The sequence below is a fragment of the Xenophilus sp. Marseille-Q4582 genome, from assembly GCF_916700565.1.
Taxonomy (GTDB): Bacteria; Pseudomonadota; Gammaproteobacteria; order Burkholderiales; family Burkholderiaceae_C; genus Xenophilus.
Window position 1 is genome coordinate 283035 of sequence record NZ_CAKAKO010000001.1, and the last position, 54173, is coordinate 337207.

Here is a 54173-nt window from a genome sequence, read left to right on the forward strand (position 1 = left end):
CCGTGGCCGATGAACACCACCTTCTGGTCGCGGCCTGCGTCCTTCAGCGCGCGCGCCACGCCGTCGGACGCGCCGCCGATGTTGTAGATGCCGGCCAGCGTCGGGTGCTGTTCCAGCAGCGAGCGCGTCTGCAGGTAGTTCTGCTGCGAATCGTCATGGCCTTCGCGCAGGCCCACCACGTCCAGCTGCTCGAACATTTCCGAGAGCACGTGCAGGAAGCCGGCCTCGCGCTCCTCGTGCGCGCGGTAGCTGCGGCTGCCCGCGATCAGCGCCACCTTGGCCGGCCGCGCGCCGATGAAGCGGCCGATCAGGTAACCCGCCGTGCGGCCCGCGGCGCGGTTGTCCAGGCCCAGATAGGCGGTGCGGCCCGAGTTGGACAGGTCCGAGATCAGCGTCACCACCGGCACGCCCGCGGCCACCAGTTCGCCCACGGCCTCGCGCACCGCGGGATGCTCCAGCGCCATCAGCGCGATGCCGTCGGCGCGCTCGCCATGCCGGCGCAGCGCTGTGGCCAGCTCGTGCGGGTTGAAGCTCTCGATGAATTCGGTGCGGCAGCGCACGTTGAAGGGCGTCCAGTGCTCCTGCGAGTAATGGACCATGTCGCCCAGCATGCGGATGAAGCGGTTGTTGCCGGCCGGCAGCAGGAAGCTCAGGCGCATGGGGCGCGGCGCGGCCGCGAAGGCCGCGGCGCCCTGCTCACCGGACGGGGCGGCGGGCAGGTACTCCAGTTCCGCCGCGGCCCGCATGACGCGCTGCACGGTGCCCGCCCGCACGCCGGCACGCCCGTTCAGCACCCGGTCCACGGTGGCCGTGGACACGCCGGCCAGGCGGGCGATGTCGGGGATGCGAGGGGCCTTGGACATACTGATTCAATCAAAAACCATCAAATCATCGGGTGGCGGAATGATGTGCTGATCGATACTATCACCGGCAGATCGATGGAGCCATCCATCAAATTTAATCAGGGTTAACCCTCTCTCGAGCGGTTCCCGCTGCAGGAGACAGGCCATGCCCCATGCCCCTCGTTCCACCCTGGCCGGTGCGCGTCCGTGCACGCCGTACGGCCGCGGCGCCACGCAGGGCTGAGGCGCTCGCGGCCACCATCCATGGGTTACGACTTCGACTTCGCCAGCGTGCTGGCGGCCTGGCCCCAGTTCCTGGAAGGCGCCTGGCTGACCATCCAGCTGTCCTTCCCCGCCACCGTGATCGGTTTCGTCATGGGCACGCTGTGCGCCATCGGCCGCCGCAGCCGCGTGCGCTGGCTCAGCAGGGCCTGCGGGGCCTACGTGGAGGTGATCCGCAACACGCCGCTGCTGGTGCAGGTCTTCCTGGTCTTCTTCGGCCTGGCCACGCTGGGCTGGAAGGTGCCGGCCTTCACGGCGGCGCTGCTGGCGCTGGTGATCAACGTGGCGGCCTACTCCTGCGAAATCATGCGCGCGGGCATGGATTCGATCCACCGGGGCCAGCTCGAAGCCGCCGAATGCCTGGGCCTCACGCGCCGGCAGATCTACTGGCACGTGGTCCTGCGCCCCGCCATGGAGAAGGTGTATCCGGCGCTCACCAGCCAGTTCGTGCTGCTGATGCTGGCCACCTCCATCACCTCGCAGATTTCGGTGGAAGAGCTCACGGCCGTCGCGGCGCGCGTGCAGTCCGAGACCTTCCGCCCCTTCGAGGCCTACATCCTCGTGGCCATCGCCTACCTGGGCCTGTCCCTGCTGATGCGCCTGGGCCTGTGGTTGTTCGGCCTGATGGTCTTCACGCGCAAGCGCCGCCTCGCGGCATCGGGAGGGGCCCGCGCATGATCGACGGCGGCCTGAACATCCATCACCTGCAGTTCCTGCTGATCGGGGCGCTGTGGACGATCTGTCTGTCCATCATCGCCTTCGTGGGCGGGGGCCTGGCCGGCGGCGTGATCGCGCTGGCGCGCATCAGCCCGGTGAAGGCCGTGCGCTGGCTGGCCATCGCCTGGATCCAGCTGATCCAGGGCACGCCGCTGCTGGTGGTGCTCTTCGTGTGCTACTTCGGCCTGTCGATCATGGGGCTGGAGCTGCCAGGCCTGGTGGCCGCGAGCATCGCGATGATCGTCTACGTCAGCGCCTACCTGGGCGAGATCTGGCGCGGCTGCATCGAGTCGGTGCCGCGCACGCAATGGGAAGCGGCCGAATGCCTGGCCCTGTCGCGCGCCCAGCGCATGCGGCTGGTGGTGCTGCCCCAGGCCATCCGCATTGCCACGCCGCCCACGGTCGGTTTCATGGTGCAGATCGTCAAAAACACCTCGCTGGCGTCCATCGTCGGTTTCGTCGAGCTGGTGCGTGCCGGCCAGCTCATCAACAACTCCATCTTCCAGCCCTTCCTGGTCTACGTGCTGATCGCGGTCCTGTACTTCGCCATGTGCTATCCGCTGTCGGTGTGGAGCCGCAAGCTGGAACGGCGCCTGCATGTCGGCAGCCGCACCAGCCCTTCCGCCGCCGAGGCCTGAGAGACAAGAACAGCCCATGAATCCCATCGTCGAACTCCGGGACGTGCACAAGCGCTTCGGCAGCAACCACGTGCTGCGCGGCGTGTCCTTCGCCATTCCCAAGGGCCAGGTCGTGGCCATCATCGGCAAGAGCGGCTCGGGCAAGAGCACCGCGCTGCGCTGCATCGACCGGCTCGAGGTCATCGACAGCGGCACCATCCAGGTCTGCGGCCATGCCGTGCACGCGCCCGATGTGGACCTGCGCCGGCTGCGCCAGGACGTGGGCATCGTGTTCCAGAGCTACAACCTGTTCCCGCACCTGACGGTGGAGCAGAACATCACGCTCGCGCCCAAGGCCGTGAAGGGCCTGTCAAACGCCGACGCCCGGGCCATCGCCACGCGCACGCTCCAGCAGGTGGGCCTGGCCGACAAGGCGCAGGCCTACCCGGAGCAGCTCTCGGGCGGCCAGCAGCAGCGCGTGGCCATCGCCCGTTCGCTGGCCATGCAGCCGCAGGTGATGCTGTTCGACGAGGTGACCTCCGCGCTGGACCCGCAGTTGACGGGCGAGGTGCTGCGCGTGATCGAGCAACTGGCCGAAGGCGGGATGACCATGGTGCTGGTGACGCACGAAATGGAATTCGCCGCGCGCGTGGCCGACACCATCATCTACATGCACGAGGGCAAGGTCTGGGAGACCGGCCCCGGCGAGATGCTGCGCCAGCCGCAGACGGCCGAGCTGCGCGACTTCCTGTCGCACGGGCTCTGACCGCTTTTCCATCGCATACCACCAGGAGACCTTCGCATGACCGCTTCCCGCATCCTCCGCCGCACGCTGCTGGCCGCCACCCTGGGCGCGCTGTGCCTGCCGGCCCTGGCCGAACTGGCCGACATCAAGGCCGCCGGCAAGATCCGCATCGGCATCGACCTGAGCGCCCCCTTCTACGGCTACGTGGACGACAAGATGAACCCGGCCGGCTCCGACGTGGAAGCCGCGCAGCTGCTGGCCAAGGACCTGGGCGTCCAGCTGGAGATCGTGAACACGACCAACTCGGCGCGCATCCCGAACCTGCTGTCGAACAAGGCCGACCTGATCATCTCCTCGCTGTCGATCACGCCCGAGCGCCAGAAGGCGGTGGACTTCTCCCTTCCCTATGGGGCCATCCAGGCCGCCGTGGGCGCGCCCAGGAGCCTCAAGCTCAGCGGCATCGAAGACCTGGCCGGCAAGAGCGTGGCCGTCACGCGCGGCGGTCCGCAGGACAAGATCGTGACCGAGCGTGCACCGCAGGCCAAGGTGGTGCGCTTCGACGACGAAGCCGCGTCCATCACGGCGGCCGCCAGCGGCCAGACCGACATCGTGGCCATCACGCCGCCGATCATCGCGGCCATTGCCAAGCGCAGCCCGCAGCGCGAGTTCGAAGTGAAGTTCATCCTCCAGTCCTACCAGCTGGGCGTGGCCATGCGCAAGAACCAGCCCGAGCTGATGAACTGGGTCAATGGCTGGATCAGGACCAACCTGGCCAACGGCAAGCTCAACGACATCCACGCCAAACACGCCGGCGTTCCGATCCCGAAGGAAATCCTCGACGGCGCCAAGTAAACCCCGCCGGTTCCCTCGACTTCTGGCCATGCACCTGCGTGCCTTCGGGCGCGCGGGCGGGGCATTGCTGCGCCCGCGCAGTGCCAGGGCCAGGGCGGACCGTCTCTCGCACACAAGGAAAACATCATGAGCCGTCATTTCGGCGCCATCCGCCAGCTGGGCTACGTGGTCCACGACATCGAAGCCGCCATGGACTACTGGAGCCGCACGCTGGGCGTGGGCCCGTGGTTCTACAACCCGCGCGTGCCGATCGTGAACTACGAGTACCGCGGCGAGAAGCACGCGCCGCACAACTCGGTCGCGCTGGCCAATTCAGGCTACGTGCAGGTCGAACTGATCCAGACCCGCAACGACGTGCCGTCGATGTACCGCGACTTCCTGCAGGCCGGCCGCACCGGGCTGCAGCACGTCGCCTACTGGACCAGCGACTACGACGCCGACCTCGCGCGCCTGATTGCCGAAGGCTTCAAGCCCGTCATGAGCGGTGAAGTGGGCGAGAAGGGCCGCTTCGTCTACTTCGACACCGAATACCACCCGGGCACCGTGATCGAGCTGTCGGAAGTGGCCGGCCCCAAGGGCCGCATGTTCGACCTGATCCGCGCCGAGTCCGAAACGTGGGACGGCAAGACCGACCCGGTGCGTCCTTTCCCTGACCTGAGCAAGATCTGATGAGCACCGAGCGCATCCACGCCAGCTACCTGATCGAGACGCCCTTCGCCCCCGAGGCCGTGGCCGAGGTGATGGCCGGCGAGCAGTCCTGCGGCACCTTCAAGCGCGTGGAGGGCGAGACCGACGCGCTGCGCGCGCGGGCGCGTGCGAACGTGGAGCGCATCGAGGCGCTGGAAACGGTGGATGCGCCCAGCCTGCCCAATGCGCTGCTGGAGCGCCAGGGCCACCCCGGCCCCTGGCGGCGCGCACGCGTGCACCTGTCCTTCCCGGTCGCCAACATCGGCGCCAACCTGCCCACGCTGGCCGCCACCGTCGCCGGCAACCTGTACGACCTGGGCGAGAGCACGGGCATGCGGCTGGAAACGCTGCAGGTGCCGGCCGACTACCGCCGCCGCTTCGAGTTGCCGCGCGTGGGCATCGCGGGCACGCGGGCCGCCACCGGCGTGGCCAGCGGCGCGCTGGTGGGCACCATCATCAAACCCAACGTGGGCTTCTCGGCCGCGCAGACGGCCGAGCTCGTCGGCCGTCTGTGCGCGGCCGGCGTGGACTTCATCAAGGACGACGAGGTCTGCGCCGACCCGGACCACGCCCCGCTGGCCGAGCGCGTGCCGGCCGTGATGGCCGTGGTGCGCGAACACCAGCAGCGCACCGGCAAGCATGTGATGGTGGCCTTCAACATCACGGACGAGGTGGACGCCATGCGCCGCCATGCCGACCTGGTGCAGCGCGAAGGCGGCAGCTGCGTGATGGCCAGCCTCAACTGGTGCGGCTACTCGGCCATTCAGGCGCTGCGCCGCCACACGCCGCTGGCACTGCACGGCCACCGCAACGGCTTCGGTGCGCTGTCGCGCCATCCGCTGCTGGGCATGGGCTATCAGGCCTACCAGGTGCTGTGGCGCCTGGCGGGGGTGGACCACATGCACGTGCATGGGCTGGGCGGCAAGTTCGCGCAGCCGGATTCCGAAGTGATCGCCGGCGCGCGTGACAGCTACACGCCGTTGGCCGAAGGCCTGGACGACACCGTGATGCCCGCCTTTTCGTCGGGCCAGTGGGCGGGCACCGTGCCCGCCACCTGGGCCGCGGTGCAGCGCGACGACCTGCTGTTCATGTCGGGCGGCGGCATCCTCGCGCACCCGGGCGGCGCGGCGGCGGGCGTGGCCAGCATCCGGCAGGCCTGGGCCGCGGTGCGTGCGGGCCAGTCGCTGCAGCAGGCCGCGCAGCAGCATGCCGAGCTGGCGCAGGCGCTGGCCTTTTTCGGCCGCTGACCCTCCGCGCGGCCCGCAGCCGCGCCTTTCTTTTCCTCTGCGCCCGCATGTCCCCTCCGCCCGCCATCCTCTACTACGGCGACGACTTCACCGGCGCCACCGACACTCTGGGCACGGCCGCGCGCGCGGGCCTGCGGGCGCTGCTGTTCCTGCGCCTGCCCGACGCGGCGCAGTTGCAGGCGGCCGGTCCGCTGGACTGCGTGGGCGTGGCGGGCGCGGCGCGGGCCATGAGTCCGGCCGAGATGCGCGCCGAGCTGGCGCCGATCGCCGCGCTGTTCGCGCAGCTGGGTGCGCGCGTGCTGCACTACAAGCTGTGTTCCACCTTCGACAGCGCGCCCGAGGTGGGCAGCATTGGCGTGGCGCTGCAGACACTGCGTGCAGGTCTGCCAGGCCACGTGCGCACGGCCGTGATCGGCGGCCAGCCCGACCTGGGCCGCTACTGCCTGTTCGGCAACCTCTACGCGCGCGCGGGCAGCGCGGGCGAAGTCTTCCGCATCGACCGCCACCCGACCATGAGCCGCCACCCGGTCACGCCCATGCACGAGGCCGACCTGCGGCGCCACCTGGCGGCGCAGGGCCTGGCCGATCTGCGGCTGGCGCCCTGGCTGCTGCACGACGCGGGGGAGCCGGCGCTGGCGCAGGCCTGGGGCGCAGCGGCGGGCTCGGACGGGCTGCTCTTCGACGTGCGCGACAACGACGACCTGCGGCGCATCGGCGCCGTGCTGTGGCGTGCGGCGCAGCAGGAGCCGCTGCTCGCGGCCGGGGCCAGCAGCGTGGTGCAGGCGCTGGCGCCGCAACTGGTGCAAGGCACCGCGCCCTCACAGGCGTTGGCGCCGGCCGTGTCGCCGGTTTTCGCCCTGGCCGGCAGCCTGTCGCCCGTCACGGCGGCGCAGGTCGCGGCGGCGCAGTCCTTCGAAGTGGCCTGGATCGAGCCGCTGCCGCTGTGCACGGACGCGGCCTTTCTGCAGCGCCAGGCTGAAGCGCTGGCCGCGCGCCTGCAGGCCGGCCGTCACGTGCTGGCCTGCACGGTACGCCCGGGCCAGTCGCCGGCCGCCGATGCCGGCGTGAGCGGCCGCGAACTGGCGCTGGCCGGCGGCCGGCTGCTGCGCGCCGTGCTGCACCTGGCGCCGCTCGTGCGGCGCGTGGGCGTGGCGGGGGGCGACACCTCCAGCCATGCGGTGCAGGCGCTCGACGCCTGGGGCCTGTCCTACCGCGCCGTGGTGTCGGCCGGCGTGTCGCTGTGCCGGCTGCACAGCGACGAGGTGCTGCGCGACGGGCTGGAGATCGCACTCAAGGGCGGGCAGATGGGGCCGGTCGACCTGTTCGAGCGTCTCGTGCATGGCGCGCCGGATGAGGGAGCCGGGGCCTGACAGCCCTCCATTGTTCGCAACCAGCGCAGGCGCTTTCAAGGCGCCCTTTTCTTGCCCGCGCTCTGCTCGCACCAACGCCGACCAAGACATGGCGCCCATGAAAAAACCCGCCGAAGCGGGTTTCTTCATGAGATGCCGGGCGCTGATCAGGCCGCGGCCAGCATGCGCGCGTCGTTGGCGGCGCTCAGGCGGTCGGCGTGCATCCAGGCACGGCGCAGCACGGCGGGCGAGCGCGATTCCTCGGGAATCAGCAGGTAGCTGCGTTCGCGCATCTGCGTGCCCAGGGCGATCTGGCTCGTGACCACGGCCATCGGGATGGCCAGCAGCAGCGGCAGGCCCACCGGCAGCAGCCACATCAGGGCGCTGGCGTCGATGGCGGCCACACCCAGGGCCAGGGCCGCGATCACGCCGCTCATCGGCAGCAGGCGGGCGGCGGCTTCGCGCCACGGCACGGCGGCGGCTTCGCGGGGGGGCGACTTCCAGTCCAGCTTGATGCCGGTCAGCGCGACCACGACGAACAGCGAATGGGCCAGCATGCGCACGGGGGCCTGCACGATGGCCATGCCGGCTTCCAGCACGGCGCTCTTGAGCAGGGCGCCCACGCCACCGTATTGCTTCTGCTCGCCCTTCATCAGAACGGCGGCCAGGCCCAGCACGCGCGGCAGGAACAGCAGGCACAGGGTCCACAGCCACAGGGCGGCCAGTTCCATGGGCATCACCATCCAGTGCGAGATCAGGCTCGAGCCCGACAGCCACAGGGCCGTGCCGAGGGTCAGGAAGGCCAGCCACAGCGGCGCCGACACATAGGCCATGGTGCCCGTCACGAACATGGCGCGGTGCACCGGGGCGATGCCGGGCTCGGCCATCAGGCGGGCGTTCTGCAGGTTGCCCTGGCACCAGCGGCGGTCACGCTGCAGCTCGGCCAGCAGGTCCGGCGGTTGCTGCTCGTAGCTGCCGACCAAGTCGGACACCAGCCACACGTGGTAGCCGGCGCGGCGCATCAGGGCGGCCTCGACGAAGTCGTGGCTCATGATGCCGCCGGACATGCCGCCCGTGCCCTTGATCGGCGCCAGCGCGCAATGCTTCATGAAGGGCTCGACGCGGATGATGGCGTTGTGGCCGAAGAAATGCGATTCGCCCAGCTGCCAGAACTGCATGCCCAGGGTGAACAGGCGGCCGGTCACGCGGGCACCGAACTGCTGGGCGCGGGCGTGCAGGGTCACGTGGCCGATGGCTTGCGTGGCGGTCTGGATGATGCCGGCCGACGGATTGGCTTCCATCAGCTTGACCATGTTGACCAGGCAGTCGCCGCTCATCACGGAGTCGGCGTCCAGCACGACCATGTAGCGGTAGTCCTTGCCCCAGCGGCGGCAGAAGTCGGCCACGTTGCCGGCCTTGCGGTGCGTGCGGCGGGTGCGCAGGCGGTAGTACACCTCGACCTGCGGCTGGTTCGGATGCTCGGCCAGCGCGGCGCGCAGCTCTTCCCAGGCGGCGCGTTCGGCCTTGGCGATCTCGGGGTTGTAGCTGTCCGACAGCACGAACACGTCGAACTGCGGGGCATGGCCCGTGTTCGCCACCGATTCGCAGGTGGCGCGCAGGCCCGCGAACACCGTCGCCACATCCTCGTTGCAGATGGGCATGACGATGGCGGTGCGCGCCTCGGGGTTCATGGGATGGTGCGCGACCTGCTTGGCCGACAGCGCATGCTTGTCGCCGCGCACGGAGACGTAGAAGCCCATCAGCGCCGTGACGAAGCCGGTCACCACCCAGCCCGACAGCAGGCCGTACAGGGCGATCTGGCCCCATTCCAGCAGCTTGTTGTCGTAGTCGGGCTGCACCTGCGCGAACAGCGTGGACGCCAGCACCGTGCTGAGCAGGGCCAGCAGGGTGAAGACGGTGCGGCGCTGCTTCGCTGCGCGCTGCCACGGCTGCGGCGGGAAGGGTTGCGCCGGCACGGCCGCGTCGCGCGTGCCCGCGCCCAGCTTCAGCAGCAGGGCGGTGCCGATGCTGTTCCAGAAACCGCGCCAGGGGCGGGGGGTCATGGAGCCGCGGTTGATGGGGGGCGCCGTCACCGAATTCGGATGGCGCTCCTCGCGCAGCGTGCTGCGCGACGACGGCGTCTTGACGGCCGATGGCATGGCCGCGGCGGTCAGGGCGGAAAAGTCGTTGGGTTTCATGGCCGGCTCCTCAGGCGTGGGTGTCCAGGACCGGCGTCTCGCCGATCGCAGGCAGTCGCTTGAACACGCTGTCCGATGCACTGCCGTGGCCGGCGGGCAGAACGGAAGGGGGGGTGCCGGACGCGCGGGCGCGGCTGGCGTGGAACTGCTTGTGCCGCAGGCTGTCACGCTGCGGACGCAGAGCGAAAGATGGGCGAGTGAAGGTGTTCATGCCAGCCATAGGGCAAACCCCGTGCCAGCGTGAATTTCCTCTTTCAGTTCAATAGGTTGCGAAGGTTTTTTGGGGTGATGTCGATGCATCGCAGCGCCATTGGCCCGCCAAACCCTTCTTTTTGTCGCCGCAGCCCGACAAGTCGGGCGGGTGGCTCATCGAAACCCAATGAAATCAAGCACTTGAGCCTGTCGCTACTCGGCGACAGGCTCGCTGCCCCCGGAGACACCCTCGCCCTTGAAGTGGCCGGGTGTGAGTGCGTGCTTCTGCAGCAGGCGATAGAACTCGGTGCGGTTGCGATCGGCCAGGCGCGCAGCGTCGGCCACGTTACCGTCCGTCAATTTCAGCAGGCCGACCAGGTAGTCGCGTTCGAAGCGCTCCTTGGCCTGCGCGTAGGTCTGCACTTCCACTGTCGGCACGCGCAGCGCGCGCTGCACCAGGGCCAGCGGGATCAGCGGCGAGCTGGACAGCGCGCACACCTGCTCGACCACGTTGTAGAGCTGGCGCACGTTCCCGGGCCAGGCGGCCGTGGTCAGCGCCTTGAGCGCCTCGGGCGCAAAGCCCGACAGGCGCTTGCCGTACTTGCCCGCCAGCTTGTGCAGGAAATGGTTGGCCAGCAGCGGGATGTCCTCGCGCCGCGCCGCCAGCGGCGGCAGCGTGAGCGTGACCACGTTGAGGCGGTAATAGAGGTCCTCGCGGAACTGGCCGGCCTCCATGGCCGCTTCCAGGTCGCGGTGCGTGGCCGAGATGATGCGCACGTCCACGGCGATGGACTGGGCCGCGCCCACCGGGCGCACCGCGCGTTCCTGCAGCACGCGCAGCAGCTTGACCTGCAGCGCGGGTGGCATGTCGCCGATTTCGTCCAGCATCAGCGTGCCGCCGTCGGCCTGCTGGAACAGGCCCTTGTGGTTGGCGTGCGCGTCGGTGAAGGCGCCCTTCATGTGGCCGAAGAGCTCGGACTCGAGCAGCGCCTCGGGGATGGCACCGCAATTGACGGCCACGAAGGGCTTCTTCGCGCGCGCACTGGCCTTGTGGATGGCGCGCGCCAGCACTTCCTTGCCGGCGCCTGAGTCGCCGCGCAGCAGCACGCTGGCATCGGACTTGGCCACCATGCGCGCCTCGGCCAGCACCTCGGCCATGCGGCTGGAGCGGCTCACGATCTCTGCGCGCCAGCTCTCGTCGCCGCTGGCGGCCGGCGTGGCGGCAGGTGCGCCCAGCGCCAGGGCCTGTGCGATCTTGTCGAGCAGCTCGCGCGCGTCGTAGGGCTTGGTCAGGTAGGTGAACACGCCGCGCGCCGTCGCCTCCACCGCGTCGGGAATGGTGCCGTGCGCGGTGAGCAGGATCACGGGCAGCGTCGGGTGCCGCTTGCGGATCTCGTCGAACAGCTGCAGCCCGTCGCGCCCCGGCAGGCGCACGTCGCTGAGCACCAGGCGCGGATGCTCGATCTCCAGCTGCGTGAGCGCCGATTCGGCCGAGGTCACGGCCGTCACCTGGTAGCCCGCGCCCGTCAGGCGCAGCGACAGCAGGCGCAGGATGTCCGGGTCGTCATCCACGACCAGGATGCGGGCGCCGGTGGCGGCGGGCGGGTTGGACGGCGGGCTCTGGCTCATGCGCGGGACTTATTGCGGCGCATGCGGCGCGCGGGGCGTGCCGTTGGCCGGGGCCGGCCGGCCGAAGCTGCGCTCGATGGCGCGCAGCGCCTCCAGCCGGTCGTTGAGCTGGTCGATGCGGCGCTGGGCGTCCTTGAGCTGCTGGCCCTGGCGGTCGCGCTCGTCTTCCACGCGGCGCTGCTCCTGGTAGCGCGCCACCAGCAGGCGCGCCAGCGGCTGCAGGGCGCGGCCGGTTTCGCTGTTGTCGGCCGCCACGCGCTGCATCAGGCCCAGCGCGCGCGCCAGGTCGGCGGCATTGCGGGTCTGCGCGAGCGCGATGGCCTGCTGCATCAGCAGCGTGGGGTCGTTGCTCGCGCTGCCGGCGGCGTCGTTGAGGCGCGCGACTTCGGCGCTGAGGTCGGCCGCCGACAGGCTGCGCACGCGGTCCGCATGGGCGAGCATGTGGCCCACCGGTCCGGGCGCGCGCGGCTGCATCTGCGTGGCGGGAGCCTGCGGTTCGGCTTCGACCGGGCGCAGCGCCGGGGCGGCGCGGGCGGGCGGGGCTGGCGGCCGGCGGGGCCGGCGGCGGGGCGGCGCCGGGGCCTCGGGGGCGGCCGACGGCAGGGTGCAGGCCGAGAGCAGCGCGCTCAGGGCCAGCAGCAGGCCGGGCGCGCGGGCCAGGCCGGGTCGGCGGGGAAATCGTTGGGGCATGTGAAAGCGTTCAGGCGGAGCGCGGCAGTTCGATGCGGAAATGCGCGCCGGGGCCGTGGGGATCGTGGGGCAGCAGCTCGATGCGGCCCCCGTGGGCTGCAATGTACTCCTGCACGATGGACAGGCCGATGCCGGTGCCTTTGACCGCATGCTCGGGCTGGCGTTCGCCGCGGTAGAAAGGCTCGAACACGCGCTCGCGGTCTTCGGGCGCCACGCCGGGGCCGGCGTCCTGCAGGTCGATGAACACGGTGTCGGGGCTGGCCGAAACGGTGAAGGCGATGGTGCCGCCGCGCGCCGAGAAGCGGATCGCGTTGGACAGCAGGTTGCCGATGACGGTGCCCAGCTTGCCCGGATCCACGTGCACGGCCACGGGCTCGCCCTCGGCGCGCACCTGCAGGCCCTGGGCCTGCCATTGCAGGCGCTGGGCTTCGATCTGGCTTTCGATCAGCGGCAGCAGCGGTGTGCGCTCGCGCTGGAGCTGGCGCGCCTCGAAGGCGGCGGCGTTGAAGCGCAGCAGCGCCTCGATCTGGCCCTGCAGCGCGACGGTGTTCTGTTGCAGGATCTGCGCCACTTCCCGCTGCGCCGGGTTCAGCGCGCCGGTCACGCCTTCTTCCAGCAGCGACACGCCTTCGCGCAGCGCGGCCAGCGGCGTCTTGAGTTCATGCGACACGTGCCGCAGGAAACGCGCCTTGTCGGCGTCCAGCTCCATCAGCCGCAGGCGCAACCAGTCCAGCTCCTGCGACACGCGGCGCACGTCCGCGGGGCCGTGGATGTCGATGGGTTCGTCCAGCCGGTTCTCGCCCAGGCCGTGGATGGCGCGCTCCAGCCGCTTGAAGGGGCGCGCGAGCCAGATGCCGAAGGCCAGCGCCATCGCCACCGACAGCGCGGCCGCCGCGATCACCTGCTGCATCAGGCGCCGGCGCGCGCGCTCCAGCCGCTCGGCCAGCGCATTGTTCTGCGCCTCGATCAGGAACTGGGCCTGCTGCGCGATCTGGGTGTTGATGGTTTCCAGCTCGCGGAACTGCATGGCCATCGAGCCTTCGCGTGCCAGCGCCGTGTCGGCGGGGCCGCTCAGCAGTTCCTCGATGAGCGCCAGCTGCGCGCGCCACTGCTCGGCCGATTGCGCGAGCAGGCCGTTGTCTACCAGCCGCTGCACCACGGCCTGCGCGTCGCGCGAGGCGTCGTTGAAGCGCCGCCGCAGCACCGCGTCGTTGAGCACCAGCGACTGGCGGCCCGAGCGCTCCATGGCCGCGCTGCGCTCGGCCAGCGTCTGCGCCGCGCCCGACAGCTGCAGCGCGCTGCGCGCCGTGTCGCGGCTTTGCTTCATCAGCTCGTCGTACTGGAACACGGCGCGCAGCGCCACCGCCAGCAGCAGCGCGGTGATGAGCAGGAAGGCGAACAGCAGCAGCTGCTGGAAGGAGCCGCGGGCCCGCGTGCGCGGGCCCGGGCGCTGCCGCGCGCCGGCCGGCGCCAGCGGCTGCACGGCGCTGTCGGGGCCCGACATCAGGCGGCCAGCGGCGCGTTCGACGGCGCAGCCGGCAATGCGCTGCCGAAGGCAGTGCCCTCGGCCGTCACCACCTCGCCGCGCAGCGTGTGCGAGAGCGCGCGGGTGATCCTCACGTCCACCATCTGGCCGACCAGGCGCGCATGCGCGGCTTCAGGCGCTTCGAAATTGACGACGCGGAAACAGTCGGTGCGGCCCATGAGTTCCTTCGGGTCCTTCTTCGAGGGACCTTCCACGAGGATGCGCTGGGTCTGGCCCACCAGCGCGTCGGACAGGCGCTTCACGTTGTCGTCGATGGTCTTCTGCAGGTGCTGAAGGCGCCGGAGCTTGACCTCGTGCGGCGTGTCGTCGTGCAGCTGCGCCGCCGGCGTGCCGGGCCGCGGGCTGAAGATGAAGCTGAAGCTGGCGTCGAAGCCGACGTCCTCGATCAGCTTCATCATCTTGCCGAAGTCGTCGTCGGTCTCGCCCGGAAAGCCGACGATGAAATCGCTCGACAGTGCCAACTGCGGGCGGATGGCGCGGAGCTTGCGGATCGTGCTCTTGTATTCCATGGCCGTGTAGCCGCGCTTCATCGCCATCAGGATGCGGTCGCTGCCGTGCTGCACGGGCAGGTGCAGGTGGCTCACCAGCTGTGGCACCTTGGCATACGCCTCGATCAGCCGCGGTGTGAACTCGTTCGGGTGGCTGGTCGTGTAGCGGATGCGCTCGATGCCCGGGATCTCGGCGATGTACTCGATGAGCAGCGCGAAGTCGGCAATCTCGGCCGTGTCGCCCATCCGGCCGCGGTACGCGTTCACGTTCTGGCCCAGCAGCGTGATCTCGCGCACGCCCTGGTCGGCCAGGCCCGCCACCTCCACCAGCACGTCGTCCAGCGGGCGGTTGACCTCCTCGCCGCGGGTGTAGGGCACCACGCAGTAGCTGCAGTACTTGGAGCAGCCTTCCATGATCGACACGTAGGCCGTCGCGCCCTCGACGCGCGCGGGAGGCAGGTGGTCGAACTTCTCGATTTCGGGGAAGGAGATGTCCACCTGCGGGCGCTTCTCGGCCTCGCGCCGCGCCAGCATCTCGGGCAGGCGGTGCAGGGTCTGCGGGCCGAACACCACATCGACATAGGGTGCGCGCTGGATGATGGCGTCGCCCTCCTGGCTGGCGACGCAGCCGCCGACGCCGATCTTCACGCCCTTGGCCTTCAGGTGCTGCACACGGCCGAGGTCGGAGAACACCTTCTCTTGCGCCTTCTCGCGCACCGAGCAGGTGTTGAAGAGGATCAGGTCGGCTTCCTCTACGTCCTGCGTGGGGGTGTAGCCCTCGGCGGCGGCGAGCAGGTCGGCCATCTTGTCCGAGTCGTACTCGTTCATCTGGCAGCCGAAGGTCTTGATGAAAACTTTGCGGGACATGGGGCACCTCGGTCGAGGGGGCGAGGCCGTGCGCCTCAGGCAGGGCGCGACCACGGAAAAAGGGAAAAGGCCGCTGTCGCGGCCGGTGCGAAGGAAGCGGGCGGGGGCCTATTCGTTCTCGGCGCGCGAGACGAAAGGCCAGAAATTCAGGAAGGGCGTGCCGCCGGCCGACACGCGCGCGGCGCCGGCTTCGGTGGGCGTGAGGATCCACACGTCGCTGACCAGCCCGGCCGCGTCGCGGCGGTAGTTCACCGCCAGGTACTGGCCACCGAGGGTGCTGGGCACGGCCAGCATGTTCTGCGCATTGCGGATGCGCGCGCCCGGCGCGAGCCGCTCGGCGCGGCCGTCGAGCTCGACCTCGGGAAAGACGCCGAAGGCGATCTTGCCGCGCAGGGTGTTGACCGGGAAATTGCGGCCGCCCAGGGCCGCTTCATTCTGGGTCTGCACCGGCGCGGCGAGGGTTTCCTGGGCCTGCGCCGGCCCCTGCAGCGCGACGGCGAGCAGGCACGCGGCGGCCAGCTGCGGCACGCGCAGCCGGAAGCAAAGGGGCGGGGGGTGAGGCGTGGGGCAGCGGTTCATGGGGTTCATCCAGAGGCTGGCAACCGCGCATTCTAGAAGCCGGCCTGCCGCGCCCGCGGGCAAAGGCCCGGCCCGCACCGCCCGCGTCAGGTCGTGCTTTCGTCCAGCACGTCGCTTTGCTGCAAATGCCCGCTGTCGTTCCAGCCCACCAGGCTGAAGCCCTGCGGCGTCCACAGCAGGCGGTTGATGGCGGCATTGCCCAGCTGCCAGGTGCGCGGCGCCTGCAGTTCCTGCGAGGTGGCGGCGCGGTAGAGCAGGTCCATCACGCCGCCGTGCGCGACCAGCAGCACCAGCTGGCCCGGGTGGCGCGCCGCCAGCTCGGCCGCGGCGCCGACCACGCGGTCGCGGAACTGGCGCAGGCTTTCGCCGCCGCCCGGCGGCACGAAGTCGGGATCGCGCTGGCGCCAGCGGCGGGCGTCCTCGGGCCGGTCGGCCTCGATCTCGGTGAACAGCCGGCCCTGGAAATCGCCGAAGGCCCGCTCGCGCAAGCGCTCGTCGGCCTGCACGATGGGCGGCTGGGCCTGGGCCTGCGCGATGGCCTGGGCCGTCTGCCAGGCACGCTGCAGGTCGCTGGCGTAGATCGCGCCGATGCTTTCCTCGGCCAGGGCCGCGCCGGTGCGCTCGGCCTGCCAGAGGCCGCGGTCATTGAGTGGAATGTCCAGGTGGCCCTGGAGGCGGCCGTCGGCATTCCACGCGGTTTCGCCGTGGCGCACGGCAAGAAGTCGGGTCACCTGCATGCGGCCATTCTAGGGATACGCTTCGCAACACTTCCGTGACGCGGGCGCCGCCGCTCGCGGGCGGCGTGCAGGCGCCCGCCCCTCAAGGCTGGGCGGGGGCGGGCGGCGCCTCCACGGCAGGCGCCTCGCCGCCGAGCGGAATGTCCACGCGGCGCTCGCCCGCCGGCGGGTTCGGAAAGCCCTGCAGCGCGGCCCGGAACATCAAGGGCAGCACGTCGCGGCTGCGGTGGTAGGGGCCGTCGTGGCGCGCGCGGGTTTCGTACACCACCTCGTTGCCGGGCAGCTGGCGCATCACCACGCCCACCTCGCGCAGGTACCAGGGCTGCGGCGGCGGGCCGAAATAGCCGGGCCCGTACCAGCCGGCGCCGTACCACCCCGGTCCCCAGCCGGGGCCCCAGCCCCAGGCGCCGTAGCCGCGCCAGCGCGGGCCCCAGGGGCCGTGGTCCCACGGGTCGTCCCAGGGCGAGGGCACGCGCGTGACGCGGGCCGAGACCTGCACGGTGTAGCGCGGCGCGGCCGTGTCGGGGCGCAGGCCCACGGCGGCCAGGGCCGGGGCGGCCATGGCTTCGAGGTCGTCCTGGGCGGCGCGGGCCGGCTCGGAATCGGTCTGCGAGGGCAGCCGCTCGAAGCGGTAGCCCGCGCCGGGCACGAAACCCTGCAGGCTCGAATGGCTGCGCACCTCGCTGTCGACCACCCAGGAGGTGGCGCAGCCTGAAAGGGCAATGCAGATGGCAGGAAGGGCAAGAACTTTGAGCGTACGCATAAGCAGCATCCTTGGGTGCCCGCCACGCAAAGGGCGGGCGCCGGGGCGTCGTCAGCGCTGGCTCGGGTGCGCGCGCGGGGCGCGGCACCCTGGCGGGCCTGGGCGGCGTCTGGCGTTCCGGACCGGCCGCCGAGCCGGCCGGCCTCCCGACTTCTAGCCGATCTTCAGCACCTGCAGCGTCGGCAGACCGGCCGCGGGCGAGGAAGCCGGCAACTCCGGCGGATCGAAGGCCTTGTCGCCGTTCTCGTCGGCCACGCCCGTGGGCTTGAGACCCTTGAAGTCGTGCAGGGTTCCGTCGAGCAGGTGCGAGGGGGCCACGTTCTGCAGCGCATGGAACATGTTCTCGATGCGGCCCGGATGCTTGCGCTCCCACTCGCGCAGCATGTCGGCCACCACCTGCCGCTGCAGGTTCTCCTGGCTGCCGCACAGGTTGCACGGAATGATCGGAAAGCCCCGGTGCTGCGCCCAGCGGACGAGGTCCTTCTCGGGCACGTAGGCCAGCGGTCGGATCACCACGTGCTTGCCGTCGTCGCTCACCAGCTTGGGCGGCATGGCCTTGAGCTTGGCGGCGAAGAACATGTTGAGGAAGAAGGTGGCCAGGATGTCGTCGCGGTGGTGGCCCAGCGCGATCTTGGTGGCGCCCAGCTCGTCGGCCACGCGGTACAGAATGCCCCGGCGCAGGCGCGAGCACAGGCCGCAGGTGGTCTTGCCCTCGGGCACCACGCGCTTGACGATGCTGTAGGTGTCCTGTTCCTCGATGTGGAAGGGCACGCCCACCTGCTGGAGGTAGGCGGGCAGCACGTCCTCGGGAAAGCCGGGCTGCTTCTGGTCGAGGTTGACCGCGATCAGGTCGAAATGCACCGGCGCGCGGGCCTTGAGCTTGAGCAGGATGTCCAGCATCCCGTAGCTGTCCTTGCCGCCCGACAGGCACACCATGACCTTGTCGCCGGCCTCGATCATTTGGTAGTCGCTGATCGCGCGGCCCACCTCGCGGCACAGGCGCTTTTCCAGCTTGTGCGCCTCGCGCTCGATCTTGAAGCTGTTGGCGGCCGGTGCCGCGTCGGCTGGTTCGGTGCCTGCGGCGGTTTCGTCGTTCCAGACGGCACTCATCTCGGTTCTCCATCGCGATTGAGGCTGACGAGCGCAGCGAAGTCCTCAGGGCACCCGAGGAAGAGGCTGGGGGGGTGTTTCACGTCTTGCTCCGAAAGACTTCGACGCCCACCGCCGCGCAGTCGGGGTAGACGTCGGGCTTGGCCGTGGACACGCGCACGGCGTGCACCTTGGGGTGCGCCAGCAGCTGCGTCAGCAGCTCGTCGCACAGCGTTTCCTGCAGGTGGATGTGGCCCTTGGACAGGCGCTGCGCCACCGTGCGGCGGATGAAGTCGTAGTCCACCACCTCGTCGAGTTGGTCGGCCTGCGGCGTCGACACGGCCAGCGGCACCCACAGGTCGACGTTGATGATCACGCGCTGCTCGGCGCGCTTCTCGAAATCGTGCACGCCGATGTTGATCCACACCTCGTAGTCGCGCAGGAAGAGGCGGCGGCACTGCGCCAGGAGCGGGTCGGGGACGGTCATGAGGGGAGGTGTCTTTTCAGCAGCTCGTCGGTGACGAACATGATGTCGCGCGGCAGCGGCACGAGGTGCTGCCCATTGTCGACGCAGACCGTGGTGCCCGTCAGGCTGGGGGTTTGGGCCAGGAACAGGCAGGTGGCGGCCACGTCGACCGGGTCGATCGGGCGGCGCAGCAGGTTGGCATGCGCGGCGATGGCGAAGTTGCCCTCGGCCTGCGGCCCGCTCGGGTACAGGATGCCCGGCGCCACGCCGGCGACGCGCAGCCGCGGCGCCAGCGACTGCGCCTGCAGCGCCACCGCGCGTTCCAATGCCAGCTTGGACACCGTGTAGGAGAAATAGTCCGGGTTCAGGTTGTAGACCTTCTGGTCCAGCACATGGATGGCGCAGCACTCGTGCGTGCCGGGCTGGGCCGCCAGCTGGCGCGCCAGGTCCAGCGGCGCGATCAGGTTCACGCCGATCTGGCGCAGTGCCGCTTCCTCGTCGAAATCGGCGCCGGTGTCGGGCTCGAAGGCCGAGGCGTTGTTGACCACGCAGGTCAGCGGCGCGGCGGCCGTCAGCTGCGCCATCAGCGCACGGCGGCCGGCGGCGGTGGTGATGTCGGCTTCCACGGCTTCGATCGAGGCCCCTTCGCCGCGCAGGCGGTGCGCCAGCGCCCGGGCCTCGTCGCCCGAGGCGCGGTACTGGCACCACACGTGCCAGCCCGCGCGCGCGAAGGCTTCGCAGAGGGCGGCGCCGAGCCGGCGCGCGCCACCCGTCACGAGCACCGCACGCGCAGGCGAAGAGAGCTGAGCGTTCATGGAAGAAGAAAAAGAAGGAAAAAGGGCGGCAGGCCGGGCGCGACCCGCAGGCACTTCGATAATCGCCCGATGACTCTGGAGCCCGGCGCGCAAGGCGCAACCCCCGATGCCACGCCTTCGGACGCGATGGCACGGATTATCGACGCCGCCCTGGCCCGCCACGACGGCTGGCTGCCCTTCGACCAGTTCATGGCGCTGGCGCTGTATGCGCCGGGCGCCGGCTACTACGCACACGGCAGTCGCAAGTTCGGCCACCTGCCGGGCTCGGGCAGCGACTTCGTGACCGCGCCCGAGCTGTCGCCGCTCTTCGGCCAGACCCTGGCCGTGCAGGTGCAGGAGGCGCTGGCCCACAGCGGCACCGACGAGGTGTGGGAGTTCGGTGCCGGCAGCGGCGCGCTGGCCGAACAGTTGCTGGGCGCACTGGAGGATGGACAAGGTGGGGGCGTGGCGCGCTACACCATCGTCGACCTGTCGGGCGCGCTGCGCGAGCGCCAGCGCGAGCGCCTGGCGCCCTTCGGCGACAAGGTGCGCTGGGTCAGCGAATTGCCGCAGCGCATCGAAGGCGTGGTGGTGGGCAACGAGGTGCTGGACGCCATGCCCGTGAAGCTGCTGCACCGCGTGAAAGGCGTGTGGCACGAGCGCGGCGTAGTCCGCGCGGGGCACGATGCACGCGGCGGGGGCCGCGCGGCCGACGGCGCACTGGGCTGGGAAGACCGCCCCACCGACCTGCGCCCGCCCGTGGACATCGGCGGCCCGCACGACTACCTGACCGAGATCCACCCGCAGGCGCGCGCCTGGGTCGCCACCTTGGCCGAGCGGCTGGCGCGCGGCGCGGCCTTCCTGATCGACTACGGCTTTCCGGAGTCCGAGTACTACCACCCGCAGCGCCACATGGGCACCGTGATGTGCCACCAGGCGCACCGGTCCGATTCCAACCCGCTCGTGGCCGTGGGCGACAAGGACATCACGGCGCACGTCGACTTCACCGGCATCGCGCTCGCGGCGCAGGATGCGGGCCTGACGGTGCTGGGCTACACCAGCCAGGCGCGCTTTCTGCTCAACTGCGGGCTGGGCCCGCGCATGGACGCGGCCCCGCTGGCCGAGCGCGCCCTGGCCGCCCGGCTGGTGCACGAGCACGAGATGGGCGAGTTCTTCAAGGTGCTCGGCCTCGCGGCCGGCGAGCCGTGGGAGCCCGTGGGCTTTGCGCACGGCGACCGCAGCCACACGCTCTGATTTCCTTTTTCCTGCCGCATGACCGATCTTCTGCACACCGCCCACGCCCTGGCCGATGCCGCCGCCGCGCAATCGATGGCCTGGTTCCGCCAGCCCCTGGAGGTCATCACCAAGGCCGATGAAAGCCCCGTGACGCTGGCCGACCGCGCCGCCGAGACCGCCATGCGCGCCGTGCTGGGCGCGCAGGCGCCGGCCGACGGCATCTACGGCGAGGAGCATGGCCAGGAACGGCTGGACGCCGCGCGCGTCTGGGTGCTGGACCCGATCGACGGCACGCGCAGCTTCATCACCGGCTCGCCGCTGTGGGGCACGCTGATCGCGGCGCTGGAGGCGGGCCGCGTGACGCTGGGCATGATCGACATGCCCGTGCTCGGCGAACGCTGGGTGGGCGCCAACGGCGTGGCCACGCGCAACGGCCGCCCCGTGCGCACGCGCGCCACCACCGACATCGCGCAGGCGCGCATCGTCACCACCTCGCCCGACATCTTCAACGCCGCCGACTGGCAGGCCTTCGACCGCTTGAGCCGCCGGTGCGCGATGCGCCGCTTCGGCGGCGACTGCTACGGCTACGCCCAACTGGCCGGCGGCACCCTCGACCTGGTGGTCGAGACGGGTCTTCAGCCCTACGACTACCTGGGCCCGGCCGGCGTCATCGAAGCCGCAGGCGGCGTGGTCACCGACTGGGAAGGCCGGCCGCTGGGCCTGGTGCCCGACTGCCGCGTGATCGCCGCCGCCACGCCCGAGCTGCACCGCGCCGCGCTGGCCGTGCTGCAGTCGGCCTGAGATGAGGCGCCTGCCCGCCTCGCGTGGCCCGCTGTTCCCCGAGGGGGCCACAGCGCCTGCTCGCAGCCGGGCGACGCTGACATGATCCGCTGGCTGCTGGTCGTCGCGCTGGCCCTGCTGCTGATGCAGGGCCTCACGGGCTGGCTGCGCAAGATCGGCTTCGGCAAGCTGCCGGGCGATTTCGAGTTCCGCGCTTTCGGCCGGCTGTGGCAGTTGCCGCTGGCCAGCACCGTGGTGCTGAGCCTGATCGCGGCGGGCATCGCCCGGCTGCTTTGACACGTTTTTCCGATCTACGAACCCCGCAACAAGGAGACCCCGCACGATGAAAGCCTGTGTCGACATCGGTGGCACCAAAGTGGCCGTGAGCCTGGCCGAAACCGGCAGCCGCACGCTGCTGCACCGCCACAGCGAGCCCACGGCCAAGCAGGGCGCGAACGACGCGGTCGCGCAGCAGGTGCTGCGCCTCATCGATGCGGCCTGCGCGGCCCAGGGCGTGAAGCGCGAATCGCTCACCGGCGTGGGCGTGGCCGCGCCCGGCCCCTTCGTGCTGAACGCGGGCGCCGTGGAGCTGACCACCCCCAACATCTGCGGCGGCATGGCCGGCGCCGAGCGCGGCCTGCCCAACGACTGGGTCACGGCCACCTTGGAGGCCCCGCTGCGCGCGCATTTCAAGCAGGTGCGCGTGGCCAACGACGCCGTCGCCGCGCTGGAAGCCGAGCGCCGCTGGGGCGCGCTGCAGGGCCTTCAGCACTGCGCCTACGTGACCTGGAGCACCGGCGTGGGTGTGGGCCTGTGCGTGGACGGCCATGCGCTGGCCGGCAAGAACGGCAACGCGGGCCATGCGGGCCACAGCTTCGTGGCCGACGACGACAACCACGACGCGCTGTGCGGCTGCGGCAACCGCGGCGACGTGGAGGGTCTGATCGCCGGCAATTCCATCGAGCGCCGCTTCGGCCGCACGGCCGAGCAGCTCTTCACCGCCGCGCAGCAGGGCGACAAGGCCGCGCTGGACATCGCCGAAGGCCTGGTGCGCGTGATGGGTCGGCTGCTCTACAACCTCATCGCCACGCTGGACCTGCAGCGCGTGAGCCTGGGCGGCAGCGTGTTCTGGCACAACCGCGACTGGCTGCTGCCGCGCCTTTCGGCGCAGATTAACGGCAAGCTGCCGGCGATCACGGGCGGCGTGCAGCTGGTGGCGGCGGGGCTGGGCAGCCAGGTGGGGGACTATGGCCCGCTGGCGCTGATGGACTGAGAAGGAAGGCGAAGGCTGCGAGCGGGATCCGCCCTGCACCGCGCAGGGTCGGCATGCCCCCGGTGGCGTGGAAGCGCCGGATGGCGCAAAATGCGCCAGAAAGGAACTCGCCATGCCCGCCTCCTCTTCCGCCTTCGCTTCCGTCAAGCTGCCCGTGGCACTCGTGGACCGTGCGCGGCAGTCGGCCCAGCCGCTGCGCCGTTCGGTGGCCAGCCAGATCGAATACTGGGCCACGCTGGGCCAGATCGTCGAGAGCACGGGCCTGAGCGTGCAGGAGGCGCGTGCCGCCATCGAGGCGCACGAGGCCGCCGCCCGCGCCGAACCGGCCGAGGCCCTGCAGGCCGACGCCATCGCCGCGCACTTCCTGGCCGCCGAGGCCGACCGCAGCCTGGCCCAGCGCGTGCGCGAGGTCGTGGCCCAGAACCGGCGCCGCGCCGCAACGACCCAGGCTCGGGCTTGAGCGCGGCCGAGCGCCCGCCGCGCCGCGCCGCGGCCGCCCGGACCGGCGCGCGCGCCCTGCGGGCGGTGCCGCCGCCGGCCCCGCGCCCCGTCTTCTATCTGCTGGCCGGCCCCAACGGCGCGGGCAAGAGCACGCTCTACAAGGCGCTGGCGGCCAACGGCACCCTCACGCCGCCGGACATCGAGTTCGTCAATGCCGACCTGCACGAGGCGGCACACCTGCGGCACATCGCCGATCCGCAGGCGCGCTCCGAAGCGGCGCGTGCCTGGGCCGAGCAGCGCCGCGCCGCCTTGCTCGCGCAGCGGCAGTCCTTCGTGAGCGAGACGGTGTTCTCGCATCCGTCCAAGCTCGCGCTCATCGACGAGGCGCAGGCCGCCGGCTTCCTGGTGGTGCTGATCGTGGTCGCGCTCGACGACCCGCAGCGTCTGCTGGCCCGCGTGCGCCAGCGCGTGCAGGAGGGCGGCCATGACGTGCCCGAGGCGCGCGTGCTGGCGCGCTACCCGCGCACGCTGGCGTTGCTGGCGCAGGCCGTACAGCGCGTGCCCCTCGCGCTGCTCTACGACTCCGAGACGGTCGAGCCCGGCACGCACCGGCTCGTGGCCCTGTGCCGCGACGGCCTGGCGCAGCCGCAGGTCGCTGCGCTGCCGGCCTGGGCCGTGACGCTGCTGGGCAGCCTGCCGCCGGCCTGAGCCGCGTGCCGGCCGCCGCCTGCGCGCAGCCGCGTGCGCCGGGCCGCCGGGACGGAGCCGTTCCCACCTTCTCAGCCGGGGCTCGGCAGCCGCCGGCCCGGGCGCGCCGCGGTTCCGGCGCGCGGCGCCGCCGGCGCAGGGGCCGCCGCCACTTCGGCGGCGATCTCGCCCAGCCGGCGCAGCCCGGCTTCCAGCGCGGGCGACCAGGGCCAGCCGCAGTTGAGCCGCAGGAAGTGGTCGCAGCGCGAGGAATTCGAGAACAGCGTGCCCGGCGCGAACAGGATGTGCTCGCGCAGCGCGGCGTCGAACACGCGGTCGGAAGACAGCCGCTCGGGCAGTTCCACCCACAGCTGCAGCCCGCCCGGCGGCAGGTTGATGCGCGTGCCGGCCGGAAAGTGGCGCGCCACGCTGTCGGCCGTGCGTTCGCGCTGCAGGCGCAGCCGGTCGCGCAGCTGGCGCAGGTGGCGGTCGTAGGCGCCCGTGCCCATGTACTGGCCGGCGGCCCACTGCGACAGTTCTTCGTTGCTGCGCGTCTGCGCGTACTTGAGCATCTGCACGCGCGCATGCCAGCGCCCCGCATGCACCCAGCCCAGGCGCAGGCCCGGCGCCAGCACCTTGTGCAGCGAGGCGCAATGGATCACGTTGCCGCTGCGGTCGAAGGCCTTGAGCGCGGGGGGCGACGCGGGCCCGTCCAGCAGCTCGGTGTAGGTGTCGTCCTCGATCAGCGCGATGCCCTGCTGCTCGCACAGCGCGACCAGCCGCGCCTTGTGGCTGTCGGGCATGACGCTGCCCAGCGGGTTCTGCAGGTGCGGCACCACCACCACCGCCTGGATGTTCGGGTAGGCGCCGATCGCCAGTTCCAGCGCCTCGATCGACAGGCCGGTCTGCGGGCTGGTCGGGATCTCCAGCGCGCGCATGCCCAGGCTTTCCAGCACCTGCAGCAGGCCGTAGAAGGTGGGTGATTCCACCGCCACCGTGTCGCCCGGCTTGGCCACGGCGCGCAGCGCGAGGTTCAGCGCCTCGATGCAGCCGTTGGTCGGCAGTACGTCGTCGGGCGAAAGCGCCATGCCCGCGCGCAGCGCCCGATGCGCGATGGCTTCCTTGAAGGGCGTGCGGCTGCGCGAGGGCGCGGCCGTGGTCAGCATCTGCGGGCGCTGGCGCAGCAGCCGCGTCATCTGCGCGCGCAGGGCCTCGAAGGGGTAGAGCGAGGGTGCGCCGCGCGCCACCGACAGATCCAGCTGCACCTCGCCATAGCGGCGGCGCGTGACGAAGTCGGACACGCGCTCGTGGATGCCCACGTACTGCGCCGGATCGGGCGCGCGGTCGGTCGCCGGCTCGTCCATGGGCGGCGTGCGCAGCCGCTGCGGCCGGCGCACGAAGTAGCCCGAGCGCTCGCGCGCCTCGGCCCAGCCTTCGCTTTCCAGCGTGCGGCACAGCTGCAGCGCGGTGGACAGGCTGATGCCGTGCTGCCTCATCAGCGCGCGCAGCGAGGGCAGCCTGTCGCCGGGCTGCAGCGTACCGGCCTGGATGGCCTGCAGGTAGTGCTGGGCGAGCTGGCGGTAGCGCGGCGGAGAGTCCATGGGCGCAATGGTCGGATGCGGCGGTGCCGGGCGACAGATGCAGTTGGCCCGCAAATCGACCATAACAGAGCGCCGCGCGTGGCGTCTGTTGCGGTGCAGATGGGCGGGCGTGTGCCTGTTGCGGCCGGGGGGCGCTTCCTAGCATGGAGTCCCTGTCACCGCACCCCCTTCCGTCTTCCACCCAGCGCCCCAGGAGCCCTGCCATGACCGCCGTCCCCGCCCCTTGCGAAAACACCTTTCTCTCGCCCGGCCAATGCCTGTTCCAGGCCGTGGACGCGGGCACCGTGCTGATGGCGGCTGCAGGCCGCCTGCACATCGAGGAAGCGCCGCAGTGGCTCGCGCAGCGCTGCGTGCGGGCCAGCCGCACACTGGAAGCCGGTGAGCACCATGTCGTCGCCCAGGCGGGCTGGATCGCCATCACGGCGCTGGGCCCGGGCGCGCAGGGCGCCTGCCTGCGCCAGTGGCTGCCGGCGCGGGCCGCCGCCCGGCGGCCCGTGTGGCGCTTCATGCGGCGGCTGGTCGGGATCTGAGCGCGCCGCCCGCGCCGCCGCGCGTGGCGCGCGCCGCCGGCCGGCCCGATCCCTGCGGGCTCAGAGGAACATGCCGCCCGACACCTCCACGCGCTGCCCCGTCATCCAGCCGTTGCCCGGCTGCAGCAGCGCGGCGATGGCGCCGCCGATGTCGTCGGGCAGGCCCACGCGGCCCAGCGCGGTCTGGGCGGCGATGGCGGCGTTCAGGTCCTTGTTGTCGCGCACCGCGCCGCCGCCGAAGTCGGTCTCGATGGCGCCGGGCGCGATCACGTTCACCGCGATGCCGCGTGCGCCCAGTTCCTTGGCCAGGTAGCGGGTCAGCACCTCGATGCCGCCTTTCATGGTGGCGTAGGCGCCGTAGCCCGGCAGCGCGAAGCGCGCCAGCCCGCTGGACACGTTGAGGATGCGCCCGCCGTCGGCGATCAGCGGCAGCAGCGCCTGCGTCAGGAAGAAGGGGCCCTTGAGGTGCACGGCGACCAGCTCGTCGAACTGGGCCTCGGTGGTTTCGGCGATGGGCGCGTGCACGCCATGGCCGGCGTTGTTGATCAGGTAGTCGAAGTGCGTGCGCTGCCACCGGTCGGCCAGCGTGCGCCCGAGCTGCGCCGCGAAATCGCCGAAGCTGCGCGACTGTGCCATGTCCAGCGGCAGGGCCGCGGCGCGGCGGCCCAGGGCCTCGATCTGCTGCACCACCGCCTGCGCCTCGGCGGCCTGGCTGCGGTAGGTCAGCACGACGTCGACGCCGCTGCGGGCGAGATGCAGCGCGGCGTTGCGGCCCAGGCCGCGGCTGCCGCCGGTGATGAGGGCGATGGGCGTTTGTGGGGTGGAAGCGGTGTTCGTCATGTCGGTCCTTGAAGAGGTTGTTGAAGCCATGGGTTTGCGATGGACTGAACTTTAGGGATGGACAATGAGCCGATAAAGAAGTGAAAAATCCCTTCACTGTTCTCCATGAATTGACAATCAAGGCGGCCCATGGACCTCGACGCACTGCGCACCTACCTGCTGGTGGCCGAATCGGCCAGCTTCACGCGCGCCGCCGAACGGCTGGGCCTCACGCGGGCGCGCGTGTCCACCGTCGTGCAGCAGCTGGAGGCCGAATTGGGCACGCGCCTGCTGCAGCGCACCACGCGCAGCGTGCGCGTGACGCCCGACGGGCAGCTCTTCGCCGAGCGCGCGCAGGCGCTGGTGGGCGACGCGGACGAGCTGCAGGCCCTGTTCCAGCGCCAGCCTGCGGCGCTGCGCGGCCGCCTGCGGGTGGACATGCCGGGCCAGATGTCCAGCCAGGTGCTGATCCCGCGCCTGCCCGAATTCCTGGCCGCCCATCCGCAGGTCGAGATCGAGCTGAGCAGCACCGACCGCCGCGTGGACCTGGTGCATGAAGGCTTCGATTGCGTGATCCGCGCCGGCGCGCTGCGCGAATCGGGCCTGGTCGCGCGGCCGCTCGGGTTGCTGCCGCAGATCAATGTCGCCAGCCCGGCCTACCTGGCCGCCTTCGGCCTGCCGCGCACGCTGGACGACCTGGCGCATCACCGCATCGTGCGCTATTCGTCCACGCTGGGCGGCGCGGCGGCCGGCTGGGAATATGTCGAAGGCGGCGAGCCGCGCATGCGGCCCATGGCCGCCGTGCTCACGGTGAACAACACCTTCGCCTACGAATCGGCCTGCCTCGCGGGCCTGGGCCTGATCCAGGCGCCCGCGCTGGGCCTGCGCGAGCTGATCGATGCAGGCCGGCTGGTGGAGGTGCTGCCCGCGCACCGGCCCGAGCCGCTGCCCGTGACGCTGCTCTATGCGCACCGCCGCCAGGTCGCGCGGCGCGTGCAGGCCTTCATGGACTGGGTGGCCGGCGTGATGGCCGAAGTGCTGGCGCCGGCGGCGCCGCCGCCACGCGCCTGAGCGGCCACCGTCCGGCCGCTAGGGCTTGTCCGGCGCGCTGCGCAGCGCGTCCAGGAACGTGCGGCGCCACCAGTGCACGTCCTGCTCGCGCACGCGCTGCAGCAGCTTCTGGTGGCGCGCGCGGCGCTCCTCCAGCGGCATCTGCAGCGCCTGCTGCACGGTCTCGGCGGTGCCGTGCGTGTCGTAGGGGTTCACCAGCAGCGCTTCCTTCAGCTGCTCGGCCGCACCCGCGAAGCGCGAGAGCACGAGCACGCCGGGGTCTTGCGGGTCCTGCGCCGCGACGAACTCCTTGGCCACCAGGTTCATGCCGTCGCGCAGCGGCGTGACCAGGCCCACGGCTGCGGCGCGGCACAGGCCCGGCACGCGCTTGCGCGCCACCACGCGGTGGATGTAGCGCACCGGCATCCAGTCCAGCTCGCCGTAGTCGCCGTTGATCGCGCCGCACAGCGATTCGAGCTCGCGCCGGATGTCGGCGTAGGCGTCCACGTCCTCGCGCGTGGGCGAGGCGATCTGGATCAGCGTCGCGCTGCGCCGGTTCTCGGGGTAGTTCGCCAGCAGCTCGCGGAAGGCGCGCACGCGCTGCGGGATGCCCTTGGAATAGTCGAGCCGGTCGATGCCCAGCAGCAGGCGGCGCTGCGAATACTCGTTGCGCATTGTCTGGTACATGTCGCGCGATTCCTTGCCCGCGGCCAGCGCGTTGAATTCCTCCACGTCGATGCCGATGGGGAAAGCGCTGGCGCGCAGGGTCTGGCCCCAGGCACGGAAGCGGTCGTCGCCCAGCGCCTCGCCCTTGGCCTCGTTGAGCACGTAGCGCTCGAAATGCTGCACGTCCTGGTGCGCCTGCAGGCCCACCACGTCGTAGGCGAAGAGCGAGCGCACCAGCCACTCGTGCTGCGGGATTGCGGCCATCGTGATCTGCGGCGGCAGCGGGATGTGCAGGAAAAAACCGATGCGCTGCCGGCAGCCCATCGCACGCAGCTCGGCCGCCAGCGGGATCAGGTGGTAGTCGTGCACCCAGAGGATGTCGTCGTCCCGGAGCAGCGGCAGCAGCTTGCGCGCGAACAGCTGGTTCACGCGCCGGTAGCCGCCGATGTAGTTGGATTCGAACTTCGCCAGGTCCAGCCGGCCGTGGAACACCGGCCACAGCACGTTGTTGCTGTAGCCCAGGTAGTAGCTGTCATGGTCTTCGCGGCACAGGTCCAGCGTGGCCAGCGTCACCTTGCCGGCCTGCTGCTTGTGCAGCTCGCCTTCGCCCGTGGGGCCGTCTTCCACGATGGTGCCGCTCCAGCCGAACCACAGACCCCCGGTCTGCTGCAGGGTTTCGCCCAGCGCCACGGCCAGACCGCCGGCAGCGGCTTTGCGGGGGTCGGCGACGCGGTTGGAGATGACGACGAGTCTGGACAATGAACTTCCTTGTTGAGTGAATCGTGAAGCGCGGGGCCGCTCAGATTGCGCAGTCCCACGGCGCGGACAGGCGCATGGCGGCGTTGATGATCCCGACCATCGAGTAGGTCTGCGGGAAGTTGCCCCACATCTCGCCCGTCACGGGGTGCGTGTCTTCCGACAGCAGCCCCAGCGGATTGCGCGCGGCCAGCATGGTCTCGAAGATCTGGCGCGCTTCTTCCTTGCGGCCGATCTTGGCCAGCGCGTCGATGCGCCAGAAGGTGCAGATGTTGAAGGCCGTCTCGGGCTTGCCGAAGTCGTCGGCCGCCTCGTAGCGGCGCATGTACGGGCCGTCGCACAGCGTCTTCTCCATCGCGTCCACGGTGGCGATGAAGCGCGGGTCGCGCGCGTCGATCAGGCCCACTTCCACCATCAGCAGGATGCTCGCGTCCAGCTCGTGGCCGCCGAAGCTCTCGGCGAAGGCCTGGCGCTTCTCGCTCCAGGACTTGCTGAGGATTTCCTCCTTCATGCGCGCCGCATGGCCGTGCCAGTAGGCGGCGCGCTCGGGCAGTTCCAGGGCGCGCGCGATCTTGGCCAGCCGGTCGCAGGCGGCCCAGCTCATGAGCGCTGAACTGGTGTGCACACGGGCGCGCGTGCGCAGCTCCCACATGCCGGCGTCGGGCGTGCCGTAGACGCGGATCGCCTGCTCGCCCACCGCCTCGAGGTGCGGGAACTCGGCCCGGCCGGCGCGATGCAGCAGCCGGTGGTCGTGGAAGGACTGGGCCGCGCCCAGCACGATGTTGCCGTACACGTCGTGCTGGAAATGTTCCTGCGCCTGATTGCCCACGCGCACCGGGCCCATGCCGCGGTAGCCCGGCAGGTGCGGCGCGACGGACTCGGGCAGCTCGCGCTCCAGGCCGATGCCGTACAGCGGCTGGATGTGCTCGCCGTGCGATCCGATCACCACGTTGCCGAGCCAGCGCAGGTAGTCCTCCATGGTGCCCACTTCGCTGAGCGAATTGAGGGCGCGCACCACGAAGAAGGCATCGCGCAGCCAGCAGAAGCGGTAGTCCCAGTTGCGCTGGCTGCCCGGTGCCTCGGGAATGCTGGTGGTCATCGCGGCCACGATGGCGCCCGTGTCCTCGTACAGCGACATCTTCAGCGTGATGGCGGCGCGGATCACCGCGTCCTGGTACTCGAAGGGAATGGCCAGGCGCTTGCTCCAGGTGCGCCAGTAGGCGATGGTCTCCTGCTCGAAATGGCGCGCCGTGTCGGCGATGCCGTCCAGCAGCGTCTCGTCGGCGCCCAGCAGGAAGTTGTGCTCGCGCGAGAGCACGAAGGGCTGCTGCGACAGCAGGTGGGAGATGGGCGCGTCGCTGTTCAGGCGCAGCGTCTGGTCCGGCCCGATGTAGCGGATGTGGTTGCTGCCGCGCGTGATCTCCACCGGCCCGGTCGCGCCCCACTGGAAGCGCGGCGCCAGCCGCACGCGGATGCGCGGCGTGCCCGCGACGGGGCGCACGCGCCGCACCAGCGTGAGCGGACGGAAGTAGCGCGAGCGGCTGTAGAAGCGCGGCGCGAAGTCGGTGATCTCCAGCCCCTCGCCGCGGCGGTCGAAGAGCTGCGTGCGCAGCACGGCCGTGTTCGGCTCGTACCACTGCTTCGCATGGTCGAAGTCCTCGATCTCGATGGCCCATTCGCCGGCATCCGCGCCCGGGTGCAGCAGGGCGTTGAACACCGGGTCGCCGTCGAAGCGCGGCAGGCAGCACCACACGATGCGCCCGCGGCCGTCGACCAGCGCGCTGAAGGCGCAGTTGCCGATCACGCCCACATCGAGCGAGGGCTCGGCCGGCGGGCCGAAGCCCGCGTCGGCCGGCCGGCCCCGCGGCGCCGGCGGCAGGGCGGCTGGCGCGGCCGGCACGGCGGCCGTGTCGGGCGCGTCGGCGGCCCCGGCCAGGGACTGGCCGGCCCGGTCTTCGGGGTCGCGAGGGGTCTGGACGTGCGGATCGCTGTGGGGTGCGGGACGGTCGTCGGGGCTCATGCGGCGGTCGGGACTTGCACGGTCAGGAAGCGGCGGGTACCGCGCGCGCGGCGTCGGGCTGCGCAGGAACCAGCGCGTTGCGGATCGCCTGCAGCCAGGCCATCACGTCGCGCGGCGACGCCAGCCGCACCTGCGCGCGCGTGCTGCCCTCGCCCACCTTGTAGCCCAGGCCGCCGCGGGCCTGCACCACGGCGAAGCCGCTTTCGTCGGTGGTGTCGTCGCCCGCGAAATAGGGGCGGCGGCCCGCGAAGGGCGCCTCCTTCAGGAAGGCGTCGATGGCGATGCCCTTGTTGACGCCGGCGGGCTTGATCTCGACCACGCACTTGCCGTGCAGCAGCTCCAGCGCCGGGTCGGTGCCGACGGCCGCGCCCATGGCGTCCAGGCACAGGCTTTCGAGCTGCGGCGCCAGCCGGTAGTGCAGCGCGACGGCCGCATGCTTGCGTTCCACCAGCAGGCCCGTGTGGCGTGCCGCCAAGGCGTTGGCCTCGTCGAGCACGCGGCGCAGGTCGGCGGGCGGCTGCTCGTGCAGGCCGCCCTCGGCATCGCGGCGCTGCGCGCCATGCTCGCCCGCGGTGGGCAGGCGCAGCGGGGCGAGGAAGCGGTCGAGCACGTCGATGGGGCGGCCCGACACCACCGCCACGGCGCCTTCGAGCAGGTCGTGCAGCTCGATCAGCAGCGGCACCATGCCCTCGGGCACGCGCACCGCCTCGGGGGTTTCGGCGATGGCGACCAGCGTGCCATCGAAGTCCAGGAACAGGGCCGCGTCGCGCCCCGGCAGAGTGGGGGGGGTGTTCATCTGCATCGCCGGGCACCTTAGCACGCACGATGCCAGGTTCGCGTCAGCCGGGGGCTACTTCCGCGAACGGGCCCGGCCGAAACGGGGCCGCGGCGGCCGGCGATCGTCGCAAAGGGGCGGCCGATGGCGGCCTGGCGCCTGCGTTGCCGGCGCCCGCTCAGGCGGCATCCGCCTGCAGCGCCGCGCGCACGGCGGATGCCCGGGCGGCATGGATGGCCGCGCCGATCTGCGGGCCCTTGCGCCCCTTTTCCTGCGCCGCGCGGGCGATGGGGGCGGTGTCCACCGCACGCGCGGCCGCCAGCGCCCGCAGCAGGCGCGCGCGCTGCGGATAGGCGCTGTCTTGCAGCCCCAGCCGACCGCGCGCATCGCACTCGCAGGCCAGCAGCACGTCCTCGAAGCGCTGCGGCTTGCGGATGGCGTCGCAGCGCTCCAGCAGGCGCAGCACGCCTGCGGCATCCAGCGAATCGCTGCGATGGATGTTGCCGTGCTCACGCGCCACCACGTCGGCCAGTTCGCGGATGTCCACCGGCACGCGCCAGCGTTCGCACAGGCCGACCAGCAGCCGCGCACTGCGCTGCTCATGGCCGATGTGGCGCGGCAGCACGTCGGCGGGCGTCGTGCCCTTGCCCAGGTCGTGCGTCAGGCAGGCGAAGCGCACGCCCAGCGGGGCCTGCAGCTGCGCCGCCATGTCCAGCACCAGCATCAGGTGCACGCCAGTGTCCACTTCGGGGTGGTGCGCGGCCGGTTGTGGCACGCCCCAGAGCCGGTCCACCTCGGGCAGCAGCACGGCCAGCGCGCCGCATTCGCGCAGCAGCTCGAACATGCGCGAGGGCTTGGCTTCCATCAGGCCGCGCGCCAGTTCCTGCCACACGCGCTCAGGCACCAGCGCGTCGGCCTCGCCGGCCTCGACCATGCCGCGCATCAGCGCCATCGTTTGGGGCGCGACGCCGAAGTCGGCAAAGCGGGCGCCGAAGCGCGCCAGCCGCAGGATGCGCACCGGGTCTTCGCGAAAGGCCTCGGTCACATGGCGCAGCACCTTGTGCTGCAGATCGCGCCGGCCGTGGAAGGGGTCCACCAGCGCCTCGGCCGGCAGCGGCTGCACATCGGCCAGGGCTGCGGGCAGCGCGATGGCGTTGATGGTCAGGTCGCGCCGCGCCAGGTCTTCTTCCAGCGTCACTTCGGGTGAGGCATGGACCACGAAGCCGCGGTAGCCGGGCGCGCTCTTGCGTTCGGTGCGGGCCAGCGCGTACTCCTCGCGTGTCTCGGGGTGCAGAAAGACCGGGAAGTCACGCCCCACGGGCAGAAAGCCGGCATCCAGCATCTGTGGTGGCGTGGCGCCCACCACCACCCAGTCGCGGTCGCTGCCGGGCTGGCCAAGCAAGGCATCACGGATGGCGCCGCCGACGAGGTAGGTATTCATGCCGCGAGTTTAGGAATGCGTGCGTGGGTGGGGACGGTCCCATGAAAAAGGCGCCCCGGGGGGCGCCTGGTTCAAGCCTGATGATGGCTTTACTTCTTCGGCTCGCCGGCCTCGCCCATCTGGGGAAGCTGCGCGGCCTTGTTGGCCGCAGCGACTTCCTTGCGCTTCTGAGCCCGTTCTGCCTTGCGCTCTTCGCGGGTGCCGCTGACCGCACGCGGCTGGCTTGGCGTGGCCTCGCCGCCTGGCGCGACTTGTCCCTTCTTCTGGGCCTCTGCTGTTGCAGAGAGTCGTTCTTTCCGGGATTCTGCGCGTTCGGCGCGGGTGGTCGGTGCCGAAGGCATGGCCTTGGCTTCTTCGGCGTTCTGCGCCAACGCCGGCGCGGCAGCGCAGAGCATCGTGACGGCAATGGCAGCAGCTGCTGCTTGCAGGGACTTGGACTTCATGGAATCTCCTGAAATTTCGGGTTGCGCTGCCGCCTGATCGGAAGGCAGCCGCTTTATCTTAGCGTTGCCGGCGACCCTGCCGCAAAACGGTGATTCAGGAATCCAGTTCAATTGCGTGATGTGCGGTACGGTTCGTCCATGGGGATGAAGTCGTGCTCCTGCAGGGCTTCATCGATCCAGGCCTTGATGCCCGGCAGCGCGAGCAGCCGCGTGATGTAGGCGTCGACGACCGGCGGTACGGGCAGGGCGTAGGTGCGGATGCGGGTGGCCACGGGCGCGTAGTACGCGTCGGAGATGCCGAATGCACCAAAGAGCATCGGGCCGCCATGCGCAGCCAGCAGGCCGCTCCACATCTGCACGATGCGCTGCAGGTCGGCTGCCACGCCGGGTTCGTCGCGCATCAGGCGGGCGCCCACCTCGGGCAGGTGCGCCTCCAGGTTCATGCCGCAGTGGCTGCGCAGCGCGCCGAAGCCGGCATGCATCTCGGCGCAGACGCTGCGGGCACGGGCGCGCGCGGCCCGGTCCGCGGGCCACAACTGCTTGTCGGGAAAGCGCTCGGCCAGGTATTCGGCGATGGCCAGCGTGTCCCACACGGCCAGCTCGCCATCCACCAGCACCGGCACCTTCTGCACCGGACTCACGGCGGCGAGGGCGGTCTTGAACTGCGATTCGGCCTCGAAGGAGTCGAAGCGCACCATGACTTCCTCGAAGGGGATGCCGGCCTGCTTCATCAGCACCCAGGGGCGCATGGACCAGGAGGAGTAGTTCTTGTTGCCGATGTAGAGCTTCATGACGATGTTCCGCAGGTGCGACGCAGGGACGGGAGCGGCATGCTAGCGCCCTGCGGGCCCGCCGTTGATGCTGCTTTCGCGCGCCTTTGATGCCGGATGCGCGGATGCGACCTTGCCCGCGGTTCAGCGGGGCGGGGGCGGCGCGTCGTCGGGCCGGGTGATCAGGTGCGCCATCGCCTCGTCGCGCGGCGGGCCGCTGACGCGCTCGATCAGCGCCACCAGCCGCGGCACCAGCGCCAGCACCGCCAGCGCCAGCAGCGCGCTCAGGATGGCGGTCACCTCTCGGCCCAGCCCGCAGGCCATGCCGATGGCGGCCGTGAGCCAGAGTCCGGCCGCGGTGGTCAGGCCCTGCACATGGCCTTCGCCCTGGCCGTGCTTGAGGATGGTGCCGGCGCACAGGAAACCCACCCCGGCCACCAGGCCCTGGATCACGCGGCTCATGTCGGCGGGCACGATGCCGCTTTGCTGCGGCACCAGCACGAACAGCGCCGCGCCGATGGAGACCAGCATGTGCGTGCGCACGCCCGCCGCCTTGCCCTGGTGCTCGCGCTCGAAGCCGAGGATGAAGCCCAGCAGCGCCGCCAGCAGCAGCCGGATGCCGATGCGCACCAGCTGGGCCAGGTCGGGCACATCGGAGAACTCGGCGGCCACCACGTCGGTGACCGCGTCCCAGGCGGAATCGGCCATGCAGCGCGCAGCGGAGTCGAGGTCGCCGCAGTGTGGCGCCGGGCCGCGCCGGCCCGTGTAGGCCGGAAGCGGAAGTTGCGGCGCCGCCGGGGTGGCGGCCGCTCAGCGCGGCTTCAGGCGGCCGCGGAGGGCGCCGGCGCAGCGGGCTGGGCGGGCGCCGCGGGGGGTGCAGGGGCGGTGGCCGCCGCCGGCGGCGCCAGGCCCACCGTGTCCGGCAGCCGCGGGGCGCGGCCGTGCCAGCGGCGCACGGCGCGCTGGAAGAACAGGCTGTTGGGCACGCGCAGCGTGGTGCCGCCGGTGCTGGCGCCGCTTTCCTCCAGCGTGGTGAAGACCAGGTTGATGTCCAGCACCCGGCCCTTGAGGCCGGGCTTCTCGCCGTTTTCCAGCAGCTCCACGGTGTCGCCCGGCCAGAACATGCGCGTGGTGAAGATCAGGAGCGTGCAGAAGATGTTGGACAGCACGCTCCAGGCCGCGAAGAAGGCCACGGCGCCCACGGCCGCGAAGCCGGTGAAGGCGGTCCACAGCACGGTGCCCGACACGCCCAGGCGCTCCAGGCTCCACAGCAGCGCGCCACCGTAGATCAGGAAGCCCAGCGCGCGCCGCGTGATCATGGCCACGTCGCCCGGCAGGCCATAGCTTTGCGTCACGCGCAGGATCAGCCGGCGCAGAAGGCGGTACACGCCCCAGGCGACGAGCAGGATCAGCACCACCTGCGTGGCGGGAATGATGATCTCCAGCCACTCGATCATCCAGGGCGGCAGCTGGGCGCGCAGGTTCTGCAGGGTGCGGTTCATGGGGCGAAGAAAGCAGGTCGCCGTGTCGGGCCGGCACGGAGCGGGCGTGGTGGGCGTATCTGGCCGCGCCCGCCCGCTTCAGGGCGAAAGGGGGCCGGGAAAAAGCCGCTCACCGGCTGCTCAGGGCAGGTCCTTGTTCGGCTCCGGCTCGGCCGCGTTGCGCGGCCCCACGGTGCCCAGGCGGGCGCGCAGCGACTGCGGCTGGCCCGTGATGAGCGCCGCATAGTTGGTGGTGTTGGCCAGCACCTTCTTCACGTAGTCGCGCGTTTCGGCGAAGGGCACGTTCTCGGCCCAGATGGCGGCGTCCAACACCGGGCCGTTGCGCCAGGCGCGCGGGCGGCCCGGGCCGGCGTTGTAGGCGGCGGCGGCCAGGGGCATGGAGCCGTCGAAGTCGTCCAGCGCGAGCTTCAGGTAGGCGGTGCCGATGGTGATGTTGGTGTCGCGGTCGTTGATCTGGCTGGGCGTGAAGCCCGTGAGGCCGATCTTGTTGGCCGTCCAGCGCGCGGTGGCGGGCATGACCTGCATCAGGCCCGAGGCGCCCACGTGCGAGCGCGCGTCCATGATGAAGCGGCTTTCCTGCCGGATCAGGCCGTAGACATAGGCCGGGTCCAGGCCGATGGCGCGGCTCTTGGCGATCACCGCGTCGTGGAAGGGCATCGGGAAGCGCTGCTCGGCATGGATCACGCCCTTGGTGCGCTCGCTGGTGTTGATGCAGCGGTCCCAGACCTCGCGCTGGCAGGCCAGATCGGCCGCGGCCAGCAGCGCACGGTCGTCCATGCCGCCCGGGTCGTGCAGATTGGTGGCGTAGTTCCATTCGCGCACGCCTTCGCTGCGCAGGCCCATCGCGATGGCGTACAGCCCGCGCTGCAGCGAGGGGTTGGCGCGCGCGGCGGCGCGTTCCTCGGCCGTGAGCGGCGCGGGCGGCGTGGCGGCCTGCGCGAGCTGGCCCAGGTCTTCCAGCGCGAGCAGCTCGTAGAAGCCGCGCGTGCCGGCAATGCCCTGCAGCATCTCGCGCGCCTCTTCGCGGCGGCGCTCGCCGCCCTGCTGGTTCAGCGCGCGCGCCTTCCAGTAGATCCAGGCCGGGTCCTGCTTCGCCTCGTCGCTCATGGCGTCGTGGGCGGCGCTGACCTCCTTCCACTGGCCGGTGCGCAAGGCCGCGCGCACCTTCCAGGCCAGCATCTCGTCGCTCAGATCGGCGTTCTTCGTCACGTTCGCGAAGTAGCTGCCGGCCAGTGGCGAGAGCTTGCCGGCCGCCTGGCGGCCGATCGTGCCCCAGACCCAGTTGCGCTCCTCGGGCGTGAGCATCGGCCCCCACTTGCTGTCGAGCTGGCGTGCCGCGGCATCGGGGTCGGCCACGGCCATGCGGATCAGCGCGAAGACCACGATTTCCTTGCGCGCCCGGCTGGCCGCCGAGGCGCTGCCCAGCAGGAACTTGGTCGGGCTGGCGTTGGCCTGGTCGAAGGCGGCCAGCGCGTCGGGCGCCACCAGGTTCACCGCGGCGCGCGCGGCGCCGGGGCGGTTGGCTTCCATGGCCAGGCGGGCCTTGATCCAGGCGTCCTGCTCGCGCAGGGCGCGGCTGGCGATCAGGCGGTCGGCGGCCGTGAGGCAGCCGTCGTCCAGATCGCGCTGGGCGTGCCAGTTGCGGCGCACCACGGCGGCGCGCTCGGGCGCCACCTGGCCGGTGCGCAGCGCGTCCACCAGCACGGCGTAGCACTGCACCTCGCGGTCGTCGTTCATGCGGAAGGCCGGGTGCAGCTGCGCGAATTCGTCCCACTGCCGGCGCTGGCCCAGCAGCAGCAGCCAGTCGTTGCGCAGGCGGTCTTCCTGGTAGCTGCCGGCCCATCGCGCCAGGAAGGCCTGGACCTCGGCACTGCTGGCGTCCTGCAATCGGGCGCGCAGCTCCCAGTAGGCGGCCCACGGTTCCAGCGGATGGCCCGCGGCCTGCGGCAGCAGGGCCGCGAGCCGCGCCTTGTCGCCGCGCGTGAAGGCCTGCTTCATCTGCGTGATCACTTCGTCGCCCGCGCCTTGGGCATGAACGGGCAGCGCTGCCGGACTGGCGGCGAGCACGACGGTGGACAGGAGTGCGGCCAGATGGGGGCGGAGACCGCCGCGGCGGGGTGCCAAAATGCTTGGGAATCGCATCGAGGGATTATGGACAAAGCACACGGTGATGAACGCGCGGCAACGGCTTCCTTCCTCAAGGGACAATTGCGGGCAGCGCTGATCGAGCAGCGCCTGAACCTGCCCGACCGGCTGCAGCGGGCCGAAATGCTGCAGCGGGTGATGCGCATCTGGCTGGTGGGGCGGTCCGACACCGTGATCGGCGCCTACTGGCCCATCAAGGGGGAATTCGATCCGCTGCCGGCGCTGCACCGCTGGAAGGAAGACGGCGAGCTGCTGGCCGAGCCGCAGCGCCGCCGCATCGGGCTGCCGGTGGTCAACCGCGAGCACAAGACGCTGACCTTCCACGCCTGGTACCCGGGCTGCCCGATGGAGAACGACGCCTACGACATCCCCAAGCCCAAGGACACCGAGCTGATCGTGCCCACGCTGCTGTTCGTGCCCTGCCTGGGCTACAGCGCCGGCGGCTACCGGCTGGGCTATGGCGGCGGCTTCTACGACCGCACGCTCGCGGCGCTGGAGCCGCGGCCCTTCACCGTGGGGCTGGGCTTTGGCCAGGGCTTCATCGAGAACTTCGAGCCCGAGCCGCACGACCTGCCGTTGGACGCCATCCTCAACGACCACGGCGTGGTCTGGCCGGTGGGCTGATCGCCGGCCGGCGCACGGGCGCGCGCGGCCAGCGGCGCCTCAGGGCCGGATGCCCAGGCGGCGCAATCCGAGGTTGGCCACGAACAGCGGGCCCACGTAGAGGTATTGCAGGTCCTCGAAGAAGGAGGGCTTCTTGCCCTCGATGCGGTGGCCGATGAACTGGAAGATCCAGCCGACCACGAAGAGCGCCGCCGACACCGGCAGCACCCATTCGCCCAGCGCATGCACGATGGCCAGCAGCGCGGCCGTCCACAGCAGCATCACGCCCAGGAAGACCGGCGAGCGCAGCAGCGCGTAGTAGACGAGGCTGGCGGCAATGAAGGCGTAGGCGGCCCAGGGATGCAGGGCATGGAGCATGCCCACGATGCTCAGCATGATGGCCGGGATGGCCCCCACGTGGATCCGTTCGTTGGTCGGGTGGCGGTGGCTCTCGCCGTAGTGGGCCAGCAGGCGGTCCACGCGGCGGGCCGGGCCGGCGGCAGACCGGCCTTCCAGCGGGGCGGTTGGGGTGTCCATGCGCTTGTCTCCTTTCTCTTGTGGAATGCGCCACAGGCTACTCGTGGGGCGGGCCCTGTGCAATAGATCACCGGATCCCGCGCCCGTGCGTGCCTTGTCCATCAGCGCGCACCGAGTGAGAACTTTTTGTTTCTGCCTATTGACCGTGCGGGGCACACTTGCAGCCGCTGTCGCGGAGTTGCGGCCGGCCTTCGCAGGCCCTCCGGCACAGGCCATCAGGGAGCACGAAAAATGAACCAATTGATCGTGACCGGGCGTCACCGTGAACGCCAGACGATTGCGCTCAACCGCGCACGCATGACCATCGGCCGCGCCCAGGGCAGCGACCTGCTGCTGGACACGCCACTGGCCAGCCGCCTGCATGCGCTGCTGTCGGTGCGCGAGGACGGGGTGTACGTCAGCGACCTCGACAGCAGCAACGGCACCTACCTCAATGGCCGCAAGATCGATCGGGCGCAGCTGCGCCACCGCGACGTGATCCGCGTCGGCGACTGCGACATCCGCTACGTGGAGCATCAGGCCGAGGCGCGCGACCCGCAGGACGTGGTCACGGTGCGCTGAGCGTCCCGCCTTCTCTGTGGCCTCCGACCCGACAAGGGCCCGCTGCCTTCCGGCAGCGGGCCCTTGCGCTGGGGGCATTCGGCCTGGCCCGCGCGTGTTGCGCTGGGCGCGGTGCCTCAGCCGATCAGCGCCTGCGCGAATTCGCGCGCGCTGAAGGTTTCGAGGTCTTCGAGCTTCTCGCCCACGCCGATGAAGTAGACCGGCACCGGGCCGCCCTTGCGCTCGCTGCCCCAGCGCGCGATGGCGCACAGCACGCCGCCCTTGGCCGTGCCGTCCAGCTTGGTCACGACCAGGCCCGTCAGGCCCAGCGCCTCGTCGAAGGCCTGCACCTGGTTCAGCGCGTTCTGGCCCGTGTTGCCGTCGATCACCAGCAGCACTTCATGCGGCGCCGTGGCATCCGCCTTGGTCACCACGCGCTTGATCTTCCTGAGTTCGTCCATCAGGTGCAGCTGCGTGGGCAGGCGGCCGGCCGTGTCGACCAGCACCACGTCCTTGCCGCGGGCGCGGCCGGCGTTCACGGCGTCGAAGCTCACGGCGCCCGGATCGCCGCCTTCTTGGCTCACGATCTCCACCAGGTTGCGGTCGGCCCAGACGGCCAGCTGCTCGCGCGCAGCGGCGCGGAAGGTGTCGGCCGCGGCCAGCAGCACGGTGCAGTTCGCCTGCGCCAGGTGCTTGGTCAGCTTGCCGATGGAGGTGGTCTTGCCCGCCCCGTTGACGCCCGCGACCATGATCACGGTGGGTGTGTGCCGGCCCACGGTCAGCGGCTTTTCCAGCGGCTGGAGCACTGCGGCCACCGACTCGACCAGCTGCGCGCGCACGGCGGCCGGCGTGGTGGCACTGGTGCGCCAGACGCGGTCTTTCAGGTCCTGCAGGATGTGGGTGGTGGCCGGAATGCCCGTGTCGGCCATCAGCAGCGCGTCTTCCAGCTCTTCGTACAGCGCGTCGTCGATCTGCGCGTTCACGAACACGGCCTGGATGCCGCTGCCGGTCTTCTTGAGCCCCGACTTGAGCCGGTCCATCCAGCCCTGGCGTTCGGTGCTGGCGACCGGTGCCGGGGCCGCCGCGCGCGCGGCAGCCGCAACAGGCGAAGGCAGCGGGGCGGGGACCGGGCCGGGGCCGGGGCGGCGCGTCCGTCACCGCGGCCGGGGCGGATGCCTCGGCCGGCGCGGCGTCGGCAGGCGGCGGCGCTTTTTTCTTGAAGAAGCTGAACATTCGGGCGTTTCTAGAATCCACGGGATTCTATGAAACACCCCTCGCCACGCCCTTCGGTGGCCGGCGTGGCAAGGCAGGCGGCGCTCGGCGCGGCCCTGGCCTTGGCCGCTCCGGCTTTGCTGGCCCAGGCGCCCGCAGCCCCGTCTTCCTCTTCGGCCGCCCCCGCGGCCGCCTCGCGGCCGGTCTGGTCGCCGCCGCAGCAGTTCACGCTGGCCAACGGCATGACGCTGATCGTGCAGCCCGACCGGCGCGCGCCCACCGCGGTGCAGATGCTGTGGGTGCGCGTGGGCTCGATGGACGAGGTGGACGGCACCACCGGCGTGGCCCATGTGTTGGAGCACATGATGTTCAAGGGCACGCCCTCGCTCAAGCCCGGCGAGTTCTCGCGCCGCGTGGCGGCGCTGGGCGGGCGCGAGAACGCCTTCACCTCGCGCGACATGACCGGCTACCACCAGCAGATCCCGGTCGAGCGGCTGGAAGAGATGATGAAGCTGGAGGCCGACCGCTTCGCCAACAGCCAGTGGCCCGACGAGGAATTCAGGCGCGAGATCGAGGTGGTCAAGGAAGAGCGCCGCATGCGCACCGAAGACCAGCCCCGCGCGCTGCTCGGCGAGCAGCAGAACGCCGTGACCTTCGTCGCCTCGCCCTACCGCCGCCCGGTGGTGGGCTGGATGAGCGACCTGGAGGCCATGACGCCGCAGGATGCGCGTGATTTTTTCCAGCGCTGGTACGTGCCGGCCAATGCGGCGCTGGTGATCGCGGGCGACGTGGACGTGGAACACGTGCGCGCGCTGGCCGAACGGCATTACGGCCGCATCCCGGCGCGTGCCGTGCCCGCGCGCAAGCCGCAGATCGAACCCGAGCAGCGCGGCCTGCGCCGGCTGGCCTTCAAAGCGCCGGCCGAGCAGGCGTACGTGTCGCTCGCCTTCCGCGTGCCGCAGATCGACCCGCAGAATCTGGATACGCCGACCGACGCCTGGGCGCTGCTGGTGCTGTCGGCCGTGCTCGACGGCTACACCGGCGCACGGCTTTCGCGCGCGCTCACGCAGGGGCCCGACCGCGTGGCCGACAGCGTGAGCGCCTGGTACGGGCTGGTGGGCCGCGGCCCGCAGCTCTTCGGCCTGAGCGGCGTGCCTGCCGCGGGCAAAACCCCCGAAGCCGTGGAAGCTGCGCTGCGCGCGCAGGTGGCGCGCATCGCGCAGGACGGCGTGGGCGAGGCCGAGCTGGCGCGCGTGAAGACCCAGTGGGTGGCCAGCGAAACCTACAAGCGCGATTCCGTCATGGCGCAGGCGCGCGAACTCGGCAGCAACTGGATCCAGGGCCTGCCGCTGGACGCCAGCGAACGCATGATCGAAAAGCTGCGCGCCGTGACGGCCGCGCAGGTGCAGGCCGTGGCCGCCAAGTACTTTGGCGACGACCAGTTGACCGTGGCCACGCTGTGGCCCCAACCCGTGGACCCGAAGGCTGCGCGCGGGCGCGGCTTTGCGGCTCCCGCTGGTGGAGAGATGCAATGAGCGCGCGGCAGTCTTTCCGCATGACGGGCGCCCGCGCCTTGCTGGGCGCTTGGGCGCTGGCCTGCGCTGCCGTGGCGCAGGCGGCGGTGCCCATCGAGCACTGGCAGCTGCCCAATGGCGCCAAGGTGTACCTGGCGGCCACCGACGCACTGCCCATCGTCGACGTGCAGATCGACTTCGATGCCGGCAGCCGGCGCGACCCCGCCGCGCAGACCGGCCTGGCTGGGGTGACAGCCGGCATGGTGGAGAAGGGGGTGATGGCGCGCGAGTGCCCGACGCCGGGCCGCCCCCAGGCGGGCACCGCCCCCTCGGGGGGCAGCGAACCACGCGAAGCGGGGAGTGTGGGGGCTTGTGTCAGCGAGCCGGCGCTGGATGAGAACCAGCTCGGCGAAGCCTGGGCCGACCTGGGCGCCGACTTCGGCGTGGGCGCCAGCAGCGACCGCATGAGCTTCACCCTGCGCACCTTGTCCGAGCCCGCGCTGCTGGACCGCGCGGTGGCGCTGGCGGCACGCCAGATCGGCGAGCCGGCCTTCCCCGACGAGGTGTGGACGCGCGAGCGCCAGCGCCTGACGGCCGCGCTGCGCGAATCGCTGACCCGGCCCGGCCCGCAGGCCGGCCGCGCCTTCAACCGCCTGGTGTACGGCGGCCATGCCTACGGCGCCGAGGCGACCGAGGCCACGCTGGCGGCCATCGACACCGCGGCGATGCGCGCGCGCCATGCGCAGACCATCGTCCCTTGCCGCGCCAAGCTCAGCATCGTGGGCGCCGTCACGCGCGCGCAGGCCGAGCAGATCGCGAGCCGGCTGCTGGCGCGCCTGCCCCAGCAGGCCTGCCCGGCGCTGCCGCCGGTGGCCGAGGTGCCCGCGCTGGCGAAAGCGCAGGAGGAGCACATTCCCTTCGAGTCGGCCCAGGCCCATGTGTGGATCGGCCAGCCGGGCTATCCGCGCAACGATCCGCGGCATTTCGCGCTCACGCTGGGCAACTACATCCTGGGCGGCGGCGGCTTCGTGTCGCGCCTGACCGAAGAGGTGCGCGAGAAGCGCGGCCTGGCCTACAGCGTGTACAGCACCTTCTCGCCGGGCCTGCATGCGGGCGCCTTCCGCATCGGCTTCCAGACCCGGCCCGACCAGGCCACGCAGGCGGTGCAGGTGGCGCGCGAGGTGCTGCAGAAGTTCGTCGCCGACGGCCCGACCGAGGCCGAGCTGCAGGCGGCCAAGGACAACCTCATCGGCGGCTTTCCGCTGCTGCTGGACAGCAATGCGAAGCTGCTATCCAACGTGGCCAACATCGCCTGGAACGACCTGCCGCTGGACTACCTGGACACCTGGACGGCGAAGATGAACGCCGTGACGGTGGCGCAGGTGCGCGAGGCCATGCGGGCCGTGCTGCAGCCCGAACGCATGGTCACCGTGGTGGTGGGCGGCCGCTGAAGGCCGACCAGTCCGCGCGCGGCGTCCTCCGCGCGGAACGCGCGCGGTCCTACGCCCGCTGACGCGCGCCAGCGGCTGCGCGCGGGTCGCGCCGGGCCCAAGCTTCAGCCCATTCCGTGGCGCAGCGCAGGCGTCGCTGCCCTCTGGCCGGTTCGCCGCTGCCAGGGCCGGCCCGCCGCGCGGGCGACGGGGCGCCGCCGCCTTCGCGGCCTCCCGCCGCCCGGCGATGCGCCGCTTTTCCAAGGAGCCCCGCATGACCTCCCGTCCATGCCCATTCCATCCGCTGCCGCTGGCCGCCGGCTTCGTGGCCCTCGCGCTGCTCGGCGGCTGCGACCGGCCGGCCGAGGCGCCGGCCGCCAGCGCGCCGCCGGCCGCCCAGCCGGCGCCCGCCACACCCGGCGAGAAGCTCGACGATGCCATCGCGCGCACGCAGGAAGCCGCCCGGAAGGCGCGTGATATCGCCGCCTCCACCGCGGCGGACGTGCGCGCCGAGGCTGGCCCCACCGCCGCGCGCGCCGGCGAGGCGCTGAAGGAAGCCGGCGCCGATGCCCAGGCCGCGCTGAAGACGGCTGGCAGCGCGATCGGCCGGCAGGTGGACGACGCGAGCCTCACGGCCGCCGTGTCGGCGCAGCTGGCCAAGGACCCGGAACTCAGTGCCCTGCGCATCGACGTGGACACGAAGGGCGGCGTCGTCACCCTGAACGGCGCGGCACCCAGCGAAGCGGCCAAGGCGCGCGCCGGGCAGGTGGCGAAGGCAGTGGCGGGGGTCACGGGCGTGGACAACAGGCTGCAGGTGCGGCCGTCCTGACGAGCGCGCGCTGCCGAGCCCTCGGGACGGCCGATCCTGCGCAGCCATCTTTCGCAAGATGGCACGGCCGCCGGCCCGCCCGATGGTTCGTTGCTGCCGATGCGAACCCGTGCTTCAGTGCAGCGCGGCGCGTGCGCCCGCCAGCACGGCGCTCGTCAGCCCTTCCAGCAAGGAGGACGCGGCGCGCGCATGCTGCCAGTACAGGCGCACGTCCAGCGTCGCGCCCGACACCAGTTCCACCAGCGCGCCGCTGTCCAGCAGCGGCCGCACCAGCGCCTCGGGCTGCATGCCCCAGCCCATGCCGGCCAGCGAGGCCTCGATGAAGGCCTGCGTGGACGGCAGCGCATGCCGCGGCAGCTCCACCGCGCGGCGGCACTGGCGGCGCACCCAGCGCGCCTGCAGCTGGTCCTTGCGGTCGAAGATCAGGCTGGGTGCCTCGGCCAGGGTGCGCGCGTTCACGCCGTCGGCCGAAAAGTGCCGGGCCACGAAGGCCGGGCTGGCCGTGGCCACATAGCGCATCGCGCCCAGCGGGCGGCTGTTGCAGCCGGCGGCCGGCGCGGCCATCGCCGTCACGGCGGCCAGCACGGCGCCGCTGCGCAGGCGCTCGGCCGTGTGGTCCTGGTCGTCCACCGCCACCTCCAGCAGCACCGGTGCTTCGGCCGCGAAGCGGGCGGCGGCTGGCGCGAACCAGGTGGCCAGGCTGTCGGCGTTGACGGCCACCGGCAGCGTCACGCGCCGCAGCCGGGGCGCCAGCGGGTCGACCGCCGCGACGGGCAGCACTTCGCGCAGCTCGTGCTCCATCAGCCGCACCTGGTCCACGTGCCGGCACAGGCGCTGCCCGACCTCGGTGGCGTGGCAGGGCTGGCCGCGCACCACCAGCGCGCAGCCCACGCGCTCTTCCAGCTGGCGGATGCGCTGCGAGACGGCCGAGGGCGTGACGTGGAGCGCGCGGGCGGCACGCTCGAAGCTGCCCTCGCGCACCACGGCGGCAAGGGCGGAAAGGGCGGCGTAGTCGAGCATGGGTAGATTAGGAAAACTGAATCGGCATTAGCCGATTCAGTTTGTCTGAACCGCTCGCAGCCCGCAACATGCGGGCATGTCGCACGCTTTCGATCTCGCTTTCACCCAGGGCTTTGCGCTGAGCCTGGGCCTCACGGTGGCCATTGGCGCGCAGAACGCCTTCGTGCTGCGCCAGGGGCTGCGGCGCGAGCACGTGCCGGCCATCGTGCTGTTCTGCGTGGCCATGGATGCGGTGCTGGTCGCCGCCGGCGTAGGCGGCATGGGCCGCGTGCTGGCCGGGCACCCGGGGGTGGCGCGAGCGCTGGCCGGCGCGGGGGCTGCCTTCCTGGCCGGCTACGGCCTGTGCGCGCTGTGGCGCGCGCGCCGGCCCGCCGCCGGGCTGGTGGGCGCCGGCGCGGGCGCGGCAGGCCTGTCGCGCCCGGCCGCGCTGGCGCAGGCCGCGGCCTTCACGCTGCTCAACCCGCACGTGTACGTGGACACGCTGCTGCTGGTGGGCAGCGTGGGGGCGCAGCAGGTGGGCGCCGCGCGCGCGGCCTTCGTCGCCGGCTCCGTGCTGGCCAGCGCCCTGTGGTTCACGACGCTGGGCTTCGGGGCGCGCTGGCTGGCGCCGCTGTTCGCGCGGCCACGCGCCTGGCAATGGCTGGACGCGGGCGTCGGCCTGGGCATGCTGGCCCTGGGCGCCGGCGTGGCGCGGCAGGCCTGGGGCGGCTGACGGCGGGCGTTAAGCTCGGTCCATGCCCCGCAAGCCTGTCCGCGCCCCCACCTCCGCCGCTGCCGCCGCCCGCACCGCCCCGCACGAGGTGCGCATCATCGGCGGCCAGTGGCGGCGCAGCCGCCTGCCCGTGGCCGACCGCCCGGGTCTGCGGCCCACGCCCGACCGGGTGCGCGAAACGCTTTTCAACTGGCTGGCCAGCCGCGCCGGCGCCGGCGGCGGCGAGCTGCCGGGCTGGCATTGCCTGGACCTGTTCGCGGGCACCGGTGCGCTGGGCTTCGAGGCCGCCTCGCGCGGTGCGGCCTCGGTGCTGCTGTGCGAGCACGAGCCGTCGCTGGTCGCGCAGCTGAAGGCCACGCGCGAGCGCCTGGGCGCCGAGGCGGTGCAGGTGCAGCGCGGGGACGGCGTGGCGCAGCTCGAACGGGCCGCGCCGGCCAGCCTGCATGTGGTCTTCGTCGATCCGCCCTTCGATCAACTGGCGCTCTACCAGCGCGCATTGCGGGCCGTGAAGCCGGCGCTGCGGCCCGAAGGCGTGGTCTACCTGGAGTCGGACCGCGCGTGGGACGAAGAGGCCCTGGCGCCCCATGGCCTGCAGGTGCTGCGCCACCTGCGCGCGGGCGCCGTGCACGCGCATCTGCTGGCGCCCCTGCCGGCCGCCTGAACGGCCGGGACTGCGGCGCTGCAGCATGGCGTACATAATGCGCCGGCAAGAGACACCCCGGCCCCCAGAGGAGGACTCCCCATGACAGCCGATGTGATCGCGGTCTATCCCGGCACCTTCGATCCCATGACGCTCGGCCACGAAGACGTGGTCCGGCGCGCCACCCAGTTGTTCTCGCATGTCATCGTCGCGGTGGCCGCGGGGCACCACAAGAAGGCGCTGTTCTCGCTGCAGGAGCGCATCGACATGGCGCGGGAGGTGGTCAAGCCCTATGGCGACCGCGTGGTGGTCGAGAGCTTCTCGGGCCTGCTGCGCGACTTCGTCGTCGCGCGCGGCGGCAAGGCCATGGTGCGCGGCCTGCGCGCCGTGACCGACTTCGACTACGAGTTCCAGCTCGCGGGCATGAACCGTTCGCTGATGCCCGAGGTGGAGACGGTCTTCCTCACGCCCAGCGACAAGTACCAGTTCATCTCCAGCACCTTCGTGCGCGAGATCGCGATGCTGGGCGGCGAGGTCGACAAGTTCGTCTCGCCCTACGTGCAGCAGCAGCTGGCCGCCAAGGTGGCCAGCCTCGGCAGAAGCTGATCCGCCCAGCACCGCGCATGGCAGACCTGCCGCGCCTGCACGCCCTGGGCGACGCGGCATTGCTGTGCGAGCTGCCGCCGCCCGCCACGCTGGCCGTGCAGCGGCGCCTGTGGGCGCTGGCGCGCGAGGCCGGCGCCTGGCCCGGCGTCGGCGAGGTGCTGCCGGGCATGAACAACCTCACCTTGCTGTTCGACCCCGAGCAGGTGGACGCTGCCGTGCTGGCGCAGCGCGTGCGGGCCCGGTGGCCCGAACTGGCCGCGGCCCCGGGCGCCGATGCGCGCACGGTCGAAGTGCCGGTGGACTACGGCGGCGAGCACGGCCCCGACCTGCATGACGTGGCGCGCCACACGGGCTTGTCGCCGGCCGAAGTCGTGAAGCGCCACAGCGCGGGCGAGTACGTGGTCTACCTGCTGGGCTTCCTGCCCGGCTTCGCCTTCATGGGGGGCCTGGCGCCCGAACTGGCCACGCCGCGTCGCAGCGAGCCGCGCACGGCCGTGCCGGCGGGCTCGGTGGGCATCGGCGGTGCGCAGACCGGCATCTATCCCTCGCCGTCGCCCGGCGGCTGGCAGCTCATCGGCCGCACGCCGCTGCAGCTCTTCGATCCGCAGGCCGCCTCGCCCACGCTGCTGCGGCCCGGCGACCAGGTGCGCTTCGTGGCGCAGAGCATCACGCTGTGAACGCGAAGGCGCAGGCCCCCGTGCTCACCCTGCTCAGGCCCGGCTTGCTCGCCTCCGTGCAGGACCTGGGGCGCCCCGGCCATCGGCAGCTGGGCGTGTGCCCGGGCGGCGCGCTCGACACGCTGGGCCTGACGCTGGCCAACCGCCTGGTGGGCAACCCGGCCGGGGCCGCCGGGCTGGAGCTGACGATGGGCGGCTGCGCGCTGCGCTTCGAACAGGACACGCGCATCGCCCTGGCCGGCGACGATTTCGACGCGCGGCTCGACGGCGCGCCCGTGCATCCGCTGTGGAGCCTGCCCGTGCGCGCCGGCCAGACCCTGGTGCTGGGCGGTGCCAACCGGCGGCGCGACAAGGCCGGCGTGCGCAGTTGGCTGGCCGTGGCCGGCGGCATCGACGTGCCGCTGCGGCTGGGCTCGCGCAGCACCGACCTCAAGGCCGGTTTCGGCGGGCTCGAAGGGCGGGCGCTGCGCAAGGGCGACGCATTGGCCGTGGGGCCCGTGGTGCTGAGCGAGGCCCAGCGCGCGAGCGCGCCTTTCGGCGTGCGCGGCCCCGAAGCCTGGGAGGCGCCTGCGCCGGCCGGCGCGACCGCGAACACGACCGTCCTGCGCGTGCTGCCCGGCCCCGAAGCCCACCAGTTCGACGACGCCGTGCGTGCGCAATTCCATGCCGCGCCGTGGCGCATCACGCCGCAGAGCAACCGCATGGGCAGCCGGCTCGAGGGCCCGGCGCTGGTGCGGCGCGAAAGCGGCGACATGCTGTCCTCGGCCGTGATTCCGGGCACGGTGCAGGTGCCGCCTTCGGGCCAGCCCATCATCCTGATGGGCGATGCGCAGACCACGGGCGGCTACCCGCGCATCGCGGTCGTGATCCGCGCCGACCTGTGGAAGCTGGCCCAGGCGCCGCTGGGCGGGCGGCTGCGGCTGGTGGCGGTCGATACGGCACAGGCGTTGGCAGCCTGGCAACGGCAGCGCCGGTACCTGGCGCAGATCGAAGCGGCGCTGGCGCTGCGCGACTGGCCCTTGGCCTGAGCGCCGGGTCGGGTCGGCGCTAGACTGGCCCGAAGCGTGCAGCCGCACCGCACGCCCCCGTGTGATTCATGACGCGCCCCTTCAGGCATCAGGAAGCCCCATGTCCATCGACCTCAACGCAGACCTCGGCGAAGGCGCCGGCAACGACGAAGCGCTGCTGCAGCTGGTGAGTTCGGCCAACATCGCCTGCGGCTGGCATGCCGGGGACGCGAAGACCATGCGCCAGTGCGTGCGCTGGGCCCTCCGCAACGGCGTGGCCATCGGTGCGCACCCGAGCTTCCCGGACCGCGAGAACTTCGGCCGCAGCGCCATGCAGCTGCCGCCCGAGGAGATCGTGGCGGGCATGCTCTACCAGATCGGCGCGCTGGCCGCGATCGTGAAGGCCGAAGGGGGGCGGCTCGCGCACGTCAAGCCGCATGGCATGCTTTACAACCAGGCCGTGAAGGAGCCTGAACTGGCCGCCGCGCTGTGCGAGGCCGTGCGCCTGGTCGACCCCGCGCTCAAGTTCTTCGGGCTGGCCGGCAGCGGCATGATCGACGCGGCGCGCCGCGCCGGGCTCACGCCGGTCGAGGAGGTGTTCGCCGACCGCGGCTACCTGCCCGACGGCAGCCTGGTGCCGCGCGGCCAGCCCGGCGCGCTGATCGAGGACGAAGAGGCCGCGCTGGCCCAGACCCTGTCGCTGGTGCGCGACCGGGCGGTGACGGCCATCGACGGCAGCCGCGTGGCCGTGAACGCGCAGAGCGTGTGCCTGCATGGCGACGGTGCGCATGCCCTGGCCTTCGCGCGCCGCATCCGGGAACGGCTTACGGCCGAGGGCATTGCCATCGCGCCGCTGCCGTGAGACCGGGCATGGCGATGCGGGTGTTGCTGACCGGCTTCGATCCCTTCGAGGGCGCGGCCGTCAACCCGTCCTGGGAAGCGGTGCGCGCGCTCGATGGCTGGCGTTTCGGCGCCGGCGCCCGCGCGGTGGAGGTGCATGCGCGGCGCATGCCCTGCGCCTTCGGCGCCGCGCTGACGGCCCTGGATGCGGCGCTGGCGCAACTGCAGCCGCATTGCGTGATCGCGGTGGGGCAGGCCGGCGGGCGCAGCGCCTTCACGCCCGAGCGGGTGGCCATCAACCTGGACGACGGCCGCATCTGCGACAACGCGGGCTGCCAGCCCATCGACCAGCCCGTGGTGCCGGGCGCACCGGCTGCGTACTTCGCCACCTTGCCGATCAAGGCCATCGTGCAGGCCGTGCGTGCCGCGGGCCTGCCGGCCGAGGTGTCGAACACGGCCGGCACCTTCGTGTGCAACCACCTGTTCTACGGCCTCATGCACCGGCTGGCGCAGCCCGATGCGCAGAGGCAGGGCGTGCGCGGCGGCTTCATCCACATTCCCTACCTGCCCGAGCAGGCCGCCCACCTGCCCGGGCCGCCGCCCGCGATGGCGCTGGCCGACGCCGTGGCGGCCCTGCGCATCGCGGTGCAGGTGAGCGTCGCGCAGACGCAGGACCTGAAGCTCGCCGGCGGCGCCCTGCACTGAGCGCCCGTGCAGGCTGCCCGCGGGGCCGGGCACTCAGTGCGCGTCGCGGAAGACCTGCCGGATGAACACCTTCTCGGCTTCGGCCAGCTTGCGCCCCAGCGTGCCATAGACATGCTGCAGCAGCGCCTTGTCCACGGCGGCGTCGATGCGGTGGGTGCTCGGGTCCACCACCTGCGCCAGCGGCATCGCCAGCTGCGCCGCGAAGGCCTGCACGGCGGCGGCGATCTGCGCCTTGGTGTCGGTGTCCAGCGGCGGGGCGGGCGTGCGCGCGTCGTGCAGGTACTGCGTGTAGGCCGGCGCGGCGGCGGCGCCGGGCACGTAGCGCACCACGGCCTGCAGTTCCGTGCGGCCCAGCCGGCCCACGCGGTCGGCGCGCGTGGTGATCTCGAAGCTCTGGTGATGCGCCACGCCGGCGGCGAGGTCTTCCACGCCCAGCACGGCGATGCGCACGCCGCGCCGCTGCGCCAGCTCCATGCCCACGGCCAGGTCGCTGTCGCCCGTGACCAGCACGGCGTCGCAGATGGCGTGGTGCGTGGTCAGCTCGATCAGGTCGCTCACGATCAGCGAGTCCACGCCCTTCTGGTGGCCGCGCCAGTCGATGGTGCCCGCGCGGAACTGCAGGTCGTCCACCTGCATGATGGCCTTCTGCTGCGCGGTGAAACCGTGCGCCATCACACCGTCGTACCAGTAGATGCGCAGCAGTTCCTTGCCGGCCAGGTCGAGCGTGGCGCGCGACTGCGCCAGCAGCAGGTCCATCAGTGCGGCCGGGTCGGGAATGTCCAGGTCCGCGCGCGAACTGCTGGCGCGCTGGCTCAGCATCTCGACGGCCTGGCGCAGCAGGTAGCCGGCGTCGACCATCACCACATAGCGATTCATGAGGGCTCCAGAAACGGTAAGCCCCCTGAAGAGGGGGCAGTGCGCGGCGCGGGTAGAAGGTAGGCGCGCTGCGACGGCGCATTCTAGGCAGCCCGCGGTGCTGCCGGCCCGGCGCAGCCCCGAAGCCTGAAGGGTTGCAAAGGCGCGGGCGATGGGCGCGCCGGGCGGCCGTGGCCGGCGGGCCCAAGAAAACCGCGCCCGCAGGCGCGGCCTGCTCGGGCGTGGCGCAGCGCCTCAGGGGGCGCCGCGGCGCACGGCCGCTGCCGGCTCAGGCCCAGGAGAGGGCGGCCAGGTCGTTCACGAAGATCGGCATGTCCTTCCAGAGGCCGCGCACGCCCTTCTTGGCCACGGTGGGCCACAGCGGCTGGTACAGGAAGCCGTTGGCCGCGTCGTTGGCCAGCATGCGCTGGGCGTCGCCCAGCAGCTTGGCGCGCTCTTGCTCGCTCGGCGTGTTCTGGATCTTGGTGAACAGGTCGTTGAAGGCCTTGGACTGGTAGCCCCAGTAGTAGTCGGGCTTGGTGTAGTTGTCCAGGTCGAAGGGCTCGACATGCGAAATGATGGACAGGTCGTAGTTGTGGCCGCCCCCGTAGGTGTTGGACAGCCACTGGGCCCATTCCACGTTCTGGATCTTGACGTTGATGCCCACCTTGGCCAGCTGGGCCACGATGATCTCGCCGCCCTGGCGCGCGTAGGGCGGCGGCGGCAGCGTCATGGTCAGTTCCAGGGGCAGCTTCACGCCGGCTTCGGCCAGCAGCTTCTTGGCCTTGTCCACGTCGTGCGGGTTGATGCCCGTGGTGTCCACGTAGCCCAGCGCGCCGGGCACGTAGTGGCTGCCGATGGGCACGCCGAAGCCGTCGGCCGCGCCTTCGATGAAGGCCTTGCGGTCCAGCGCGGCCAGGATCGCGCGGCGCACGCGCACGTCGCTGAGCTTCCTGTTGTTGATGGCCAGGATGGTCTTGGCGCGCGAGCCGCTGCTCAGGACCTGGAACTGCGGGTTGTTGCGGAACTGCGCCACCACGCGCGTGCCGATACGCGGGAAGGCGTCGATGTCGCCGGCCATCAGCGCCGCGGCCTGCGCGGCCGGATCGGACACGAAGCGGAAGGTCACGCGGTTGAGCTTGGCCAGCTTGGGATCGCGGAACGTGTCGCTCTTGACCAGGATTGCGGACGAGCCCTTGTTCCAGCGCTCCAGCTTGTAGGGGCCGGTGCCCACGGGCGCGGTGGCGTTCGTCTCGGCGCTCTTGGGCTCCACGATGGCGGCCGTGGCCTGGCCTAGCACGAAAGGCAGGTTGGGGTCGATCTCGCTGTTGATCACGACCACCGTGTGCTCGTCCACCGCCTGCGTCGACAGCTTGGAGAAGCCGCGCTTGTCCTTGTTGGTGCTCTTGTCGGCCTTGGCGCGGTCCAGGCTGAACTTCACCGCCTGCGCATTGAAGGGCTCGCCATTGCTGAACTTGACGCCGCGGCGCAGCTTGAAGGTGTAGGTCTTGAGGTCGGGCGAGACCTCCCAGCTTTCGGCCAAGAGCGGCGTGACGCTGCCGTCGGAATTGATCTTGGTCAGCGTCTCGAAGATGTTGTACTGCGTGATCTCGGCGATGGCGGCGGCGGCACCGGCCGTGGGATCCAGCCCCGGCGGTTCCAGGGCCATGCCCAGCACGAGGGCATCCTTGCGGCTCTGGGCCATGGCGGCGGGCACGGCGGTGGCCAGTGCCGTGGCGGCGGCCGAGGTGAGAACGGTGCGGCGGTTCAGCATGTGAGGTCGATCTCCGGAGGGAAAGAGAAGCACGAGCATGAACAGTGCCATGCCCGCTTGCTACGAGTACTTACATGCTAGCGCAGCCGCGGCCGAAGGCGCAGCGGGTTTCCGGGGAGTCCTGTCCCCCAGGCTTCAGTGACGCACGCCACGGGCCCCGCCACGCGGCCCGCACCGGCCCGGCGATCAGCTCCAGGAGAGGGCTGCGAGGTCGTTCGCGAGGATGGGCAGGTCCTTCCACAGCCCGCGCAGGCCGCGCCGCGCGACGGTGACGAACTGCGGCTGGAACAGCCAGGCATGCACCGAGTCCTCGGCCAGCAGGCGCTGCGCCTCGCCCAGGTAGCGCAGGCGGTCGGCCTCG

The 54173-nt window shown here is 71.4% G+C and carries 56 protein-coding genes and 1 pseudogene (2 of these 57 cut by a window edge); 27 read left to right on the forward strand and 30 right to left on the reverse strand.

Annotation, left to right across the window (positions count from 1 at the left end):
- Positions 1 to 863 carry the 5' portion of a LacI family DNA-binding transcriptional regulator gene (locus LG388_RS01255; RefSeq protein WP_225781036.1) on the reverse strand. The gene continues 184 nt to the left of window position 1, outside the view, so the window shows 863 of its 1047 coding nt (coding positions 1–863); it begins with the start codon at positions 861 to 863; its stop codon lies off the left edge, out of view.
- Positions 864 to 1106: 243 nt separating this feature from the next.
- Between LG388_RS01255 and LG388_RS01260 the strand changes: the two genes are divergently transcribed.
- The 7 genes from LG388_RS01260 to LG388_RS01290 all read left to right on the forward strand — a co-directional run bounded on the left by LG388_RS01260 (position 1107) and on the right by LG388_RS01290 (position 7359).
- On the forward strand, positions 1107 to 1802 hold the full coding sequence (locus LG388_RS01260) for an amino acid ABC transporter permease (protein WP_225781037.1): 696 nt from the start codon (positions 1107 to 1109) through the stop codon (positions 1800 to 1802).
- Positions 1799 to 2479: an amino acid ABC transporter permease gene (locus LG388_RS01265; protein WP_225781038.1), complete on the forward strand. Its 681-nt coding sequence runs from the start codon at positions 1799 to 1801 to the stop codon at positions 2477 to 2479. The genes LG388_RS01260 and LG388_RS01265 overlap by 4 nt, the downstream gene beginning before the upstream one ends.
- 16 nt (positions 2480 to 2495) lie before the next feature.
- Entirely contained in the window at positions 2496 to 3224 is a 729-nt protein-coding gene (locus LG388_RS01270) for an amino acid ABC transporter ATP-binding protein (RefSeq protein ID WP_225781039.1), read from the forward strand.
- A gap of 36 nt (positions 3225 to 3260) precedes the next feature.
- Positions 3261 to 4055 (forward strand): transporter substrate-binding domain-containing protein, encoded by a 795-nt coding sequence (locus LG388_RS01275; RefSeq protein ID WP_225781040.1) that lies wholly within the window; start codon positions 3261 to 3263, stop codon positions 4053 to 4055.
- Between the two features lie 126 nt (positions 4056 to 4181).
- Positions 4182 to 4724 (forward strand): VOC family protein, encoded by a 543-nt coding sequence (locus tag LG388_RS01280; protein ID WP_225781041.1) that lies wholly within the window; start codon positions 4182 to 4184, stop codon positions 4722 to 4724.
- Positions 4724 to 5989 (forward strand): ribulose-bisphosphate carboxylase large subunit family protein, encoded by a 1266-nt coding sequence (locus LG388_RS01285; RefSeq protein ID WP_225781042.1) that lies wholly within the window; start codon positions 4724 to 4726, stop codon positions 5987 to 5989. Before LG388_RS01280 ends, LG388_RS01285 begins: the two co-directional genes overlap by 1 nt.
- Before the next feature lie 47 nt (positions 5990 to 6036).
- On the forward strand, positions 6037 to 7359 hold the full coding sequence (locus LG388_RS01290; protein ID WP_225781043.1) for a four-carbon acid sugar kinase family protein: 1323 nt from the start codon (positions 6037 to 6039) through the stop codon (positions 7357 to 7359).
- Positions 7360 to 7505: 146 nt separating this feature from the next.
- Here LG388_RS01290 and mdoH read toward each other — a convergent pair whose 3' ends face one another.
- The 12 genes from mdoH to LG388_RS01350 form a co-directional block, all read right to left on the reverse strand.
- Positions 7506 to 9536 carry a glucans biosynthesis glucosyltransferase MdoH gene (mdoH, locus tag LG388_RS01295; protein ID WP_225781044.1) on the reverse strand — a complete coding sequence of 677 codons (2031 nt, stop codon included), beginning with the start codon at positions 9534 to 9536 and terminating at the stop codon, positions 7506 to 7508.
- Between the two features lie 10 nt (positions 9537 to 9546).
- Complete coding sequence (locus LG388_RS01300) at positions 9547 to 9747, reverse strand: hypothetical protein (protein ID WP_225781045.1); 201 nt, start codon at positions 9745 to 9747, stop codon at positions 9547 to 9549.
- A 194-nt stretch (positions 9748 to 9941) separates the two neighbouring features.
- Positions 9942 to 11357, reverse strand: coding sequence for a sigma 54-interacting transcriptional regulator (locus LG388_RS01305; RefSeq protein ID WP_225781046.1), 1416 nt, complete (start codon positions 11355 to 11357; stop codon positions 9942 to 9944).
- Positions 11358 to 11366: 9 nt separating this feature from the next.
- Positions 11367 to 12047: a hypothetical protein gene (locus LG388_RS01310; RefSeq protein WP_225781047.1), complete on the reverse strand. Its 681-nt coding sequence runs from the start codon at positions 12045 to 12047 to the stop codon at positions 11367 to 11369.
- 10 nt (positions 12048 to 12057) lie between these two features.
- Positions 12058 to 13551 carry an ATP-binding protein gene (locus LG388_RS01315; RefSeq protein WP_225781048.1) on the reverse strand — a complete coding sequence of 498 codons (1494 nt, stop codon included), beginning with the start codon at positions 13549 to 13551 and terminating at the stop codon, positions 12058 to 12060.
- Positions 13551 to 14948: a tRNA (N6-isopentenyl adenosine(37)-C2)-methylthiotransferase MiaB gene (miaB, locus tag LG388_RS01320; protein WP_225781049.1), complete on the reverse strand. Its 1398-nt coding sequence runs from the start codon at positions 14946 to 14948 to the stop codon at positions 13551 to 13553. Before miaB ends, LG388_RS01315 begins: the two co-directional genes overlap by 1 nt.
- A 108-nt stretch (positions 14949 to 15056) precedes the next feature.
- Positions 15057 to 15527: a hypothetical protein gene (locus tag LG388_RS01325; protein ID WP_225781050.1), complete on the reverse strand. Its 471-nt coding sequence runs from the start codon at positions 15525 to 15527 to the stop codon at positions 15057 to 15059.
- Positions 15528 to 15613: 86 nt separating this feature from the next.
- Positions 15614 to 16264: a histidine phosphatase family protein gene (locus LG388_RS01330; protein WP_225781051.1), complete on the reverse strand. Its 651-nt coding sequence runs from the start codon at positions 16262 to 16264 to the stop codon at positions 15614 to 15616.
- An 82-nt stretch (positions 16265 to 16346) separates the two neighbouring features.
- On the reverse strand, positions 16347 to 17027 hold the full coding sequence (locus tag LG388_RS01335) for a DUF4136 domain-containing protein (RefSeq protein ID WP_225781052.1): 681 nt from the start codon (positions 17025 to 17027) through the stop codon (positions 16347 to 16349).
- A gap of 153 nt (positions 17028 to 17180) precedes the next feature.
- Positions 17181 to 18137, reverse strand: a complete 957-nt coding sequence (gene ttcA, locus LG388_RS01340; protein ID WP_225781053.1) for a tRNA 2-thiocytidine(32) synthetase TtcA — start codon at positions 18135 to 18137, stop codon at positions 17181 to 17183.
- A gap of 79 nt (positions 18138 to 18216) precedes the next feature.
- The gene (locus LG388_RS01345; protein ID WP_225781054.1) at positions 18217 to 18603 is read right to left on the reverse strand and encodes a dihydroneopterin aldolase; all 387 of its coding nucleotides are present in this window, start codon (positions 18601 to 18603) and stop codon (positions 18217 to 18219) included.
- The gene (locus LG388_RS01350; RefSeq protein WP_225781055.1) at positions 18600 to 19397 is read right to left on the reverse strand and encodes an SDR family oxidoreductase; all 798 of its coding nucleotides are present in this window, start codon (positions 19395 to 19397) and stop codon (positions 18600 to 18602) included. Before LG388_RS01350 ends, LG388_RS01345 begins: the two co-directional genes overlap by 4 nt.
- Before the next feature lie 69 nt (positions 19398 to 19466).
- On the opposite strand from LG388_RS01350, the gene LG388_RS01355 reads away from it, so the two are divergent.
- The 6 genes from LG388_RS01355 to LG388_RS01380 all read left to right on the forward strand — a co-directional run bounded on the left by LG388_RS01355 (position 19467) and on the right by LG388_RS01380 (position 23814).
- Positions 19467 to 20630 (forward strand): class I SAM-dependent methyltransferase, encoded by a 1164-nt coding sequence (locus tag LG388_RS01355; RefSeq protein ID WP_225781056.1) that lies wholly within the window; start codon positions 19467 to 19469, stop codon positions 20628 to 20630.
- An 18-nt stretch (positions 20631 to 20648) separates the two neighbouring features.
- On the forward strand, positions 20649 to 21413 hold the full coding sequence (hisN, locus tag LG388_RS01360) for a histidinol-phosphatase (RefSeq protein WP_225781057.1): 765 nt from the start codon (positions 20649 to 20651) through the stop codon (positions 21411 to 21413).
- Between the two features lie 81 nt (positions 21414 to 21494).
- Positions 21495 to 21689, forward strand: coding sequence for a DUF2905 domain-containing protein (locus LG388_RS01365; RefSeq protein ID WP_225781058.1), 195 nt, complete (start codon positions 21495 to 21497; stop codon positions 21687 to 21689).
- Between the two features lie 46 nt (positions 21690 to 21735).
- Positions 21736 to 22665, forward strand: coding sequence for an ROK family protein (locus LG388_RS01370; RefSeq protein ID WP_225781059.1), 930 nt, complete (start codon positions 21736 to 21738; stop codon positions 22663 to 22665).
- 112 nt (positions 22666 to 22777) lie between these two features.
- A complete protein-coding gene (locus tag LG388_RS01375; RefSeq protein WP_225781060.1) occupies positions 22778 to 23125 on the forward strand; it encodes a ParD-like family protein in 348 nt (115 codons plus the stop codon).
- Complete coding sequence (locus LG388_RS01380) at positions 23122 to 23814, forward strand: zeta toxin family protein (protein ID WP_225781061.1); 693 nt, start codon at positions 23122 to 23124, stop codon at positions 23812 to 23814. The genes LG388_RS01375 and LG388_RS01380 overlap by 4 nt, the downstream gene beginning before the upstream one ends.
- Before the next feature lie 71 nt (positions 23815 to 23885).
- On the opposite strand, the gene LG388_RS01385 is transcribed toward LG388_RS01380, so the two are convergent.
- Positions 23886 to 25394, reverse strand: coding sequence for a PLP-dependent aminotransferase family protein (locus tag LG388_RS01385; RefSeq protein ID WP_225781062.1), 1509 nt, complete (start codon positions 25392 to 25394; stop codon positions 23886 to 23888).
- A 203-nt stretch (positions 25395 to 25597) separates the two neighbouring features.
- Between LG388_RS01385 and LG388_RS01390 the strand changes: the two genes are divergently transcribed.
- Entirely contained in the window at positions 25598 to 25924 is a 327-nt protein-coding gene (locus tag LG388_RS01390; RefSeq protein WP_225781063.1) for a hypothetical protein, read from the forward strand.
- 60 nt (positions 25925 to 25984) lie between these two features.
- On the opposite strand, the gene LG388_RS01395 is transcribed toward LG388_RS01390, so the two are convergent.
- The gene (locus LG388_RS01395; protein ID WP_225781064.1) at positions 25985 to 26764 is read right to left on the reverse strand and encodes an SDR family NAD(P)-dependent oxidoreductase; all 780 of its coding nucleotides are present in this window, start codon (positions 26762 to 26764) and stop codon (positions 25985 to 25987) included.
- 129 nt (positions 26765 to 26893) lie between these two features.
- Here LG388_RS01395 and LG388_RS01400 point away from each other — a divergent pair, with 129 nt between their 5' ends.
- Positions 26894 to 27814, forward strand: coding sequence for a LysR family transcriptional regulator (locus LG388_RS01400; protein WP_225781065.1), 921 nt, complete (start codon positions 26894 to 26896; stop codon positions 27812 to 27814).
- Between the two features lie 18 nt (positions 27815 to 27832).
- Here LG388_RS01400 and otsA read toward each other — a convergent pair whose 3' ends face one another.
- The 9 genes from otsA to LG388_RS01445 all read right to left on the reverse strand — a co-directional run bounded on the left by otsA (position 27833) and on the right by LG388_RS01445 (position 38308).
- Positions 27833 to 29218 (reverse strand): alpha,alpha-trehalose-phosphate synthase (UDP-forming), encoded by a 1386-nt coding sequence (gene otsA / locus LG388_RS01405; protein WP_225781066.1) that lies wholly within the window; start codon positions 29216 to 29218, stop codon positions 27833 to 27835.
- A 40-nt stretch (positions 29219 to 29258) separates the two neighbouring features.
- Positions 29259 to 31235: a glycoside hydrolase family 15 protein gene (locus tag LG388_RS01410; RefSeq protein ID WP_225781067.1), complete on the reverse strand. Its 1977-nt coding sequence runs from the start codon at positions 31233 to 31235 to the stop codon at positions 29259 to 29261.
- A gap of 22 nt (positions 31236 to 31257) precedes the next feature.
- Positions 31258 to 32037 (reverse strand): trehalose-phosphatase, encoded by a 780-nt coding sequence (gene otsB, locus LG388_RS01415; RefSeq protein WP_225781068.1) that lies wholly within the window; start codon positions 32035 to 32037, stop codon positions 31258 to 31260.
- A 151-nt stretch (positions 32038 to 32188) separates the two neighbouring features.
- Positions 32189 to 33451 (reverse strand): multifunctional CCA addition/repair protein, encoded by a 1263-nt coding sequence (locus LG388_RS01420; protein WP_225781069.1) that lies wholly within the window; start codon positions 33449 to 33451, stop codon positions 32189 to 32191.
- A gap of 89 nt (positions 33452 to 33540) precedes the next feature.
- Positions 33541 to 33894: a hypothetical protein gene (locus tag LG388_RS01425; RefSeq protein WP_225781070.1), complete on the reverse strand. Its 354-nt coding sequence runs from the start codon at positions 33892 to 33894 to the stop codon at positions 33541 to 33543.
- Between the two features lie 107 nt (positions 33895 to 34001).
- Entirely contained in the window at positions 34002 to 34685 is a 684-nt protein-coding gene (locus LG388_RS01430) for a glutathione S-transferase family protein (protein WP_225781071.1), read from the reverse strand.
- A 123-nt stretch (positions 34686 to 34808) separates the two neighbouring features.
- Complete coding sequence (locus LG388_RS01435) at positions 34809 to 35372, reverse strand: MgtC/SapB family protein (RefSeq protein WP_225781072.1); 564 nt, start codon at positions 35370 to 35372, stop codon at positions 34809 to 34811.
- Between the two features lie 113 nt (positions 35373 to 35485).
- Positions 35486 to 36166 carry a mechanosensitive ion channel domain-containing protein gene (locus LG388_RS01440; RefSeq protein ID WP_225781073.1) on the reverse strand — a complete coding sequence of 227 codons (681 nt, stop codon included), beginning with the start codon at positions 36164 to 36166 and terminating at the stop codon, positions 35486 to 35488.
- Positions 36167 to 36286: 120 nt separating this feature from the next.
- A complete protein-coding gene (locus tag LG388_RS01445; protein ID WP_225781074.1) occupies positions 36287 to 38308 on the reverse strand; it encodes a lytic transglycosylase domain-containing protein in 2022 nt (673 codons plus the stop codon).
- 9 nt (positions 38309 to 38317) lie between these two features.
- On the opposite strand from LG388_RS01445, the gene LG388_RS01450 reads away from it, so the two are divergent.
- Entirely contained in the window at positions 38318 to 38935 is a 618-nt protein-coding gene (locus LG388_RS01450; RefSeq protein ID WP_225781075.1) for a 5-formyltetrahydrofolate cyclo-ligase, read from the forward strand.
- 39 nt (positions 38936 to 38974) lie between these two features.
- Here the strand turns inward: LG388_RS01450 and LG388_RS01455 are convergent, their stop codons facing one another.
- Positions 38975 to 39451 (reverse strand): DUF962 domain-containing protein, encoded by a 477-nt coding sequence (locus tag LG388_RS01455; protein WP_225781076.1) that lies wholly within the window; start codon positions 39449 to 39451, stop codon positions 38975 to 38977.
- A 231-nt stretch (positions 39452 to 39682) separates the two neighbouring features.
- Between LG388_RS01455 and LG388_RS01460 the strand changes: the two genes are divergently transcribed.
- Complete coding sequence (locus LG388_RS01460) at positions 39683 to 40012, forward strand: FHA domain-containing protein (RefSeq protein WP_225781077.1); 330 nt, start codon at positions 39683 to 39685, stop codon at positions 40010 to 40012.
- A gap of 116 nt (positions 40013 to 40128) precedes the next feature.
- Here LG388_RS01460 and ftsY read toward each other — a convergent pair.
- Positions 40129 to 41224 (reverse strand): annotated as a pseudogene (ftsY, locus tag LG388_RS01465) (signal recognition particle-docking protein FtsY).
- A 29-nt stretch (positions 41225 to 41253) separates the two neighbouring features.
- Here ftsY and LG388_RS01470 point away from each other — a divergent pair.
- The 3 genes from LG388_RS01470 to LG388_RS01480 all read left to right on the forward strand — a co-directional run bounded on the left by LG388_RS01470 (position 41254) and on the right by LG388_RS01480 (position 44976).
- A complete protein-coding gene (locus LG388_RS01470) occupies positions 41254 to 42738 on the forward strand; it encodes a pitrilysin family protein (protein ID WP_225781079.1) in 1485 nt (494 codons plus the stop codon).
- 20 nt (positions 42739 to 42758) lie between these two features.
- Entirely contained in the window at positions 42759 to 44168 is a 1410-nt protein-coding gene (locus LG388_RS01475) for a pitrilysin family protein (protein ID WP_225781080.1), read from the forward strand.
- Between the two features lie 253 nt (positions 44169 to 44421).
- Positions 44422 to 44976, forward strand: a complete 555-nt coding sequence (locus tag LG388_RS01480) for a BON domain-containing protein (RefSeq protein WP_225781081.1) — start codon at positions 44422 to 44424, stop codon at positions 44974 to 44976.
- Between the two features lie 114 nt (positions 44977 to 45090).
- Here the strand turns inward: LG388_RS01480 and LG388_RS01485 are convergent, their stop codons facing one another.
- On the reverse strand, positions 45091 to 45996 hold the full coding sequence (locus LG388_RS01485) for a LysR family transcriptional regulator ArgP (RefSeq protein WP_225781082.1): 906 nt from the start codon (positions 45994 to 45996) through the stop codon (positions 45091 to 45093).
- Positions 45997 to 46072: 76 nt separating this feature from the next.
- On the opposite strand from LG388_RS01485, the gene LG388_RS01490 reads away from it, so the two are divergent.
- From LG388_RS01490 to pcp, 7 genes are all read left to right on the forward strand, one after another.
- Positions 46073 to 46708, forward strand: a complete 636-nt coding sequence (locus tag LG388_RS01490) for a LysE/ArgO family amino acid transporter (protein WP_225781083.1) — start codon at positions 46073 to 46075, stop codon at positions 46706 to 46708.
- A gap of 22 nt (positions 46709 to 46730) precedes the next feature.
- Positions 46731 to 47369: a 16S rRNA (guanine(966)-N(2))-methyltransferase RsmD gene (rsmD, locus tag LG388_RS01495; RefSeq protein ID WP_225781084.1), complete on the forward strand. Its 639-nt coding sequence runs from the start codon at positions 46731 to 46733 to the stop codon at positions 47367 to 47369.
- Between the two features lie 81 nt (positions 47370 to 47450).
- On the forward strand, positions 47451 to 47954 hold the full coding sequence (gene coaD / locus LG388_RS01500; protein ID WP_225781085.1) for a pantetheine-phosphate adenylyltransferase: 504 nt from the start codon (positions 47451 to 47453) through the stop codon (positions 47952 to 47954).
- A 17-nt stretch (positions 47955 to 47971) separates the two neighbouring features.
- Positions 47972 to 48631: a 5-oxoprolinase subunit PxpB gene (pxpB, locus tag LG388_RS01505; RefSeq protein ID WP_225781086.1), complete on the forward strand. Its 660-nt coding sequence runs from the start codon at positions 47972 to 47974 to the stop codon at positions 48629 to 48631.
- Positions 48632 to 48651: 20 nt separating this feature from the next.
- Positions 48652 to 49659 carry a biotin-dependent carboxyltransferase family protein gene (locus tag LG388_RS01510; RefSeq protein WP_225781087.1) on the forward strand — a complete coding sequence of 336 codons (1008 nt, stop codon included), beginning with the start codon at positions 48652 to 48654 and terminating at the stop codon, positions 49657 to 49659.
- 100 nt (positions 49660 to 49759) lie between these two features.
- Complete coding sequence (gene pxpA / locus LG388_RS01515) at positions 49760 to 50500, forward strand: 5-oxoprolinase subunit PxpA (protein ID WP_225781088.1); 741 nt, start codon at positions 49760 to 49762, stop codon at positions 50498 to 50500.
- 8 nt (positions 50501 to 50508) lie between these two features.
- On the forward strand, positions 50509 to 51183 hold the full coding sequence (gene pcp, locus LG388_RS01520; RefSeq protein WP_370630071.1) for a pyroglutamyl-peptidase I: 675 nt from the start codon (positions 50509 to 50511) through the stop codon (positions 51181 to 51183).
- Between the two features lie 33 nt (positions 51184 to 51216).
- Here pcp and LG388_RS01525 read toward each other — a convergent pair whose 3' ends face one another.
- From LG388_RS01525 to LG388_RS01535, 3 genes are all read right to left on the reverse strand, one after another.
- The gene (locus LG388_RS01525; protein WP_225781089.1) at positions 51217 to 52059 is read right to left on the reverse strand and encodes an NYN domain-containing protein; all 843 of its coding nucleotides are present in this window, start codon (positions 52057 to 52059) and stop codon (positions 51217 to 51219) included.
- A 268-nt stretch (positions 52060 to 52327) separates the two neighbouring features.
- The gene (locus tag LG388_RS01530) at positions 52328 to 53812 is read right to left on the reverse strand and encodes an ABC transporter substrate-binding protein (RefSeq protein WP_225781090.1); all 1485 of its coding nucleotides are present in this window, start codon (positions 53810 to 53812) and stop codon (positions 52328 to 52330) included.
- Positions 53813 to 53998: 186 nt separating this feature from the next.
- Positions 53999 to 54173, reverse strand: the end of a protein-coding gene (locus LG388_RS01535) for an ABC transporter substrate-binding protein (RefSeq protein WP_225781091.1). It continues 1328 nt past the right edge of the window; only the last 175 of its 1503 coding nucleotides appear in the window; the start codon falls outside the window, past its right edge — the gene reads right to left on this strand; the stop codon is at positions 53999 to 54001.

Coding starts and splice junctions, on each gene's coding strand:
- LG388_RS01260 (WP_225781037.1), top strand. CDS start 1,107: ATGGGTTACGACTTCGACTTCGCCAGCGTGCTGGCGGCCTGGCCCCAG.
- LG388_RS01265 (WP_225781038.1), top strand. CDS start 1,799: ATGATCGACGGCGGCCTGAACATCCATCACCTGCAGTTCCTGCTGATC.
- LG388_RS01270 (WP_225781039.1), top strand. CDS start 2,496: ATGAATCCCATCGTCGAACTCCGGGACGTGCACAAGCGCTTCGGCAGC.
- LG388_RS01275 (WP_225781040.1), top strand. CDS start 3,261: ATGACCGCTTCCCGCATCCTCCGCCGCACGCTGCTGGCCGCCACCCTG.
- LG388_RS01280 (WP_225781041.1), top strand. CDS start 4,182: ATGAGCCGTCATTTCGGCGCCATCCGCCAGCTGGGCTACGTGGTCCAC.
- LG388_RS01285 (WP_225781042.1), top strand. CDS start 4,724: ATGAGCACCGAGCGCATCCACGCCAGCTACCTGATCGAGACGCCCTTC.
- LG388_RS01290 (WP_225781043.1), top strand. CDS start 6,037: ATGTCCCCTCCGCCCGCCATCCTCTACTACGGCGACGACTTCACCGGC.
- mdoH (WP_225781044.1), bottom strand. CDS start 9,536: ATGAAACCCAACGACTTTTCCGCCCTGACCGCCGCGGCCATGCCATCG.
- LG388_RS01300 (WP_225781045.1), bottom strand. CDS start 9,747: ATGAACACCTTCACTCGCCCATCTTTCGCTCTGCGTCCGCAGCGTGAC.
- LG388_RS01305 (WP_225781046.1), bottom strand. CDS start 11,357: ATGAGCCAGAGCCCGCCGTCCAACCCGCCCGCCGCCACCGGCGCCCGC.
- LG388_RS01310 (WP_225781047.1), bottom strand. CDS start 12,047: ATGCCCCAACGATTTCCCCGCCGACCCGGCCTGGCCCGCGCGCCCGGC.
- LG388_RS01315 (WP_225781048.1), bottom strand. CDS start 13,551: ATGTCGGGCCCCGACAGCGCCGTGCAGCCGCTGGCGCCGGCCGGCGCG.
- miaB (WP_225781049.1), bottom strand. CDS start 14,948: ATGTCCCGCAAAGTTTTCATCAAGACCTTCGGCTGCCAGATGAACGAG.
- LG388_RS01325 (WP_225781050.1), bottom strand. CDS start 15,527: ATGAACCGCTGCCCCACGCCTCACCCCCCGCCCCTTTGCTTCCGGCTG.
- LG388_RS01330 (WP_225781051.1), bottom strand. CDS start 16,264: ATGCAGGTGACCCGACTTCTTGCCGTGCGCCACGGCGAAACCGCGTGG.
- LG388_RS01335 (WP_225781052.1), bottom strand. CDS start 17,027: ATGCGTACGCTCAAAGTTCTTGCCCTTCCTGCCATCTGCATTGCCCTT.
- ttcA (WP_225781053.1), bottom strand. CDS start 18,137: ATGAGTGCCGTCTGGAACGACGAAACCGCCGCAGGCACCGAACCAGCC.
- LG388_RS01345 (WP_225781054.1), bottom strand. CDS start 18,603: ATGACCGTCCCCGACCCGCTCCTGGCGCAGTGCCGCCGCCTCTTCCTG.
- LG388_RS01350 (WP_225781055.1), bottom strand. CDS start 19,397: ATGAACGCTCAGCTCTCTTCGCCTGCGCGTGCGGTGCTCGTGACGGGT.
- LG388_RS01355 (WP_225781056.1), top strand. CDS start 19,467: ATGACTCTGGAGCCCGGCGCGCAAGGCGCAACCCCCGATGCCACGCCT.
- hisN (WP_225781057.1), top strand. CDS start 20,649: ATGACCGATCTTCTGCACACCGCCCACGCCCTGGCCGATGCCGCCGCC.
- LG388_RS01365 (WP_225781058.1), top strand. CDS start 21,495: ATGATCCGCTGGCTGCTGGTCGTCGCGCTGGCCCTGCTGCTGATGCAG.
- LG388_RS01370 (WP_225781059.1), top strand. CDS start 21,736: ATGAAAGCCTGTGTCGACATCGGTGGCACCAAAGTGGCCGTGAGCCTG.
- LG388_RS01375 (WP_225781060.1), top strand. CDS start 22,778: ATGCCCGCCTCCTCTTCCGCCTTCGCTTCCGTCAAGCTGCCCGTGGCA.
- LG388_RS01385 (WP_225781062.1), bottom strand. CDS start 25,394: ATGGACTCTCCGCCGCGCTACCGCCAGCTCGCCCAGCACTACCTGCAG.
- LG388_RS01390 (WP_225781063.1), top strand. CDS start 25,598: ATGACCGCCGTCCCCGCCCCTTGCGAAAACACCTTTCTCTCGCCCGGC.
- LG388_RS01395 (WP_225781064.1), bottom strand. CDS start 26,764: ATGACGAACACCGCTTCCACCCCACAAACGCCCATCGCCCTCATCACC.
- LG388_RS01400 (WP_225781065.1), top strand. CDS start 26,894: ATGGACCTCGACGCACTGCGCACCTACCTGCTGGTGGCCGAATCGGCC.
- LG388_RS01410 (WP_225781067.1), bottom strand. CDS start 31,235: ATGAGCCCCGACGACCGTCCCGCACCCCACAGCGATCCGCACGTCCAG.
- otsB (WP_225781068.1), bottom strand. CDS start 32,037: ATGCAGATGAACACCCCCCCCACTCTGCCGGGGCGCGACGCGGCCCTG.
- LG388_RS01420 (WP_225781069.1), bottom strand. CDS start 33,451: ATGAATACCTACCTCGTCGGCGGCGCCATCCGTGATGCCTTGCTTGGC.
- LG388_RS01425 (WP_225781070.1), bottom strand. CDS start 33,894: ATGAAGTCCAAGTCCCTGCAAGCAGCAGCTGCTGCCATTGCCGTCACG.
- LG388_RS01430 (WP_225781071.1), bottom strand. CDS start 34,685: ATGAAGCTCTACATCGGCAACAAGAACTACTCCTCCTGGTCCATGCGC.
- LG388_RS01435 (WP_225781072.1), bottom strand. CDS start 35,372: ATGGCCGATTCCGCCTGGGACGCGGTCACCGACGTGGTGGCCGCCGAG.
- LG388_RS01440 (WP_225781073.1), bottom strand. CDS start 36,166: ATGAACCGCACCCTGCAGAACCTGCGCGCCCAGCTGCCGCCCTGGATG.
- LG388_RS01445 (WP_225781074.1), bottom strand. CDS start 38,308: ATGCGATTCCCAAGCATTTTGGCACCCCGCCGCGGCGGTCTCCGCCCC.
- LG388_RS01450 (WP_225781075.1), top strand. CDS start 38,318: ATGGACAAAGCACACGGTGATGAACGCGCGGCAACGGCTTCCTTCCTC.
- LG388_RS01455 (WP_225781076.1), bottom strand. CDS start 39,451: ATGGACACCCCAACCGCCCCGCTGGAAGGCCGGTCTGCCGCCGGCCCG.
- LG388_RS01460 (WP_225781077.1), top strand. CDS start 39,683: ATGAACCAATTGATCGTGACCGGGCGTCACCGTGAACGCCAGACGATT.
- LG388_RS01470 (WP_225781079.1), top strand. CDS start 41,254: ATGAAACACCCCTCGCCACGCCCTTCGGTGGCCGGCGTGGCAAGGCAG.
- LG388_RS01475 (WP_225781080.1), top strand. CDS start 42,759: ATGACGGGCGCCCGCGCCTTGCTGGGCGCTTGGGCGCTGGCCTGCGCT.
- LG388_RS01480 (WP_225781081.1), top strand. CDS start 44,422: ATGACCTCCCGTCCATGCCCATTCCATCCGCTGCCGCTGGCCGCCGGC.
- LG388_RS01485 (WP_225781082.1), bottom strand. CDS start 45,996: ATGCTCGACTACGCCGCCCTTTCCGCCCTTGCCGCCGTGGTGCGCGAG.
- LG388_RS01490 (WP_225781083.1), top strand. CDS start 46,073: ATGTCGCACGCTTTCGATCTCGCTTTCACCCAGGGCTTTGCGCTGAGC.
- rsmD (WP_225781084.1), top strand. CDS start 46,731: ATGCCCCGCAAGCCTGTCCGCGCCCCCACCTCCGCCGCTGCCGCCGCC.
- coaD (WP_225781085.1), top strand. CDS start 47,451: ATGACAGCCGATGTGATCGCGGTCTATCCCGGCACCTTCGATCCCATG.
- pxpB (WP_225781086.1), top strand. CDS start 47,972: ATGGCAGACCTGCCGCGCCTGCACGCCCTGGGCGACGCGGCATTGCTG.
- pxpA (WP_225781088.1), top strand. CDS start 49,760: ATGTCCATCGACCTCAACGCAGACCTCGGCGAAGGCGCCGGCAACGAC.
- pcp (WP_370630071.1), top strand. CDS start 50,509: ATGGCGATGCGGGTGTTGCTGACCGGCTTCGATCCCTTCGAGGGCGCG.
- LG388_RS01525 (WP_225781089.1), bottom strand. CDS start 52,059: ATGAATCGCTATGTGGTGATGGTCGACGCCGGCTACCTGCTGCGCCAG.
- LG388_RS01530 (WP_225781090.1), bottom strand. CDS start 53,812: ATGCTGAACCGCCGCACCGTTCTCACCTCGGCCGCCGCCACGGCACTG.